Consider the following 57,671-nt stretch of genomic DNA (forward strand, 5'->3'; position numbering starts at 1 on the left):
ATGGATACTCATGAATGGCAATGAGCCACGTATCGAAGTGATGGGCCCAGCTGTCTTCAAGGGAAAAGAAAAAAGCAAGGAAGCCCAATTCAACAAGGGAAATCCTTACAAATACGTATAAGCTGATAGCCTGCGTATTTCAGAGCGTGGCAAAGCAAGGCGGGCATTTCAGAACCATTTCTGACCGGGCAGCAAAATCAGCCATCGCTTTCTATTCCTAGTAAATCTCCTATCATCCCCCGCCAGCTTTCATCATTTTCTTCCTGTGCTTCGCGATAAGCTTCTTGCAAAGCCTGGGCAAACAATGAGGGTTTTTTTTGTATGACATCATAGGCTTCGCCAGCGCCAGGCCAATTGGGATCGGCCAGGAAACTGATGATCTCCAGTTGACACTGGTAGCTGATGGGTGGTGCCGCCAATACGGCTATCAGGCCTGGCCAGGTGTACTTTCCCAGACTGATGCAGATGCCGACTATCTGTTTCGCGATCTTGTCATCCTGCTTGTGATGCTGAAGGTAAGCCAGGGCGCGTTGCTCTTCAAAACCTTCCCAGCCTATCCGTTCACACCAGGCACGCAATGCCAAGGCCTTGGGATCGGGCATGGACCATAGATTTTTCTCATCTGTAGTTTTCCCTATCAGCAAATCGACAGGCGTATCTGACTCGCGTTCCTGTATCAGGAAATGTTCACTCAAGGCAAAGCGCGCAAGCACTGCCATCCCCAAAGATAAAAATTCCTGGCGTCGCTGCTCAAAAAAAGATGAATGTTCGGTTTCATACTGCACTATCCTGGCATGTACAGGCGATAGCTTCGCCTGCATTTCAGCCAGGATATCACTAGGCCCATTAAACTCCAGATCTTGTTCCAGCACCTGCAACAGCGAAGCGGTATGTAGACTATGCAAGCCCAATGCACCAGCAGCAATGCTAAAGTGTACACTGGTGTAGGGGTCTTTCCAGACGGTATTGCGCACACCATAGAAAGCCAGCGCAGGCGTTTTTTTAATGTACCAGGGGGCCGAGGCTTCCAGCCAGATTTGCGCTTGCGCACGCGGCCCATTGCTGGGCCAGCAAAATTCCAGAAACTCGGTCACATTGCGTGATGAGGCATCACCAGGCATGGCGATACTAAAATTATTCTGCAAAATTTCAGCGCCATGTTCAAAGTGTACTATTTGCGTGTTTTGTTCCAAGGCATTAAACGGGCGTCCGTCGACGAAGCAAAATTGCTGTTCATCGAAGACTGCCGCATGCTCATCTTTCCCAATAGTCTCATTCCCTGCGATGCCTGCAAAAGCCTGTACGAAGCCGTCCAGTATCTCACCCAGATCAATGGCAGGATTCAAACTTGCCCATAATTCAGCTACGCCGTTCTTGATTTTCAAGACCTGGTTCCCTTGACTTTCAAATTAGCATTGATGATGTACTTTATAGATGCATAGTTGTAGTTCTACAACTGGCGATCTTCAGCCTTGAATGTACCGTCTATGATGCTCAAGACTGCTTTGGTTTTCTTGTCCTTGAGTTCAAAAGAAAACTTGCCTTCGATGACTTTGCCATTGACGGAGGTAATCTCAAACATGTTCTTACCGTCACGCACCTCGTATTCAGCGACGGGCTCTCCAAATGGTTGCTTGCTTTGGCCCTTGGTAAATTTAACTTCGCAGCCGTTGCTGCCAAAATCCTTGCCTTGGTATTTGACAGGTTTGCCGTTAAAATTTTTGCAAATAATGCCCAGACGGTCTGACAGTGTTTTTGGCGGAGGATAGGTGGATGCACCCTTGGTGACGGCAATCAGATTGAGCACGCCCTTGGTCGGTATCAGATAAGTGATGCCATCATCATCGCTTTCAAACAGTTTGCCATCGATTTTTGCACTGAGTTGTTGAGGTGTCTTGGCATGTGCCAGCAATGCTGGTGCCAGGCTGCATACTGCCAGCGATGCGATAGTAAGAATTGAATGTGATAGCTTCATATGTATCCTTGGTTAGTAGAACTCATTTCGTAAATAGGGTGAGATGCGTTTGCCTCATAACGTGGGCTGGCAAGGCGGACGAGGCAGTCAATAGCGGTGCTATTGATAACGAGTCCAACGCAGTCCAGCGCGCGTTATGAGGCAAACCCTTCGGGAACTGACGATTTGGGCGCATTGCAGCGTTGTGCCCCTCGCTAAGGCAGGAGCCTTAGCAGCGGGACACGCCTTGCACTGCATCCCAAATCGCCTTGTTCGCACTCATCCTATTTCACTAGTGTCCCAACGTTTCTCATAGGAGAGACATCTGTTTTGGTTGATTATCGTCATTGAGATTTCCCGATGACGGCGTAAGTAGTTGATTTATTGGCGTTGTTTCAAACATGGTGAGACTCAGGATTTGTAGGATTTCGTAAAGACTGTGAGGCAAATGCAGACGTTTTTTGACGATAGCGATGAGTACGTAAGTACAGACCGCGATCCATATTTGCGTCTTCACGGCATTCTCGCTCGTTCCCAGAAAGGTCTTGATACGCAAATGTTGCTTGATCCACTTGAAAAACAATTCGACCTGCCAGCGTTGCTTGTAAAGTGCCGCAATCATCTCTGGTTTGAGAGCGAAATTGTTGGTCAAAAAAATGAGGCGTTCCCCAGCGTCGTCCTTGACGACGACACGACGCAAACTCGCCGGGTAATGCTTGCTTGTGTAGAAGAGTGGAAGCACACCCGTTTGATCGCAGATAACGTTGCTCGTCGCTCGATCGACTGGATGCGAGTACCGGCGCTTGAACTTGGTATTGCTTTTTGCTCTGGTGACAAAAAAGGCCCCCGTCGCATGCAAGCTGTACAGCCGGGCGAAGTCCAGATAGCCGCGATCCATCAGGTAATATGCTCCTGGCTCGATGACCAGATCGTCGAGAATATTGACCTCGTGGGTCTTGCCGTCGGTGATATGAATGAAGCTGGGAATAGAGCCGCGCAGGTCCAGCAGCGTGTGCAACTTGATTGCCGCCTTGGCGGACCGGAAAGGCGCCCACGGATAAACCGATAAACACAGGTCGATGGTAGTGGCATCGAACGCATAGACCGTTGCATCGAGATCCACGCCAAATGGTTCGCTGGCGTACAACGGACGCGCCATCGCAATCAGATGTTGCGCCAGATCGGCATAGATTTGCCAGGGGCGCGTGGCGTTTGCATTGGCCAGCGTATTGCGGGAAATCGTCGCGCAGCGGAATCCCATGTGATACAACCGATGGGATTGGGCGCGCAAATTGACCTCGATATCTCGAAGCGATTCTCGATAGGTCAACTGCGCAAATGCCATGGCGAAGAATTGATCCAGGCAGGAAAAATCCTTGACCTTGTGCTCGCCCCTGTGGGCTGCCACACATCGTCGAAAGGTGGTCAGCGGCAAATACGTCATGACCTGCGAGAAAACGAGTTTGCCCTGATGCATAGGAGCCTTTGGCGGATATCCGCAAAAAGCTCCAATTCTGCACCTCGACGTTCAAATCGAGACCAGATAAAAACATCAATTTGTGCAAACAAATCATTGACTTACGAACCCCTGATGTGAAAACGTTGGGACACTAGTGATCCTATTTATGAAATGAGTTCTAGTATTCATCCCTATTTATGAAATGAGTTCCAGGAAAAACTCCTGTCCTTTACGGCTTTTCAAGACAATAGCATATCCGGCAAGGATGCTGCATGCGTTGAAAAGCCTACCGCAATGGCTAGGGAAAGGTTTTTGGCTTCATACCTTACAAAAGTTCTGGCTTGCACATTCAATATCATGCATTCATGCATGCATGCCTTTCATACCTTCCTCGGTATAACGTTCTCCTGCAGCCATACCTGCAGGCAATGCCTGAGAGATTTTATCCAGGTCCGACTTGCTGAGAGAAATCTGGATAGCTGTCAGGTTTTCATGCAGGTAGCTGATACGTTTGGTGCCGGGGATGGGGATGATGTCTTCGCCTTGAGCCAACAACCAGGCCAGCGCCAGTTGAGCGGGAGTGCAACCCATGTCCAGCGAGAATTGTTTGATGACCTCGACTATCGCCAGGTTGCGTACCAGGTTTTCATCCGAGAAGCGTGGATTGAAACTACGAAAATCTCCTTTGGACAGACTGGTTCTATCCTGAATTGCCCCTGTTAAAAACCCACGTCCCAGTGGGCTGTACGCAATGAAGCTGGCACCGACTTCACGGCAAGCTTGCAGCACACCCGCTTCAGGATCTCTGGTCCACAAGGAATATTCGCTTTGCACTGCCGCGACAGGGTGAATGGTGGAGGCCTGACGCAAGGTTTCTGGCGACACCTCACATAAGCCGATCGCCCGTATTTTTCCTTCAGCAACCAGATCGCTCAGAGTGCCTATGGATACTTCCAGCGGAGTGTCCAGATTCAGCCTGTGGATGTAGTAAAGATCGATAGCTTCAATGCCCAGTCGGCGCAACGAAGCTTCGACTGCAGTGCGTATATAGGCCGGGCTATTATCGACCCGTCGTTCATAACTGCCTTCCTTGCGAATCAGGCCAAACTTGCTAGCGATGCGCAGCTTGTCATTCTTGCCCTTGATAAAGCGACCGAGCAGCTCTTCATTTTTCCCCATGCCATAGGCGTCGGCGGTATCAAATAAGGTGACACCAGCTTCAAAGGCAGCGTCCAGGGTCGCCAGTGAACCGGCATCGTCAGCATTGCCGTAAAATTCAGACATGCCCATACAACCGAGTCCCATCGCGGAAGTCGCCATGCCACTGTTTCCTATTTTCCTTTGTTTCATGATGCTTTCCCTGTTTGCTTGAGTGAAAGCGCCAGCATAGGCAACAGATGAGCTTTGTGGAAATACCAAATGCGTGATACCTTTTCGGTATGAGTAAAATAAACACCCACCTGTTGCACATGTTTGTAGTCACAGCGCAGACACTGAATTTCCGTCTGGCAGCCGAGCAATTGCATATCACGCAGCCACCTTTATCGCGGGCGATTCAAAATCTGGAGCAGCGGCTAGGCGTCAAATTGTTCTTGCGTGATACGCAGAACGTGCAACTGACCACGGCTGGGAAACTCTTGCTGCCACGCGCACTGGCCATACTGGCGATGCTGGATGAAACTGAGACCTTTATGGCCAGCCTGGTTGAACCATCCCATTTGCGCCTGGGCCTGACGACTTCGGTTGAAGCTGGCAGTTTCAATGTATTGACACAGGCAGTAGCAACTGCCATGCCTGACATGTCCGTGGAAATCACATACGATAATTCACCAAAGCTGGTGGCGGCAATCAAGGCGGGGCGCGTTGATGCTGCCGTGATAGCCATGCCGACCCGGACACTGGATTTTCCTGTTCAGTCGCTAGGCCAGCAAGCCATGATGGTGGCATTAGCGAGCAAACATCCCCTGGCCAGTCGCCGGCAATTGTCATTGGCTGATATCGCCAGCGAGCCTGTGTATCATTTTGAACGTGCGCGCCAACCCGCATTTTTTGATTACTGCCATGAGATTTTCCGGCAGCATCATTTTGCGCCCCGCTTTTTGCTCGAGCCGAATGACCACCATGTCCTGTTGAGTGACGTTGCCTCTGGAAAAGGCATAGCCTTGCTGCCCGCATCGTTCAAGGCACTGCGCCTGCATGGAGTGTCTTACCGCAAGCTGAAAGAAGGAGATGAGCTGGCACTCAAGCTGGCACTGATCACGGGAACAAGCGTGCATCCTCAAACAGATTTGCTATTCGACCTGGCTAGTAAATACCTGCAGGCTTAATGCTTGGGAAAAAATGAAAACCAGAGAAGAAAATAATGACAACGCTTTACCACGCACTTAAAAAGTTTGTCGAGAAAAAATTACCAAGAAGTTTGAGGGAAGATGAAAGGGCTAGCGTTGCTTCATTTTCGATGTTGTCGAAAGAAAACATTGAAGATTTAAATGCATTAAAAAATCATCTGCCCTTTTTTCGATTGCGTATCTGCAATATATATTGACGGAAGATATTGCGTCGTCAGCTGGCTCCTATGTTTCTGAAGTTTTGAGCGGCAGAATAGACTTGGAGGCTTTTAATAGAAGTCATCGCTTCAAATAAAATGTATGAAAAGCCGTTCAATTTTCAACTGAACGGCTTTTGCAATTGCTTTTCTGGTTGCCTGCACGCTTAATCACGTAATCACAAGTTGTGCAGGCTTAGTGATTTCCTTGATCAGTTCTTTAGAGAGCAGTTGCTTATCTAAATTACCTTCCAGGATTTTTGTTCATTAGTAATCTGTATTTTTGAATAAGTCGTATCTACTTTCTTGGATTTGAATGGACCGGGCGGCTCCCCTATCGAGGAAAGAGGAACCGCCCGGAAACCAGCACTCACCTAATCCTCGTTACCGTATTTCAAGCTAGCCAAACTGTGCGTTACCAGCGCAGTACCGCTTGCCAACGCGCGCACGCCAGTCACTACTGCGTAGATTGCCGTCACGGCACCGCCAGTCGACTGGCGGAACCAGTTCGCGCCTGTCTGGGTGAACATGAACCAGGGCATGCGCGCCACGATCATGGAGACGTCCCGGATAAAATACAAACGCGTTTGCATCTTGAGATTCTCGTGTGCCCTATCCTGATCAAGAACCGTCATCGCTTGATGGTAAATTATAGTCCGTGCGACAAGCAGGCAGATGCATGCAATAGGCGCACACTTGGCAATCATAGCTTCTTTCTGGTCGAGCCAACTACCAGCGATCCCGCCGCCTAGCTCGCTCAATTGCTGAGGGGCAGGCGGACGCACGACTTGGTAGACACCGCCGAGCAACGTGATTGCGTCACCCAGGACCAGTACGCTGAGAACACTATACGTCATCCACTCTTTAGGTTTGACAATCTCCCAAGCTTCGGGGCTCAGTCCGCTCTCCATTCGGTCGTTGAATGCTGGCGTCCACTTGAGAGTCTGCAAAAAGGAAGCGGCTATTCCGGTCGCGCCCTTTAGCATTTTCATCATTCCACGCACACGAGCTTCGGCCTGTGACGCCGCGCCGATACCGCCTGAGCTCACACTCTTGGTGAAGAGAGCGTCGGATGCCAGGCCGGAGATGAGATTGATCGAGCGCAGCACGATGATTAAAGTTTCGCTGGACGTGTCCATTTTATATGGTTCTTTGGGTACCCTGGACAGCTGTAGAGAACCTGTAGTCTTGCGTAAGGTGCGCGGTGCCTTGCCCTGTTCGGCACGTTTCATGCTCTCAACGAGACCCTTGTTGTCTTCAGCAAAAGTGCTCATCCGGCCTGACAGCGTCGTGACGACCAGATGTGCTATATGCACTGGCACAGCAAGGCCGAGACAGACCAGATCGAGGAGTGATAGTTCCGAACCTGTGATCCACCGGTACAAATCGCTGAGGAAGGGAACCCTGATTTCTGTTTTCAGAATCTTCATGATCCAGTCCAGTCCTTCGATCAGCGCGCCACTCACTGCAGTGAGCTCCTTGATCATTAGCCGGATGCTCGTCTCTGCGCCTTTCTTCAGGACAGCGAGAAGTTTGTCCACCATCTCGGAAAGCGATGTGTCGAGCAAGCCGGAAATCAATGACGGAATACTGCTGATCAGATCGTCGAAAGGACTTTCGCTACTGACGGCGATAGTTGGTCCGGCTGAAGTCACACCGGTGACTGGGTTTTCCCGCGACTTTTGTATCACCATCTGCCCCTGCACACCGCGCGATTCATTGAGAGCTGGCGAGTCGGATTCTCCTGCGCTAGCCGCTCCTCCATTCACACTCTCGTTCCTCATCTTCGGTTTGACCGCAATCGCGTCAATGAGAGGCAGAAATGCAGCCTCAATTTTTGCGGGAGACATGGCGCGCTTGGTGGCGTCAAGGCTCAGTTCAATGACGCCCTTGATGATGTTTTTCGCTTCAAGAATAGCCTTCCAGTTGAAGAGGGCGCGCAGGAACTCGATCGCTTTCATGATCATCACACCGATTTGCTCGAAGAAGCCCGCGACAGCATTCGCCGCTTCAACCACCGAATTAACGACGGTATGGACCACGCTCAGCACGCCATCGACCATCTTGGTGATAGCGAGTTCGACCGTATCGGCGATGGAGACCACGATTTTCACGGCACCTTCATAGATATCCGTTGCCACATCCTTGATACCCTCCCACAGGTCGCCGAAAAAACTACGCAGCAACACGCGTTCAGGAGTCGCCTCGCCGCGTTCTTCGTCTACCTCTGCCTGCGTTTCAAGCATCTCAAAGCGCAGCCCCTGATTGCCGTGCGGGTCGTTGATGGCCTCAAACACAAATCCAAGATTGGATTTGAGCGCTGCACGGGTCGCTTCGGGATTGAGCGCTTGCTGCATAGGCAGGTGAGTCATGGTGCGGAAGGTTGCGACGCGGTCGCTGCCAGCAGGGCGCTGTGGTTGACGCATAGGCTGCGCATCAAAAAGTGCTCTTTCCGCACCATGCAGATTTCGCTTGGCCTGCTTGCGTGCCTTTGAACGCAGCATATGCGCATCGCCACGCGGCTCCTTGGACGCAGCCGGATCAACTGGTTTCGCCGATGCCATTACAGTCGTGATTGCATTGGCTACCTTGTCTGCGTGCTGCGCATAGTCCGGCGCGAGCAAGGCTTCACCATCGCCTTCCTTCATGCCTGGTTTCCATCGTGTGGTGCGTTTTTCCATGAAATCGGAACCGCGCACGTTGGCAAGTTTGCGATGCAACTCCTGATCGGCCGCGATCACTACCCGGTCATTCCTGTGCATGAAGCCAGCCCGCGCCATCAGGATGGGCGCGGTTAATGCTGATGCATCAGAAATGATGATGACTTCGCCCTGGCTGTCGGTCGTGAGTTCTGCACTGTTCTCCTTGTTGATCGCATACGAGCGGCCCGCAACCTGTACGGTGGTTTGCTCGTCACCCCACAAGGACACTGGTTCACCGATCACGACCGTGCCGTCAGGGTTGGTAACGCGGATTACTGTTCTCCAGGTTGAGCGATCGCGGCTCTCGTCGATTTTGTTGCCGCTGGTATAGGCATAGTCCTGGATCAGCTTGCTTTGCACGCTGAGTGTGGGTGGTGTTGCTGGCACCAGCATCTGTTCGTCCATCAGGACGTTGACGTGGAAGCGTTCGTAACTCGCCATGAAACCTGCGCGCAGGTCAATGGCTGGCGTGTGATCTACGCGTGAGGGCGTCACGAAGAAGGAAATGCTTCCGTCGTTGCCCGTGGTCGTCGAGAATACACGCTGTTTGCCATCTGGCGAAGCTACGCCCGGTTCAGGTTCCTCTGCAGATCGCGAACCGGTGATGCCGTCTGAATTGAAGAGAACCGATTCAGGCTGGTCGTCACGATTACGCACATACCAGAGGTTCATTGCTTGTCCTGCCATACCGCTGCCGTCGGCACGGTGTACCTTGCAAGTCATCTGGTAGGTCTTGGGCTCGCCAGCGACATTGCGTACTATGCTCGCCTGGGTCGATACATAGGGATACGAGGGTTTCTCGAAAGCCAGATCCGACAACCACCAGACCGGGTCCTGGCCCACGCCGACGATCGTGCCGTGGTGATGGTCGACACCCGCGTCATTGACGTTCTGACGGTCGAAGTTCCAGAAGGCCAACAGGTCAGGCTCGCTGCCGCGCAGTTTTACGTACATGCGTGCTGCAATTTCCGCAGGCTTGAGATAGGTATCCCACACACGTACATCCGCAATCATGCCGCAGAAAGGGCGCACCGCGTCCAGATTCGGGCCTGCTGCCGCACCGATGAAGGCTTTCAGGCCAGATGAGGTGTGCGATGGTGCTTCCTCGACCAGGGTGCTCGTCAAATTTGGCACGGCCACGCCATCGATATAAATGATCGCCGACTGCTCGGTCGAGCGCGAGACTGCGATGTGATGCCAGCTGCCGTCACTCAGTTTGGCATCTGCACTCAGCTTCAGCATTTTCCACTTGCCGCGTTGCAGAGAACGTGCGTGGTAGTGCAGCGTGCCGTCTTCATCGATTTCAAGATTGACGTCAAACTCGCCGTTTTGTGTTGGGCAGATGCCGAGCACGCCACCGCCAGGCCGCCGTTTGGAATCTACTTGCGCATCCGGCACGTTGACCCAGGCTTCTATGCAACTGAACGAAGGGTCCATCAAATGCAGGGTGTGTTTCGCAGCATCGACCGCTGGAATATCGACCATGGCGTAGGGTTCTGCCTTGGAAGGCATGCCCAGTTCATTGAGCCCGAGTCGCAGCACCATGGTGTCGCCGAAGACGACGCTGTGCAGCGCGCCGTCCCTGAAGGCGTTAGCGTCAACCGCATCGGCGCAGCCATAGTAAGCCGTGGCCGCGGAAAATGCAGCAGGCGTTACAATGCCCTGGTCATTGAAATACAGGCCGACGCGCGCGCCTGTCACAGGATCGAGAATGGCAATCGTTCCCGAGCTCGTTGTGCAGCAAACACGTCCGGCGGCATCGAACACCGGCGCGTACACTGAATGAGCTTCATGCGTTTTGAGTGCGTGACTTGCCGGTAGTTTCACGCTCCAGCGTAGCGCCAGGTCAGAGATGGCAAATCCGTAGACCTCGCCCTTGTCGGTTCCAACGACGACGAGGTCGCGGTCCAGCCTTGCGGCGATCCCGCTTATCGCACCATTGACAGCGGCATTGGCCTGCAGAACCACAGCAGCATTATCGGCCGCAACACGTGTGAGTTTGGCGTCGCACACGCAGAACAGCCATTCGCGGCTCGCTGCGTAAGCATCCGTGCTTACTGGCGTACTCGCCTGGTTTCCGCTTGCCAGATCGATGCTGACCATCTTGAGTGCGCCCGGTGAACCACATAAGGCGAACAGATGCTTGTCGCCTAGAGTCAACTGGCGCACCGCAGCCGATACAGAAATATTGCGAACGCCGACAGGTACAGCGAGCCGGTCGACGATACGAATTTCGCCCGCAGGCGTGCCTGCTGCAAGATGTGTCTGTGTGACGGCTGGCGCGGCGAGCTGCGCATTGGTCGGCCTCATGAAACCGGCGAAAGCATCGATGCGTGCGTATTCACCGGTCACTGCATTCACACCGATAAGACCATCATCGCTAGTCAATACGAAAAAGCGACCTGAGTCTGCCACTGGTGCTGAAGCTGCACCTGGCATATCGATCTGCCACATCCGGCGTCCATCAGCGCGACGAACACCGTATAGCGCGTTGCTCGTGCCAAATGCAATCGCACCGCCTGTCAGCGCTGCCGCTGTATCTACCGGTTGCTGACCGCGTGCAGCCCAGGTGCCAGCATAAGGCCAGTGACTCTGCACTTCATGCAGCAGATACGGGAAACCGGCATTGTCGAGTGTGAGGTCGGTAGGTGTCGAGGCCGCGTTTTTGAAAGTTGCTTTGCTGGCGTGTCTTGCGACGGCATTTACTACTGGTGTTTCCTTGCCAGGAAGATGTTTTTCTGACAGTGTCCACAGGCCTTTCAGACGCGGTTCATTGCCGGTGAGTGCCACATGACGGTTGTTTTGCACGGTAGCGACGTCGAGTGCGCGATCCCAGATACGCAATTCGCGGATCAGTCCGTTGAAGTGTTGTTCAGCCTGTCCGCCTGCTGACGGCCGTGCCGCACCGATAGTGAGCGCGCTCTTGCCACCGATAGAGAGGCCTGCCTGCGAATCGTCGCGGAAGAAGACGTCCAGCGATTTACCATCAAGCAGCGCGAGCAGTGTCTGGTCACGCCGTATCAGTGCGATGTGATGCCACTCGCCATCGTTGGCATGTGTTTCGCGCGTGCGGCCTGCATGCACACGCTTCGCTGTTGCATCAACGATCGCGACGCGCAATTCACCGTTTTCGCCAAGGTTAAGACGAAAACCATGTTCTTTCGAGCCAGCCTCTGTGACGTGGCTGGAGACGATCTCGCCACCTTCGCTGGAACGTATCCACGCTTCGATACTGAAGTCTTCCATGCCAAAGTCGAACTGCTTGCCATCTGCCTCTACGTCAATGCAGGAACTGATACCGTCAAACAGTGCGGCATGCTGGCGCGCAAAGGGCCGCGCTTCGAGCGAGCCACCAACGTCAGGAATAAACACCGTGTCGTTCGCGACGACAGGTGAATGATCACCCGCTATCTCGGGAAGTTCCATACGGCGTTCTATCTCGCCGGTAGACAATAGCAACGTCGAGAGCATCCTGCGGTTATCCGAGGTCACCATGACGCGGCCTGCAAGCAGCGATGGCAAACCGGGCTTGTTGAGCTTGGTGCGCCAGGCGACGCTGCCATCCGTGGTGCGTACTGCAATCACTTCACTGCTATTGCTTGCGATGAACAGGCCTGCTTTTTCAGCCAGCACAGGCGACAGCCATACATCATTTGCATTCGTGGGCTTGATGGCAGAAAACACCTCAGCACCTGTCTTGACATCGAAGAAATGCAGCGACGAGCTGGCAGCGATGACGACGTCCCTGGCAACGCAGGGCTTTACGTTTGCATGCAGGGGCTCTGAAGAAATACCGCCTTTCGTGTACTTGAACCTGTCATCGCCGAAATCTACGTTGACTGCGTGAAGCTTGCCGTCTGCCACGAAGAATACTGCGCCTTCGCCATAGCTTACAGTGCCGGGACTCAGGTCACTGATGACCAGAGGGCCGAACGCAGGCTCGCCGTTGACGGCTACAAAACCGGAAACTTCCGTGTTACCTGAATCGCCGATGTGCACGGCGATGATTTTGTCTTTTGCGGCGACCAGGCCGCTGACCTGCGAGAGCCGCGGTGCTTCCCAAAGCTCCCAGTCACCTTTTTTGTTGCGCTTCTTCAGTGGCTGGCCATCAGCCAGTCGCAATGCGGTAAGTTCTTCGCCATCCATGAAATACACGACACCCGCTGCGGCGACGAGATAAGGGTCATCACCGTAATGCGATTTGAACGTGTACGGAAAACCCGGCTCGGCGACCTGCGCATCGGGCAGGGGTTCCTTGCCACGAAAGATGTCGATCGCGAACAGTGTGCTTCCCGCAACACCGAGCAGCCGGTCACCTGCGACAACCAGGGGTTGCTGCGGCGAGAGTGCGCCAAAGCCATCGAAACGCCATAGTTCGCCAAGGCGCTCGGGTGTGGGGAGTGCAGCAATAGTAGTAGTCATGTAGGTTTCCTTGGGAAGCGGCCGCCGCCTGTATCAAGCCGTTTAACGTAATGAATGACGATCTCGTTGCCTGTTCGGTCTTTGAGAACGGTGGGCAAGGATCTTGCTCTGGAGTCGACCGCCCGGGGAGAGGCAGAGGCGGATGTGACGGTGAATCCCAGCCGCGAGAACGGGAGTGCGGCGTCGCCATTTGCATCGGTGCTTGTGCTTATGCGGTCGCCATTGCTAAATTGAAGTTCTACGCGCTCGTTCGCCAAAGGGTGCGATCTGTGGTTGACCTCAGTGCCGCCCCAGGCCTCGTCCGCGCTTGAGTAGATAACACGCACGAATACTGGATTTGCGAGATCGCGCATGCGCTCCAGTACCTTGCGTGCGTTTTCAGCATCTTCGCTGGTGACTGCTGCACCTACCTGGTAGGAATAGAGAGCATGTTTGCCAGCCATTGGTGGCAGTGGCAGTTCGCCTAGCGCTGCGGCTGCCGCGACGGCATCTGCGTAGGGTTTCAGGATTTTTTCCTTGTGCGTGCGCCAGGATGCCGCGCCGTCTGCCAGCAGCGCATGCAACTGCTCGCGTGTGCTGCTGTCCCGCGCAATCATATACGCATCTATCATGGAAATCGTCACCTGTGTGCGTATGCTCACTGGCGGCTTGGCTGTCGAGGAAAACGCTTCCAGTGTGCCATTGCGGATACTTTCTGGCGGTGGCGGATACCAGGCAACTGCCCTTTGGTCGGCTGCATCCACGTTGTTTGCAACCAGTACCCTGAAGCTCAGGGCGGCACCAGGCTGGCGGGGTTCGCGATCGAATTCGGCGACCATCAGAGGCCTGCCCTCAGTTTCGAGGAAACTGCTGTAATGCGACGTGCTGTCTTTGCGCGCGCCCCATCGTTCAGGCGTGACATTACTCTTGGCGAACGAGATCAGGCGCGATGATGTGTCGGTGCAAACGAGAGCGAGCTGCCCTTTTTTTGGCAGTTCCAGCCAGCGCCATTCCTCACCCTGCGCAAGCTTGATACGCGATGCTGAGCCGGGCTCGTCTATAGGCAGCGCGAACACTCCGGTCTCTTGCGCATCGTTTCCCCAGAGCAGGCCTGAGTCTATGCGTGGCCTGATGCCGGGCTGCAGGCTGGAGCGCCCGCGGGCTCTCCATTCACCTTTGACCGCGGGCGGTAATGAATTGCCTTCAATCTCGCGCACCAGGCCTTCACCAGTCACGTAGAAAAGGCGACACGCAAATTCGTCGCTATGGGCTTCGGTTTCAGACTCTATCATCGCAAGTGCGGGCCGCGCGCTGTTGTCATGGCGGGCGGTGCCCATGCGCTGTAGCTTGTCGTCAAGCGGATGGAGAGTTCCGTCACGGCCTATCACATACACCAGCGCGCCAGCCTTTGCTGCCACCTGGTGAGTGCGAACTACCGGCGCCGAGAAAATCATTTGTGCTGCAGCCTCCTCGGCTGCCGCCAACTGGGAACGGATCTGGCCGCGGTTCGCGCCAATGAGTTGTACCAGGTCGCTGATCATCGCGAGCAGCTTTGCCTGTTCGTCAGGCGCGCGGGTTGCGGAGGAGTCACGCTGGAATGCTTCGCAGTTTTCAAGCAATGTGAGCCACTCGGCCTTGCGGCGGGCGCTCATTAGTGCGAGTTTTTTGTTGTTTTGCGAATTATCGAGCCCGTGCAACAAGCTCCAGTTCACCGCGCCGTCAGCAAGCTTCCATGCAAGTTTGGGATTGAGCAAGTTGATGGCTGCCACGCAGGTGCCGTTGGTGAGCTCCCATCGACTCAGTACAGGCCCATCCTGCAAGAAAAGTTCGCCCGAGTGCACTGCGAATCCGGTGATGCGCGACTGTGCCTGAATCGACGTCATGAGGTAGGGATTCGCATTTACCTTGACGAGTGACAGACCCAAAGGTCCGCCAGCAACGACAACAGCTTTACCCTTGTCGAGGTAGGGTTGCAAGGCGGAATCGCCATAGGGGGCGATGTCGCCCGGAAGAGGAATCGGTTGCCATTTCGGTTTCATGCAGGAACCCTAGGAGGAGTTAAAAGTGATGATGCGGACTCAACTCTGGTTCCCCAGGTGAGTACGAGGGATGCGATTACGGATAAACGGATAAGACATTCAGCCGTAGAATGCCATTATTGCATGCATTTAAGATAAGTGCTTGTAGTCAATTGGTTCTATTGCGTTTGCCAGTAAATACTGATGAGCCCTATGCGCTTGCGTGGTTATTTGAACCAAAAGGGGCAAATCAGCGAGCAAACGAACAGCAGGGTTGTTTCGTTTGTGCGACTGCCTGGTGACACATCAATTGCCTCACGCATACACACGGTAATGAATAAGTATCTGTGACTTCTCGTATAGTTTGTTGAGTAAAATTTTTTACTCAATACCTCACTGCCCGACTGAAATACTCTGATTAACATAAAAAATGGGAAGTTCGAAAATACGAACTTCCCATTCTATTTAACTATCTTTAAAGCACAATCTGAGTCGACATCTCCAAGAGCAACCGGCTCAGAATTTTCTAGTTTCACCCACTACTGCTATCTCCCAGTCATATAGCGACTTATGCAATAAAAATAGCAGCTTTTGGTAAAAGCTACAAAGCTGCTTAAAAGTCCTTACCACAAATATTAACCACAAGCACCAACATAGCCACAAGAAACACAACGGCTGCAGCCATCTATTTTTTGTAAGGCATGTGCGCCGCAATCCGGGCATTTTTTGCCTGTCGGGATATAGCTGATCGGTGCTGCGTTTTCGCCTTCATAGGCCAGGTCGTCCATGCCATAGTGGTGGCTTCTTTGCTTGAACTTTTCTGCCAGTACAGTGATAGGGATCTGGTTGCCTGCGGCGTCGAGGAAGCCGCGTTTCATCAGTATGCGTTGTAGCGAGTAACCGATGGCAGCGACTTCGGATTCATGGAACAAAGGTGCTTGTGAGCCATCGTCCTTTGTGATCATGCCGCAGCGTACTGTGCCCTTGTCCCACACCACTTCACGCATGTCTGCCAGTGCCTTGGCGATGGAACCACCTGAGCGCGCTGCCATGGACAGCAAGCGCATGCTGGCTGATATCCATTGCTGGCCATCATTCTTCTGGCCCGCAGGCATGAAGAATTCAAACGGGCGCTCTATCGTCGCGCGCTCGCCACCGACCATGCCATCTATGTGAATGAAGCTGACGGTCAGGTAGACAGTCTTCTTGCCTTCGTAAGTCATGTACTGCACTTTGGAGGTGACCGATTCGAGATCGCCAAACGGGCGGCCATCGAATTGCTTGCGCAGCAGGTCGTCGTCCGGTGTCTGCTTGACTTCTGGTGCGGCTTCAGTGGAGACAGATAAAACGCTGCCGAGTATGCTATTCGGGCGGTAAGTTGCCAGGCCTTTGAGGCCAGCGCGCCAGGCATCCATGTACAGGTTCTGGAAATCTTCGTAAGGATAATCTGCCGGTACGTTAACGGTTTTGGAAATCGCAGAATCTACGTAAGGCTGTACTACCTGCAACATCTTCATGTGGTCGCTGGCAGACATATTGAGAGCGGTGACAAACTGCTTAGGCAACTTGCTGTCGTCGGAGACATCATTGCCCAGATGGCGGTACAAGCGCCATGCATGGTCAGCCACTTCATAGATTTTTGCATCGCCAACAGCCATGCGTTTCTTGCGGTTATACACCCAAGAGAAAGCTGGTTCTATGCCGTTCGATGCATTGTCAGCAAAGGCCAGGGTGATGGTGCCGGTAGGGGCGATCGACAGCAAATGGGAATTGCGCAAGCCATGCTTGGAAATCGCATTTCGCACATTTTTGGGCAGGCGTTTGGCGAAAGCACCTGATAAGTATTTTGTGCTGTCAAACAATGGGAACTGGCCTTTTTCCTTGGCCAGTTCTGCCGATGCAAGGTAGGCGGCATCGCGCATGACTTCAGATACTTTTTGCGCGAAAGCACGCCCTGCATCAGAGTCATAACGCTGGCCCAGCATGACCAGGCTGCTGCCCAGGCCAAGGAAGCCCAGGCCCACGCGGCGCTTGGACATGGCTTCAGCTTTTTGCTGTGGCAAAGGCCAGGCAGTAGCATCGAGCACATTGTCGAGCATGCGCGTCGCTACTGTCACTACGGCTTCGAATGCTGTGAAATCAAACTCGGCAGCATCGGTGAATGCACCCTTGATGAAGCGCGTCAGGTTGATCGAACCCAGGCAGCAGCAGCCATAGTCAGGCAGCGGTTGTTCTGCGCATGGATTGGTGGCTTCGATTTTTTCGCAGTAGTAGAGATTATTCTCTGCATTCATGCGCGATAAAAACAGGATGCCCGGTTCTGCATGGTCGTAGGTCGACTTCATGACCTCATCCCACAGATCGCGTGCACGCACTGTTTCATATACCCACAGGCCATCTTCACGCTGATAAGCGCCGGCCTCTTTTTTGTCTTCACCAGGTTCAGCTTTGTGGACCAGGCAGTAATCAGTGTCTTTGGCGACAGCTTCCATAAACTCATCGGTAACGCCGATGGAGATATTGAAGTTGGTCAGGCCACCTTGGTCTTTGGAACGGATGAATTCAAGGATATCAGGATGGTCGCCACGTAAGACACCCATCTGCGCACCGCGACGCGCACCGGCAGATTCCACCGTCGAGCAGGATGCATTGAAAACCTGCATGAAAGACACAGGGCCGGAAGCGCGTGAGCGGGTGCCGCGTACCAGTGCATCCTTAGGGCGTATGGTGGAGAAGTCATAGCCTACACCACCACCGCGACGCATGGTTTCTGCTGCATCTGCCAGGGCTGTATAAATACCAGGCTTGCCATCGGTGGCGCTGGAAACAGAATCACCTACCGGTTGTACGAAGCAGTTGATGAGGGTGGCGTGCAAGTCCATGCCAGCGGCAGAATTGATACGGCCTGCTGGGACGAAACCATTCTTTTGTGCCCACAAGAATTTTTCTTCGTAGTACGCCTGGAAGTCTGGCTGCTCTACGCTGGCCAGTGCCTTGGCAACACGTGACTGCACGTCATGGATGGTGACTTCATCGCCTTTGGCATATTTTTCCAGCAAGACATCGAGGGAGATTTCCTGAGGAGACATTTCCGTCAATCCTAAAATTTTTTCATTTGCGTTCATATGAAGAGGTTTTCGTTGTTACTTGTTGCAGAGAGAAACTTAAAGCCCGCCAGTCTGGACCAGCAATTTCAACAAGGGAAAGTGGCTACCAGGCTTAGGCTCTGGGGCTATACAATTTGGTGAAACAGGGTGGCATCATCTTTATTGGGACTTACGCAAAACAGCCCCAGCTGCGTTACAGCTCCTAGCCGTACTAAAGTACTGTCTTCGTCGCTACGCCTTGCTGGGACAATTTTGTGTAAGTCCTATTTATCAAAAAAATGCAAAACACATGCGATACAAACATTGCTTTATTGAAAATCGGACACTGTAGTGCCTGCCATCCTGACGTCGGATGCCTCCATTATAAACCTCGCTGCCGGATTTTTTCTTGACCCGCTTCAAGTTAAAACCAAATTACCAGGCCGGGAATAGCAAAACAATCACGCTAAAATTGCCTTAAAAACATACGAGTTTTTTGGTTAAAGGAAGCTGCTCAGTTTTTGCCGGAATATGCAGCGAAATGCCTGAAGTTGATCTGATCGGGCATTGTACGTAGATGTCATGAGCAGATTTTTAAGTACAAAAAATTTCGTCAACAGAGTTGCCAGGCAGATATGTGCTTTTACAAAGAAATAGGTACTTTACTATTTTTCTGGCAAATGCGGCATCGCTATCCCTTGCCATTTTTACTGCATTTTCGCGATTTCCCTACAAACTCAAAAAATCTGGGGGCCAGATCGATATATCTATGTTTTCTTGATGTCTGAATAACATATACTTGCTTAAAACTTCCATGATAAAAACACGCATATTTCTGAGGACAGATAATGAGGCAGGACAGTTTGGCTAAGCGATACCTATCTCCCCGGTTTCTGTTCGCTTTTTTCTGCCTGCTGAGTCTGCTTTCCTTGCTCTCCAGTTCAGCAGTCTTTGCTGCCGGTGTGCAAAGCCTGCGCTTTGAGCAAGTAGGTCGTGAGCAGGGCTTCCAGCATGAATCCGTGCAATCCATGCTGCAAGACCGCCAGGGTTATATGTGGTTCGGCACTCAGGGTGGTTTGCATCGCTATGATGGTGCCAAGGTCGCTTTTTTTCGGCATGATCCCAATCGCCCTGACAGCCTGGCAGATAACTGGGTCTGGGCCTTGCATCAGGATGACAAGGGCAGGATTTGGGTAGGCACGCGCAATGGTGGCCTGCATCGCTATGACATGGCGACCGAAACCATGGTCAGGTATAAGCCTAATCTGTCAGATATCCGCAGTTCTGGTGGCAATCAGATACAAGCCATCATCAGCGACAGTGCTGGCGGACTATGGCTTGCGACTGGCGATGGCCTGGCACATTTTGATCCCGACAGCGGGCGTTTTCAGATCTTGCGCCATGACGACAAAGACGCCAGTAGTATTGCCAGTGACCAGGTGAATGCACTCAGCCTCGATAAAGATGGCAATTTATGGGTAGGTACAAACGCTGGTCTGAGCGTCATGTACCGTGGCAAGACTGCCTTTGAAAATTTTCGTCTCGACAGCGATGTCAGGCCTGACCCGCGCCACAATAATGTGCAAAGCCTGCTCAACGACAGGCACGGCAATTTGTGGATAGCCACGGCTGCAGGTCTGGAAGTGTGGAGCGGCGAGCGCACACAAAAAAACCGTATGGGCTTGGCGGATGGACTGGACCCAGGTCCAGTCACATCCTTGCTGGAAGACCGCGATGGTGTACTCTGGATAGGGACGGATGATGGTCTCAAGCGCAGGAACCCGGAAGACAAAAAATTCTCATCTTACCGTCATCATGCCAGCGACAGGCATAGCCTGGCTGATAACCGCGTTACCCGCTTGTTGCAAGACCGCTCTGGCACTTTATGGGTAGGCACTTGGCTGGGTGGGGCAAGTCGCACCAACCTGGCCAGCGGTGGCTTTGAGCGCTTGCTGCATTTGCCGGGCGAAGCCAAGACCCTGAGCAGCAACACAGTATCTGCCATTACCAGCACGGAAGAAGTGATCTGGATAGGTACCGGCAATGGCCTCAACAGGCTGGACAAAACAACCGGTCAGATACGGGCCTTTCATCACCAGTTGAACCAGGCAGGCAGTCTCAGTAACAGCAAGATCAGGGCCGTGAAGCTGGCACCGGATGGCAAGCTTTGGGTGGGCACACAAAATGGCCTGAACCTGTTTGATCCAGCGACAGAACGTGCCACGCATTTCCAGCATGATTCCAAAAAACCTGACAGCCTCAGCTCAAGCATTGTGCATACACTGGCTTATGACAAGGGGGGGAATCTGTGGGTGGCCAGTGATGATGGGCTCAATCTCATGCAGGATGGCAAATTCCGTCGCTATATGACCAACCCCAGGGACAGCGACAGCCTCAGTCATGGCCGCGTGGTGTCCTTATTGTTTGATCGCCGTGATCGTTTGTGGGTAGGCACCTTTGGTGGTCTCGATAAACTGGACCGCAACACTGGTCGCTTTGAACATTACCGCCACGAGCCGGATAATCCCAACAGCCTCAGCCATAGCCGCGTCTATGCAGTGTTTGAAGACAAAGCCGGCGTAATCTGGGTAGGAACAGCCAGCGGTTTGAACCAGATGGTACAAGGGGCAGATGGCAAGATCAGCTTCATCCGTTTTGGTGGGGCATTGGGCAACGATGCGACGGCGGGTTTCGCTGAAGATGATGCCGGCAATCTGTGGATCAGCACCGATGGCGGCTTGTACAAGCTGGGGCCTGATCGCAAGACATTGAAAAAATACACTGCAGATGATGGCCTTATCAACGGTACCTTCACTGTGGGTGCCAGCTACCGGGATATTGATGGAGCGCTGTACTTTGGTGGCTTCCAGGGGATGACCTGGTTTTATCCCGCTGCCATACGCGACAACTCCAGTAAGTTGGTGACGACGATTACTGACTTCCTAATTTTCAATCAGTCGGTGCGCGGAGGTAAATTGCCGCTAGGGGTGCAGGTCGATGGCAATATTTCTGATGCCAGGTCGATTACCCTGTCTTATAAACATAGTGTGGTTTCGATAGAGTTTGCAGCACTGAATTATTCAGATCCCCTGCATTATCGCTATGCATACAAGCTGGATGGCTTTGACGAAGATTGGGTGCAAATAGATGGAGCCCATCGCGCTGCCAATTACACCAATCTGGTGCCGGGTGAATATATCTTCAGGACACGAGCTGCCACCAAGGATGGTGAGTGGAATGATGAAGGTGCCAGCCTGCTTATCACCATCACGCCACCGTTCTGGATGGAATGGTGGTTCCGGAGCATCGTCAGCCTGCTCTTGCTGGCGGTTGTGTACGTGATTTATCGTTGGCGGGTCAGGCGTTTTTCCAACCAGCAAAGCTTGCTGGAAGAGTTGGTCAAACAAAGAACCGCAGATGCTGACCGCGAACGCAAACGCCTGACCGACCTGACCGATGTCTTACCCTTATCGGTATACCAGTTCCGTGAAAGGGCGGATGGTCAGAGAGAATATGCCTATGTCAGTGAGAACGTCAAAAACGTCATGGGCGTCCCGGCTGCCGATATCCTGGCCGACAAGACTGCACGCTGGCGTACCACGCTGCCTGAAGACAGGGAAGCGGCAGAAGCCAGCCTGAAGCGGGCGGTGGATGGCCGCAGCTCCAGCAATTTCCACCAGCGTGTCCTGGTGGATGGCAAGGTTCGCTGGCTGCGTTCGCAAACCGTGGCTCCCAAGCGTGTCAATGGGGACTGGATATGGAATGGTTTCTGGATCGATGAAACTGAAACCTATCTGCAAAAAGATGAGTTGCGTGAAGCCAAGGAACAGGCTGAGCAGGCCACGGTCGCCAAGTCTTATTTCCTGGCGAATATGAGTCATGAGATACGCACGCCCATGAATGCCATCATCGGTCTGTCTCATCTGGCCAAGAAAACCCGCCTGACGTTGAAGCAGCGTGACTACATCGATAAAATCCATAGCGCCGGTACATCTCTGCTTGGCGTAGTGAATGACATACTGGATTTTTCCAAGATAGAAGCGGGCAAGCTGGATATAGAATCTGCCGAATTCGTGCTGGCTGATGTCATCGACGATGTTGCCACCATCGTCAGCCACAAGGTGGCAGAAAAAGACATAGAACTGGTATTTGATATCGACACCCATGTGCCTTCCAGCATGCGCGGTGACCCCTTGCGCCTGGGCCAGATCATTACCAATCTGGTTAACAATGCCATCAAGTTTACCGACCAGGGTTCGGTCATTATCCTGGTCAAGCAGGTGCAGGCAGAGATCGACAAGGTGCAATTGCAATTCAGTGTGCAGGATACCGGTGTTGGCATGACAGAGCAGCAGCAGGAAAACCTGTTCCAGGCTTTCACCCAGGCAGATAGTTCAACCACGCGCAAGTATGGCGGCACTGGCCTGGGGCTGACCATATCACGGCATCTGGTGGAACTCATGGGTGGTGTTATCTGGGTGGAAAGCAAGGTCGGGGTGGGCAGCACTTTCCACTTCAATTGCTGGTTTGCCTTTGCCAATGCTGCCACGCAAACCCTGTTGCCGCCACATGTGCACGATCTTAAACTGCTGGTGGTGGACGACCATGATGTGGCGCGCCAGCATTTGCAAAAACTGGGACAGCAACTGGGTCTGACAGTGAATGCCGCCAACAGTGGCAAGCTGGCCTTGCATATGCTCAGCGAGGCCAGCGTACTTGGTCAGCCCTATGACATGCTCTTGCTGGATGCCCACATGCCCGACATGGACGGTGCCGCTACCATGAATGGCATCGCGGCCAGCATGGGCAAGGAAGCCCCGCAAGTAGTCATGCTGACCACCATGAATTTTGATGACACCACTTTGCAGGCGAGGGCTTATGCGCCAGTCGCCTATCTGTCCAAACCCATAGGCATGGCCGGTTTGCTGGAGGTTTTGTTGCGCATCAGTGCCACATCGCGTGAAGCACCGGTCAGCGCTGCAACAGAGACGCAGAACGACAGCCGCTTTGAAGGCTTGCGCATCTTGCTGGTGGAAGACAATCACATCAACCAGCAAATCGCGGCGGAACTGATGACTGAGGCTGGCATCGTCGTAGACGTGGCTGACAATGGCCGCATCGCCATCGACAAACTCAATCTTGGCAATCCTTATGACATCGTCCTCATGGATTTGCAAATGCCGGAGATGGATGGCTATGCAGCGACTACCGTCATCCGTTCTTACCCCGAATGGCTGGACTTGCCGATTATCGCCATGACTGCCCATGCCATGAATGAAGAACGGCAACGCTGCCTTGATACCGGCATGAATGACCATATCGCCAAACCGATAGACCCGGATGATTTCTTTGCTACCCTGAGCCGCTGGTGTGGGCGTCGCATGCCGGGCTATCAGGTCGATATACCTGTCAGCGCCAGCAGCAAACCGACTACCTCAGAGGCAGCATTAGCAAGCACAGCCAAACCAGTAAAAGTGGAAGTGCCGGATCATGATCTGGCTATACCCGGAGTTGATGTCGCACCAGCCTTACGCCGCTGTGGACAAAACCTCGACCTGTACTTGCGGCTGTTGCAAATCTTCGTCGACAGCGCCGCAGCCACGCCAGACAAAATCAGGCTGGCGCTGGAGAAGGGGGATCGTGTCACTGCCGAGCGCGAGGCCCATACCATGCGCGGCGCTGCTGGCAATATTGGTGCGACCGAGTTGGCAGAAGTATCAACCGAGTTGGAGCTGGCGATAGAAAAGTCGCAGGAAAATGAGGCACTGATACAAAAATTCACAGCCGTCAGTGCCGGGTTGATCCATGCATTGAAGCAGGCATTGCAAGAACGAGCTGCAAAAGAAGCAGCCAGGCAAGAACAAGAAAGTGAGTTGGCAACCAAAGATGCTGATGTGACAGAATGCGCCCGTCTATTTGCCACGCTGCGCCAGTATCTGGAAGAGTCAGACAGTGAAGCGCTGGACTATTTCAATACCCATCAGCGCAGCCTGCGCCAGGCGTTGGGGACGCAGGCTGAAGAATTTGTACAGTCACTGCAAGTGTTTGATTTTGAAATCGCCTTGCAGATACTTGACAGTATTGCTCCTGCAGATAGTCCGGCCTTATAGATATTTCTCCAGCATCTGCATGGTACGCGCAGTCGCCCCCTGATGCTGGAGGAAGAAGTTATAAGCCGCTTCACCCATGCGCTGGCATTGTTTTTTGTCTGCCAGCAAAGAATGCGCTTGCTGGAAAAGACTGAGCGCGCCATCAACACGGAAGGCCGCGCCGCTGGCAATAGCCTGCTCCGTGATTTCAGAAAAATTGAAGGTATGCGTGCCCGTCAGCACAGGCTTGCCCATGGCGCAGGCCTCGATGAGGTTGTGCCCTCCCAGTGGCACCAGGCTACCGCCGACAAAGGCAATGTCGCAAGCGGCATAGTACATATACATTTCACCCATGCTGTCACCCAGCACGACCCGTATATCTTCGCCTATAGGAGCGATTTCCTCATGGTTCAGGCTGGAGCGGCGCAGGTATTTGATACTATGTGATTCCAGCAGGCTGGCTACATGATCAAAGCGTTGCGGGTGGCGCGGGGTGATGATCAGCAGCGGGTTGGTTTGCAGTAAAGGCACTTGCTCTACAAAGGCTTGCAAGATCAATTCCTCTTCGCCATCACGAGTACTGGCGCACAATATCACCTGGCGCTCGCCAAAACTGCGGCGCAGGGCGGCACCGCGCTCCCCCATCAAAGGCGGAGGCGTCACATCAAACTTCATATTGCCAGTCACACCGGGCTGTTCTATGCCCAGCTCATGCAGGCGTAGCGCATCAGGATTTGATTGCGCTGCCACGCAACTGATGGCACGCGCCGCAGGTAAAATCAATGAAGCCAGTCGCTGTGCCTTGCGCAAAGACTTTTCTGAAAGGCGGGCATTCACCAGCGTCACCGGTATGGACTTCGCCTCACACTGGGCGATCAGGTTGGGCCAGACTTCTGTTTCTATCAAGATGCATAATTGCGGCGAAAAATGACGCAAGAAGCGCAGGATCATCCAGTTGATGTCATATGGTAAAAACGCCTGTTGCAGGCGCGGGCCTACATCGGCAAATAGCTTGTCGCCAGTTTCGCGACCTGTGGCGGTCATGTGAGTCAGCAAGATACGGCGCTCAGGGCAACGTGCCAGCAGGGCGCGTATCAGCGGTTCTGCCGCACGGGTTTCACCGGCTGAGACGGCATGCACCCAGATCGTAGGCATGCTGGCAGAGGCAGGGTAAAAGCCCAGGCGCTCGCCTATATGCTGGCGATAGCCAGGCTCAAGACGGCCACGCCACCAGAGGCGGAACAGGGCAAACGGCAGGGAAAAGCCCCATACTAGGGAGTAAAGAAGACGCATGCTTTATGTCCGACGGAAGTTCACCAATACAATACCAGCACACACCAGTACTGCGCCCAGCGCAAAACGCGGGCTAATGGGATCGTGCATAAGAATGACACCAGCGGCCACGCCGAACAAGGGTGTCAGGAAAGAAAATACAGAAAGACGTGATGCCAGATAACGCCGCATCAGCCAGAACCAGGTCAGGTAACTAGCAAAAGCAATCACCACCGTCTGGAAGGCTAGGCTGATGATGCTGGTCATATCCCATTGCGCAGGCAGACTCTCGCCACGCAGCAATACAAAAGCCAGCAAGATCACCGCACCCACCGCCAACTGGTAAAACAGGGTAGTGGTCGGCTCAGCTTCAGACAAGCTGGATTTGCGTATGGTAATTGTGGTCGCTGCCCACAGCACTGCTGCCGCAACGCCAAAGCTGTCACCGATGAGCATGTCAGCCACATCACGCTGGCTGCTGCTGAAGGCCCCAGAGAAAGCAATTGCAACCCCGGCAAAGGCAGACAAGATACCTATCCATTGAGTTGATTGCAAACGTTCCGCCGGGATCAGCCAGTGCAGGCCTAGCACTGTAAAAATAGGGGCTGTATATAAAAACACCGACATATGCGAAGCCGTGGTGTACTTCAAGCCCAGCGATATGCATAAAAATTCTATGGCAAACAAGACACCCGCAGCGATACCAGGCCAGACATGCTTGTCACGCAAAGAAAATGGAATCTTTTTGATAATTATCAATAGCAGCACCATCGCCGCCGCCAGGCCAGAACGCAGTCCCAATTGCATGCTGGCACTTATTACCGGGGCCGCCAGCTTGACAGCCACCTGCTGCAGACCCCAGCACATGCAGAGCAAAAGCATAAGCGAAATGGCAAAACCATCCAGATTTTTACGATGAGCAGACATCAAGCTTGGGGAGTGTTGGCGAAGAGGGGGGAATATACCTGAAAACGGTACACAAGGGTGCATGTCTTGCCTGGACTAAATGCAGCGATGAGCATGTATTTTTGCAATTTAACAAGAAACCAACGCCAATAAACCAGATGATTAATTTTCTGATAAGTAGCATTTATGCCCCCGCAGACTGCACTTTTGATAAGGCAAAAACGCGAAACAGTCGCTCATGCACTGGCAAGAGGCAACTGGGCTTGCCCTCCTGTGGCGATTGCCTCTACACATGCAGCTTGAAAAAAGAGAAAGCTGAACAAGCTACTTTGCGTTTCTACAAAGCCACTCCCATAAAATGATATCCTATGCCTCTTAAACAACATGTAAGGACATGTTGAACCACCCACCATCCTGGAAATGAACAGATGAGCACAGAACTCTTTTGGCAGGCACTGGCAAATGCTCAGCCACAATTGCAGAAAATGGAAATCCGCGATGTGATGGAAACCATCAATACACTGCTTGAACCCCGCTTTCCCAAGCTGGCTGCTGAGTTGCAAGGCAGGGATGAAGACGGCGTATATGATCTGATTATCACCGCTCACGGCGCAACAGAGCATTTTCAGGATGTCATGACGCTCACGCGATCAGCACCCAAACTGGCCATGTTCCCCAATGTGATTGCCTTCAGGGCTCGTGCCGAAATGGGTGAGTTTGGCATTAATATGGATAATTTCAGCCTCAACCCGGCAGATATACTGGTCAGCCATTATGCAGATGCAGGCAGGGTGGGTTTGCAATTGTGGTTTGCCAAGCCCATACCGCAAGACATGATCGATCATGCCAGGCATATGTCCTTCATCCTGCTTGACCATGCCTTGGGTGAATATGATTTTGCCATCAAGATAGGCCCGGTTGAATTCATGGAAGACGAACCAGCCCAAAAAACCGTCAGCCTGGCTACTTTCCCGGCTGTGCTGGATGCTTTCTGGCGCGATGAGCTCAAACATACTGCCCTGTTCCCCACCGGTGAAAATGAATGGACAGGCTTTGAGCTGGTCAGCAATACCGACCCCGACGACAAACTGCTGGTACAACGCAATGAATCTGCCATGTCTTTGGTGGGCAGGGCCGACATGCTGTGGCGCGTGCAGGTCGATGTGGTACTGGATCACAAAGATGATCTGGAAACCGCACGCGAGTTTGAAGACCAGCTGGAAACCCTGTTGACCCAAACCCAGGAAGGCATCACCAGCCAGATCACCTTGCATGGCAATGTACGCAGCATGAACTGGCATGTCAGTGATGCACAAACTGCCATGGCCAAGGCACATAAACTGGCACAAAACTTTGCCCCGCTGGAGTTTGAAATCAGCAGCGAATTTGACCCGCAGTGGCAAGACTATCTGCGCTGGGTTTCTTAGAGACCGTTGCAAAATTAATCTGGCGTTGTTGAACCCGGTACTAAAGTACTGTCCGCGTCGGCGGCGCCTAGCCGGGGGCGCCTAGCCATCTTAACTTTGCAACAGCCTCTAAGGTATTGTTGAAAATAAATTGCTTGTATATAGTTTTAACAGCCTATTTTTTCTGAACTGGAATCATCTTGACTACCGTAGCCATCACCCCAAAAATTCAAGCCAGCAACCAAAGCCCCTTTGTCCTGTTTGGCGGCATGAATGTGCTGGAATCCAAGGACATGGCCTTGCGCGTTGCCGAAGAATACGTGCGTGTCACCAGCAAGCTGGGCCTCCCCTACGTCTTCAAGGCCAGCTTTGACAAGGCCAACCGCTCTTCCATCCATTCTTACCGTGGCCCCGGCCTGGAAGAGGGCTTGAAGATATTCGAAGCCATCAAGGCAGAATTTGGCGTGCCCCTGATCACCGACGTGCATGAACCGTGGCAAGCCGCGCAAGTGGCAGAAGTGGTCGATGTCCTGCAACTGCCAGCCTTTTTGGCACGCCAGACCGACCTCGTCGTGGCCCTCGCCAAAACCGGTCGCGTGATCAACATCAAGAAGCCGCAATTTCTCAGTCCTTCCCAAGTACAAAACATCGTCGAAAAATTCAGGGAAGCAGGCAACGACCAACTGATACTCTGCGACCGCGGCACCTGCTTTGGCTACGACAACCTGGTAGTCGACATGCTCGGTTTTGCCGTCATGAAAAAAGTCACCAACAACCTGCCCGTTATCTTCGACGTCACCCACGCCCTGCAACAACGCGAAGCTGGCGCAGCAGCCTCCGGTGGCCGCCGTGAGCAAATCGTCGAACTGGCCCGCGCAGGCATGGCGACTGGTCTGGCGGGCTTGTTCCTGGAAGCGCACCCTGATCCGGCGCAAGCCAAATGCGATGGGCCAAGTGCTTTGCCGCTGGATAAGCTGGAGCCTTTCCTGGCGCAGTTGAAATCGCTGGATGATTTGGTGAAGTCGTTTGGGACGTTGGAAATATAAGGTGATTCCCCTTATGTATAGTCTGTAAGCTGCGATGATGCAACTCTAGTCAGCATTAGTTGTGCTTACGATTATTTCTTCATTGAAATAATTTTCTCTGATTTCAATAAATATTTCGCTATTGGCGAAATATTTATTGAGGAATCGTATTTCTTCCACTATTATTCTCCTTGAGGTTAACAGAGTACAACCGTCGTACTGTGTGGGTTGCTTAGGCAACCTGTGGAGCCGAGAGGCTCTATCTTGTGTCATGCCCATGTCGCCTTAGTGCTGATCTGGTCATGTGACTGCATGTTCGGGACGACCCCGAACATGCGTTACGGATAAGAGGGGGAAAACCTGCCGTTTAGCTTTGCTTGGTTATGGACGACGGCCATCAACAATGGTGTTGATGGTGTAACCAAGGAGAATCACTATGAGTGACCTCAAAACCTCCAAGCGGCGGGGGCTAGTTCATAGAGTTAAGCAATTACTCAAACGTCCGGCGATCTTCAAAGCAGCAGCATTCGTTTTGAATTTGCTTAGCCTGATTTTTCGAGTAATTGATCACTTCAAATGAGCTAGCACCTCTCTTATTTTTAAGGAATTGAATTATGTTGAACAGAGCATTAAAACTGTTGAGAACTTATCATCAATTCAAGCAGATAGATTTAGCAAAACGACTTGGAATTTCAAATTCTTATTTAAGCGAAATTGAATCAGGTGTAAAAATTCCAGGTGTAGACTTGTTGGAAAAATATGCGGAAATTTTTAAAATGCCAGTATCTTCAATTTTGCTATTCTCTGAAAAAATGAGTGATCAGAATAAAACTGGTGAAAAACTTAGAGTTATTGCAGCAGATAAAATTCTACGCATATTGGAATGGATTGACGAAAGCGAGTCAGTGACTCATGGTTAAAGGCAAGTATCCTTTGCATCAGTCCCCATTTTATAAAATTAAAGGGCTTGGGCGTCTCGAGGAAATTCTTCAAATTGAATTGTCGATGCTTGATCGGCTTTTGGCGCCGGAAAATTATAGGGTCTGGACTAATGAGAAAAATCGTGAAATACAACAGCCAATAAAATGGTTGGCTCAAGTTCATAAGCGTATCGGGAATTTGTTTTCTAAAATAGAACTGCCAGATTATGTGTATTCACAAAAAGGGCGTTCGTATGTTGATAATGCAAGACAACACATAGGCGAATTTCCGCTAATAAAAACAGACATATCAAAGTTTTATCCAAGCACAACACGGCAAATGGTTTGGAGCATGTTTGTTCATCAATTCAAATGCGCTAATGATGTTGCAGATATTCTTGCTGATATTTGCTGTTTTAAACAAGCGCACTTACCAACTGGTAGTTCTCTAAGTGGTCGATTGGCTTTTTTTTCGGCTCAACCTATGTTTGAGAAAATAAATAAAAATGCAATTGACTCTGAAAATAAGATGACGCTTTACGTAGATGACATAACGTTGTCTGGACCAAATGCAACTAAGAAAAAAATCTCTGAAATTCGCCAGATAGTTCGAGAACATGGTCTCAAGACCAAATCATCAAAAACAAAAACTTATCCAGCTGAAGCCGTGAAAAGTGTAACTGGTACGGTAATAGTTGGAAACGAAGTAAAGTTGCCGAATTCAAGGCATAAAAAAATTGCTGAAACTCGACAAGCTATTCAACATGCCTCTGGGCCTGAAAAAATTAAACTGATGCGTTCATTAAAGGGGCGCATACAAGAGGCAATGCAGATGGATGTCGTTAGAATTTAATTACTTAAAAATTTCTTCCGTTGTCCCAATTTGCCCCCGCTAATTTGAGTAGCGGTTGCGATGACGTTGTTTTTGACTTTGCTTTTCCGATGTGTCGATGCCTTTGCTGCGAGGCGGAAAATGGAAAAAGAAATGACCGTTGTTTGAGCGTAGCGAGTTTCGGGCATTTCCCATTTTTTGACTTGCAGCAAAGGGAACCCCCTTTAGGGGGCAGCGACGCCTCGGTCGCCTTTTTTCGCTTACCTTTTTTGGCGAAGCAAAAAAGGTGAGTAGCTGCCGGGCTACCCCCGGCTGGCAATCGTGAATGACGTGTGCAGGTATTTGTAAAAACTAGTTTTTAAAGTGCACGATTCTGAAATTAATACACCATTTGATGTGCTAAGAACGCCACTGGAGCGCCAGCCCGGTGGATTCCAGCCAAAAGCACGCTGGAATGACGTTACTAAGGACACGGCTTTATTAATTATTGCTTTGTTCCCGTTGCTCTCATTAGTACGCTAATCGCGCCTCGAACCTCGTCAACAGTTGCAGGCTCCCCATTATCCCCAAGATTAATAATCCTGTCCGACCAGTTACCCTCAGTCTTCCAGCGCGGAGAAGCGCAATAGATTTCTATGGTCGGTGTTTCGTAAGCCGCAGCGATATGCGTCAAGCCGGTATCCACACCAATGGCAAGGCGTGCCTTTTGCGCCAGCAGGGTTGCGGCCTGCATGGATAGCGCAGGCAAGACGCTGGCGTTAGGCATGACGGCTGCCATCGCTTCTGCCTCAGCTTTTTCAGCAGCACTGCCCCATGGGAGCAGTATCGGTAATTCGTAGTTTCTTAATTCGGCGGCAATCGCTTGCCAGTGTTCCCGCGGCCATTTCTTGGCTGCACCTGCGGTGCCATGAAAGAACACCGCATACGGTGTAGCTGGCAGCCATGCGCGTTGATCGGCGGGTATATCCGGTGCCTGCAAGCCAAAGCTGGCAGGTGTGTTGACGGTGTAGCCTCCAGCGGCGGCAGCGACCAGGCGGCCGCGCAAAACGGCGTGGGTGCGCTTGTCTACCGGTACGCTGATGTCGTGGAAAATTCTGGAAATACCTTCATAACCTGAACCCTCAGTGCCATTTGCTAGGCCGACTTTCTTGCCCCCTTTGACGGTTTTTGCCAGGCCCATGATAATGCCGGTTTTCAACAAGCCCTGGGTATCAAGTACCAGGTCATATTGCTCTTGCCTTAACTGGCGAAAGAAATTCTTGATTTCTTGCCGCGTTGCCGCCTGCCCCAGGCTTTTGCGCCAGCGGCGCAGGGCAAAGGGGAAGACCTGGTCCACACCTGGGTTCAGACGCACCAGTTGCACATAGGCTTCTTCCACCACCCAGTCTATGCGCGCCTGCGGAAACTGGCGACGCAAGTCATCCACGATGGGCATATTATGCAAAACATCGCCCAGCGACGAAACACGAACAAGAAGAATTTTCACTTGGATAGTAGATACGGGTGAAGACCTGACTGCTCACCACAGAGACACGGAGTCACAGAGGGGCACAGAGAAAAACTAAAGGCGAGAAGAGTTTTGCTAAGTGCTCTCACTTCAAAAGATTTTCTCTTGTTTTTCTCTGTGTCTCTGTGGTGATCTTTTCGGTCTTGGAAATTAATATGGCAAGACAGCATCTGGCTTAACAGCCAGAACAGCCTGCTTCATCGCACCTTGTATGCGTGCCAGTGCTTCGGGATTTTCGGCTTCGAAGCGCATGACGATGACAGGGGTAGTATTAGATGAGCGGGCCAGGCCGAAACCATCTGGATATTCCACGCGCAGGCCGTCGATGGTGATGATTTCGTCTGAACCAGGGAAGCTGGCATTCGCCTGCATCGCAGCGATGATCTTGAAGTTTTCACCTTCGGCCAGTTGCAATTGCAGTTCTGGTGTCGAGGTGGATTGCGGCAAGTTGTTCAGTGTGGCTGTCATGTCAGCCACGCGGCTGACGAGTTCCAGCAAGCGGGCACCGGCGTACAGGCCATCATCAAAACCATACCAGCGGTCTTTGAAGAAGATGTGACCACTCATTTCACCACCAAGCGGTGAGCCGGTTTCGCGCAGTTTGGCCTTGACCAGAGAATGGCCGGTTTTCCACATCAGCGGTACACCACCGCGTGCCTTTACCCACGGTGCGATATGGCGTGTGCATTTGACGTCGTACAAAATCTGCGCGCCTGGGTTGCGTGTCAATACGTCTTCGGCAAACAGCATGAGTTGGCGGTCTGGGTAGATGATCTGGCCATCCTTGGTGACAACGCCAAGGCGGTCGCCATCGCCGTCGAAAGCCAGGCCTATCTCTGCATCAGTAGTTTGCAGACAGCGTATCAGGTCTTGCAGGTTTTCAGGGTGCGCTGGGTCAGGGTGGTGGTTAGGGAAAGTGCCATCGACTTCGCAAAACAGTTCGATGACTTCGCAACCCATGCCGCGATACAACTCACCTGCAAATGCACCAGCCACACCATTACCGCAATCGACGGCTATTTTCAATGGCCGGGCAAGTTTGACGTCGCCGATGATGCGTTCAAGATAAGTCGCCTTGATGTCATGTGTACGGTAGTTGCCGCTGCCTTGCTTGAAATCTTTGTTCAATATAGTTTGGTACAGCGCCTGTATCGCGTCGCCATAAATTGCCTCACCCGCCAGTACCATTTTGAAACCATTGTAGTCAGGTGGGTTGTGGCTGCCAGTGACCATGATGCCAGAAGTTGCACCCAGCACGTTGGTGCCAAAGTACACCATGGGTGTGACCACCACGCCCAGGTCGATGACATCGACGCCAGTCGATTGCAAACCCTTGGCCAGCGCGGTGATCAGGTCAGGGCCGGACAAACGGCCATCGCGGCCTATGACCACGGTTTTTTCACCTTTGGCGATGGCAGCGCTGCCAAAGGCCTGGCCTATCAGGTGGGCAACTTCTGCATCCAGGGTTTTGTCGATAATGCCACGGATGTCGTAGGCTTTGAATATGCTGGGGGAGAGTAGGGACATGATTATTTTTCTTTATTAAAAAGTATCAGTGGAGCAGACCAGTGCTGGCCTTTTTGGCCTGCTCATCAGAGCCAAGCTGCTGGGCTTGCCAGATCAGGTCTTCAATTCCGCATTGTGGCTCGTATTCTGCCACTATTTGCAGCAACAGGGCGCGGATTTGCGCATAATCAAAGGCGATGCAGGCTGTATTCAATTCCTGCAACAGGGTATTCAGTTGATCCCAAGGCAATTCATTCTCTTGCGCCCGCATGATCAGCGGATGAGAAGTGCCTTCGACATTGTCGCCTATCAGCAGTTCTTCGTAGAGTTTTTCGCCAGGGCGCAAGCCTACATGCTGGATTTCTATGGTGCCATCTGGTGTCGTTTCACTCTTCACTTCCAGGCCACTCAGGTGCACCATGCGGCGTGCAAGGTCGATGATGCGCACAGGCTCGCCCATGTCGAGTACAAACACATCACCACCTTCGCCCATGGCACCAGCCTGCAAGACCAGTTGCGCGGCTTCGGGTATGGTCATGAAATAACGGGTGATCTCGGGGTGGGTCAGGGTGATCGGGCCACCGGCCATGATCTGCTTGCGGAACAGTGGTACAACAGAACCGGATGAACCCAGCACATTGCCAAAGCGCACCATGCAAAAACGGGTATGCTGCTGGCGGCGTGAGCAGGCTTGCAGTATCAGTTCTGCTAGGCGCTTGGTGGCACCCATGACATTGGTAGGGCGCACTGCCTTGTCGGTCGAGATAAGTACAAAATTTTTGACCTTTGCTGCCATCGCTGCCTGCGCTACCGACAGGGTGCCAAAGACATTATTGCGTATGCCTTCAGCCGGATTATGTTCTACCAGTGGCACATGCTTGTAGGCTGCGGCGTGGTACAGGGTTTCGACTTCGCAGGTGGTGAAGATGCGGTCCAGCTTGGCGCTGTCGAGTATCGAACCCAAAAACGGCAGGATTTCCACATCCAGCTTCAGTTGCTGGCGCAGGCCAGTCAATTCTTGTTCTATTGCATACAGGGCGTATTCCGACATTTCCAGCAAGACCAGCTTGGTGGGGCGCTGGCGCAAGATCTGGCGGCATAGTTCAGAACCTATAGAGCCGCCAGCCCCGGTGACCATGACGCGCTTGCCGGTGATGCAGATGCTCAGCAGGCGGGCATCGGGTTCTACCTGGTCGCGGCCCAGCAAATCTTCTATCTCGACTTCGCGTATGTCCTGCAAGCGCAATTCGCCATTTACCAGGCTTTGTATTGATGGCGTGACCTTGATCTTCAACTTAAGAGGTTCGAGCTGGTCGAGCACCTGCTTTTGCCGCGTCTTGCTGATGCTGGGCATGGCCAGCAAGATCTCGCGTATGTCATGACGTTCGGCCAAATCTTTTAATTGCTCGGGTGCGAAAACCTTGACGCCGCCTATGGTAGAGCCTTGTACTGATTTGCTGTCATCGATAAAGGCCACGCAGACATATTCACCACCGGCACGCAAGGCCGTGGCCAGTTGCGCGCCCGCCTTGCCAGCGCCATAGATGGCGATACGGGTGGCGTTTTCTGTCATGTCAGCTTGCAGCAGCCAGGCCCTGGCCAAAAAGCGGCTGGCACCGACATACAGGATGGACCCTGCCCAGAAGAAACCAAACACTGCGCGCGACAGCGGTGTGATGTGCAGCATGACTGCAACAAAAGCCAGGAACAAGACCGACAGGCTGACACCTATCATCACCACGCTAATGATTTTCTGGTCGATGAAACGGATGACAGCGCGGTATAAACCTATGCGTATGAAGACCGGTATGGCAATCAAAGGTACAGAAACGATGAGCCAGAGGTAATGATTGAAGAGGCTGCCATTAAAAGTTTCATAGCGCAGCCAGATCGCCAGGATAAAGGTCAGCGGCAGACAAATTGCATCTGCAACAGCAGCAACTACCTGCTTTTGCAGACGCGGCAGATTCAGCAGGGATTGCATCATATTTGCCAGTCCTTATTAATGTGTAACACCATCACGACGCACCACTTTGTAGAAGGTCAGGAACAAAATACGGATATCCAGCATGAAGGATTGATGCTGCAGGTAATATGCATCCAGGTCCACTTTGACAGGAATCGGTAGTTCATCCCTGCCATTGATTTGCGCCCAGCCTGTCAAGCCTGGCGGGATAGTATGTACTTGCTTTTCAGTGCGCAGGGCAATCAGATCATCCTGATTGTACAGGGCAGGGCGTGGGCCCACAAAACTCATGTCGCCACAGAGTATGCTCCACAATTGCGGCAATTCATCGAGGCTGGACTTGCGCAGGAACGAACCTATCGGTGTCAGGTATTGATCAGGATTGCTCAGCAGGTGGGTGGCAACTGCTGGTGTATCGATCAGCATGCTGCGAAACTTGGGCATCTTGAAGATGACATTATTGCGCCCGACCCGGTCAGACCAGTAGACGACAGGGCCGCGTGAGGTCAGCTTGACGCAGATGGCAACGATGATCAAAGGCAGTAACAAAAACAGGCTGGCTGTCAGGGCAAGGAAAAGATCGAAAAGACGCTTTAACATAATCACATATTCATTCAGAGGGTAGTGCTGCAGCAGTAGCCTGCAAACCTTGTTCTACGGTATAGGGCGGTGACCAGGCCAGCAATTCCCTGGTCTTGCTGATATCGACTTGCAATGACTGGCATAAACGGTCTGCGACACTACGCTTGCCTATGAGACCGGCAGCGAGTGTCAATAGGCTGGCCGGAAAAGGAAACAGCCGGGATTTCACCTGCAAGCCTTGCGCGCAAAGGCGGAATAATTCTGTCGTCGATAAATCCCTGCCATCGGATGCCATGAATATCTGGTTGCGTGCCGCTGGATGCAAACGGCAATGCAGGATGAGATCGACCAGGTTACCCAGGTACACCAGACTGCGCTGGTTATGGATACTACCCAATGGCAAGGGCAGGCCACGGCGTATACCTCGCAACATGCTCAGGAAATTGGCTTTGACGCCTGGCCCATAGACCAGGGGCGGGCGTATGATGGTGACAGCCATGCCAGTTTCTGCAGCGAGTTGCAGCAACGCCTGCTCGGCTTCCTGCTTGGAAATGCCATAGGCATCTTGCGGCAGCGGGGCATCATCGGCGCCAAAGGGATGACCAGGGGAGGTGGCTTCGCCATTCACCTTGACCGAACTCAGGTAAATAAATTGCTTCACGCCAGCAGTGGCAGCCTGGCGCGCCAGTTGCAGGCTGGCAGCGACATTCACGGCGCGGAATTGCACCAAAGGGTCGCTGGCTGTCTCTTGCATGACGTGGACCCGCGCTGCACTATGGATGACGAGGTCCACCCCTTGAAGATGCACCGACCAGTCAGTGTCAGCTGCCATATCGCCGATGAGGGGATTGCGCATCTCTGCGGCCTGCCAGTCCAGGGAACGGCGAGTGGGGCAAATCAGGCTTGCGTCAGCAACCAGGCAGGCGCGGGCAAGAGCCTGGCCGACAAAGCCGCTGGCACCGGTCAACAAGATTGCTTGCTTCATACTTTATTTAGGGGCCGACAGGTTGGACCGCCTGTCATAGACAAAATAGCGACGCGACAGAAATTTCAAAAAGCTGCGGAAAAACCAGCTGGCATGGCGGGATACCAGGTTGCGGTTTTTGTGGGCAGCAGTATGGGTGGCATGCAGTTGCGGATAAAAACGTATACCCTTGCCCAGCAATTGCTGGGAACGGTAGCAAATATCCACATCTTCAAAATACATGAAATAGCGGGTATCAAAACCTTGTAGTGCCTGATAATGTTGTGCATCAAAAGCCAAGAAAGCACCAGAGGCCCAATCCACATGGCAGGCTTCTGTCATGCTTTTCTTGTCATATGGCTCGGACAGGGACCGCACCGCAACCATGCGCAGCAAGGAAATGGCATTCGGGAAGCGGCGTACATTCGCATCTACATGCAAGTGTTGTTCGTCACGGTAAAGATTGATGGTGGCGACCGGGAAGGCATCGCGCTGCATATTCTCTACCAGGGTAGTGATGGTGGTGGCGCTGATGGTAATGTCCGGGTTCATGACGATGAAGCTGTCACCCTCGGCAAAACCTACGCTATTGCTGATCAGGTCAAACAGGTAATTATTGTTTTCGCCAAAGCCCAGGCCTGGCTTATCGTCTACGTAAGAAACGCCGTGTTGCAGGCAATAGGCCTTCAAAGCCGCGGATGGCTGGTTATCCTTGATCCATACATGCATGCCTGCGGCGGCATCGCGCAAGCCACCCATACCGCTTGCAATAAGCAGATTTTCATGGCCGTGACTGACGATTGCGACATGTATCATAGTTTGCTAAGTGATGCTGCATAAGGTCTGGCAACTGAGCTGGCAACTAAGCTAGCAATGAGCTAGCAATTAAGCCTGGTGACTAAGCTGGCGACTTTGTATCCAATACTTTAAAAATAATACGCCCAATTTCCAGTCAGGGAGGTTATGGATGGGCGGCGTGAACAATTTCCTTGTGTACCAGATTTTCTCATAGAAATCACAGTTTATAGGTGCAGGATTATGCCAGGGGGGTTGTTTTTCTTGCGCATTCACCATTTCGGCCTGGCTGATGCGCCTTGCGACTTGCTCTATATCGTGCACTTCCCTGATCTTTTGCAGTATCACAGTCTGCTCTATACCTTTGCGTTGCTGGTGGCGCAGGTAATCGTCCATATCGTCCAGCAAGGCTTGTTGACTGCTGGATTTGAACAGGTCCGCCGGTGAATAACCATGCGCGCCGGTCAAGATGCCAAAGCTGGGCAAACCCTTGACCGCCATCTCCGGGAAGGCTGTGCCACCGGTCAGTGGGAAGCTATCCACGTAAACGCTGGCGTCGCGCATGCAAATCAAATAGTCTTGATAGGCCATGCGTTGATGGAAAATCGCTTGCGCGCCCATTTGCCGCGCAGGTTTCCACCACCACCAGTTGGTTTTCAGGTTGGGGCCTATGAGCATCAGCTTACGCCCCGTCCTGGCTTGCAGGCGTACTGCAAAGTCAGGGAAGGAATAGTCCCCACCTGGCTTGAATTTATAGGCAGAGCCAGCACTGGCGATATGACCCGTGGCATTTTCTGGCCGTGCGGTAGTGGCATCAGGCAACTTTAGCGGGATACCGGCAAACACGCATTTGTCATGGCTGCCACGCAGCTTGCTGAGTTCCCAGCCATAATAGCTGAGTTCCAGCACCACATCGGCCATGCCATGCCCATAAGAAAACACATGGTCGGCATGGTTGTACATGTAAATACGGGTGCCGCACAATTGCCTGGCCAGCCCTGCTGCAATGACAGCATCAATGTCGTAGGGGTGGATATGCAGCACCACAATTTTGTATTGTGAAAAATAATTGAGCAGTGTCTGTAGCTTTTCTTGCCTGTCGCTGGATTTGGGCATGCAGATACAGGGGTGGCCGGGTGTACTGAGTTTCGCCCAGGTAGCCGGCGGTGCTTTTTCCGTTACCAATACCGCAGAATCCTGCAGAGCCTGGCTGGCAATCAGGTGTTCTACCACGCGGGTATGGCCGCTGGCGGTGTAAGCCTGGCTCAGCACGTGCAGATAAGTTGCCTTGATTTCCTGTTGTGCAGGGGTTTTGAACAAGTGCTGGTAGCGTTGCAGCAGCGCCAGTTCCAGTGCGGGCAAGGCATATTGGCCCAGATCGTTTTTCCACAACAACTCACCCAGGGCGCGGGCGCGCCGCACGCAGGCATCCAGCTCACCTGCGGCCAGTACGCGGTCTACGCAATCTTGTATGAAACTGGCCAGGGCGAGTTTAGCGGTAGGCATATTTTTTCAAAATCCAGGCGATACATGCCCAATACAAGACATAGTTAATACAAAAAGCAATCACTGTACCCTGCAAACCAAATGCCGGGGTCAACAGATAGGTCAGCACTACCAGCGACAGGCTGAAGACTATTTCAGTAATCACATAGGGCCTGGTCAACGCCCGGCCCAGCATCACAAAGCCCAGCACCCAGCTACCTATCTTGATAAAGTCACCCACCAGTTGCCAGGCCAGTAGTTGCAACATGGGTCGGAATTCTTCAGTGAAGACCAGCCACAGCATGAGGTCACGCAAAACATAGACCATGACCGCACCCAGCGCAGTCAAAGGCAAGACAAAACGATATACGCGGGCGATTTCTTTTTTCAGTTCCGCCGCTGCCTTGATTTCTGCCAGGCGTGGCAGGTAATATACGGTCAGCGTGGTAGTGATCAGCATCAGGTAGATATCGCTGATGCGTGTCACCGCCTGCCAGTAGCCAGCCTCTTGCCAACCAAAATCCTGTACCAGATGATCACGTATCAGCATCTGGCTCAGAGGCACGACGGTGGCGGTGACGACGGCCATCAGTGCATACGCCCCCAGTTTGCGCAGCATGGCGCGGTCGGTTGTAGCAAACAACATGCTGAAGCTGAACCACTTGCTGCGCAGGCAAAGCGCCAGAGTGATGATGGCGACGAAAGATTGATTCACTGCCAGCGCTACCAGCGCACCATACAAGCCCCAGACGCTGGCCAGCAACCAGGTGATCATCAAGGTGACGATGCTGGTGGCAATATTGGCAGCGACATAGGCGGCGACTGCTTTTTTGCCATTCAGGATTGCCAGCAACAGCGTATTCAACACAAACAACACCAGGCTGGCCGCCAGCCACAAGAAGACGCTGCCATACTGCGCATCTTTTAATAGCAGCAGCGCCAGTTGCTGATGAAATAGGGCAATGACAGCAGAAGTCGCCAGTGAGCAATACAATGAGATACGCGCCGCGCTGGCCCATACTCTTTGCAGGGCGGTGGCATCGTCGCCGTGTTCAGCCGTGTACTTGGTCACGCCTGTGGAAATCGCGCCACTGGCAAATGACAAGATCATGGTTACGGCATTCTGGAACTGGCCTATGACAGCATATCCGCCTGGCCCCACATACACGGCCAGCAATTTGTTCAGGCCCAGCATGGTCAGCATCCTGATCATGACTGCAATCGCATTTAACAGGCTGGTGCGTACAAGTGTCATTGTCAGCGAGTTGGTGCAGTTGAAGCAGCTTGCAGGACGAAATCGCGCACGGCTGCAATGACGCGGCTGACATCTTCTGGTGCAAGATAAGGATCTAGCGGCAGGCTCAGTTCTTCTGCATGGATTTGTTCAGACAGCGGGAAGCTGCCCATACCCAGTTGCAATTCAGCATATGCTGGTTGCAGATGTGGCGGGATAGGGTAGTGCACCAGGCTGCCTATGCCAGCATCCTGCAAGTGTTTTTGCAGGGCATCACGTTTGGCATGACGCACGGCATAGATATGCCATACCGGTTCAGACCACTCAGGAACAAATGGTATCACCAGGCCAGGCAAGTCTTTCAAACCTTCCTGATATTGTTGCGCCAGTGCGCGGCGCTGTATATTCCAGCCATCGAGCCTGTGCAGTTTTACCCGCAGCAAAGCTGCCTGTAATTCATCAAGGCGAGAGTTATAGCCTTTGACTTCGTTATGATATTTGATTTGCGAACCATAATTGCGCAAGACTTTTAATTGCTTGGCCAATTCTGCATCATTGGTGGTGACACCACCAGCATCCCCCAGCGCACCCAGGTTCTTGCCGGGATAAAAACTATGCGCAGCAGCATCACCCAGGCCACCAGAGACGCGCCCTTTATATGTTGCACCATGCGATTGCGCCGCATCTTCGATGACCTTCAAACCATGCTCATGGGCGATGGCGAGAATTGGGTCCATATCCGCGATTTGCCCATACAGATGCACGACCATGATGGCCTTGGTCCTGGGAGTAATGGCGGCGGCGATTTTTGCAGGATCCATATTGTAAGTAGCCAGGTCAGGCTCTACCGCAACAGGCGTTGCTCCCGCATACGACACCGCCAGCCAACTGGCGATGTAAGTGTTGGAAGGCACGATCACTTCATCGCCCTCACCTATGCCATAAGCACGCAAGATCAGGTGCAGCGCATCCATGCCATTACCGACACCGACGCAATGCTGGCTGCCACAATACGCAGCATATTCAGCTTCAAAGGCTTCCAGCTGCTTGCCCTGGATAAACCAGCCGCTATCCAGCACTTCATTAAAAGCCTGGTTCAGCTCCGCACGCAAATCCTGATGCTGAGGCTTGAGTTCCAGATAAGGTAAAGATTTCATGTTATCCATTCGTTCAAAAGAATGGAGACACAGAGAGTTCGCATGGACTTTCTCACATGTTTTCCTCTGTGACTCTGTGTCTCTGTGGTGAGAGGTTTTTTTGTGATTTACTAATTCAGGTGGTTTCTATGAACTTCAAAAACTCATCATACTTGCGCAAATAATCTGCCTCGTCATAGTGCTGGTCAGCAAACACCAGCAAGACACAATCTTCCGTGAAATTTTTCATTTCATGCCAGATGCGCGTGCCTATGTAGACGCCTTTGGCCGGTGAATCAAGTTCGAGTTCGACGCGTTCTTTACCATCATCAAACACCATGGTGCAAGAACCGCGTACGGCAACAGCCACTTGCTGCAAGGTCTTGTGCGCATGAAAGCCGCGCTCTACGCCTTCCAGTGTGCCAAAAATATAGTAAACCCTGGCGATGGAAAAGGGGATGTCCTGATTAGCCTCGACGGCGACGAGGCTGCCGCGCTCATCACCGAGCACGCGCATGGGTATCATTTGCAATTTCACTTGGCCTGACCTTGAGCTTGAGTTGTTGAATTTAGTGGTGCAGACGCAGCAGCCTGCACACTTTGCATGCAGGCATCCAGGGTGCTGCGCCAGTCTGGTATGGACAATCCAAATGCAGCCTGCAATTTTTCTGTACTCAATAAAGAGTTATGCGGGCGACGCGCGGGTACAGGATATTCACTGGCTGGTATGCCACTGATCTGCGGCGCAGCCTTGCCCAGTTTGTTTTGCTGGTCCGCTAATTCTATGATGGCCGTGGCAAAGGCAAACCAGTTAGTTTTGCCTGAGGCGCTGAAGTGATACACACCACCAAATTGCTGCCACCAGGCCGCCGCATCTTGTGGTTGCTGCAATTGTGCCAGTATCTCGCAGGTAGCCGCAGCCAGCCAGTCGGCCGAATTGGGCGTACCCCACTGGTCATTGACCACGCGCAACTGATCGCGTTCACGCGCCAGCTTCAGCATGGTCAGGAAAAAATTCTTGCCAAAGTTTGAGTACACCCAACTGGTGCGCAAGATCAGATGCTGACAGCCACTGGCAACAATGGCCTGTTCGCCAGCCAGCTTGGTTTTACCATATACATTCAAGGGACCCGTCGCATCAGCTTCTGTGTAGGCTTGCCAGTTTCCTTCAGCATCTGACTTGTCACCTGAGAAGACATAATCCGTTGAATAATGGATCAGGCCAGCGCCAAGCTTGCGTGCTTCTTCTGCCATGATGGCGGGTGCAATCGCATTGATGGCATGGGCTTTTTCTGCCTCGCTCTCGGCCAGATCTACTGCTGTATAAGCAGCCGGATTGATGATCAGGTCAGGCTTGAAGTCCGTGATGCACTGGCGCAATTGCGTGGCATTGCTCAAATCCAGTTCTGCTCTTTGCGGCGCATGCACTATTGCTGTTGCAGGCAAGTGTGACAGGAGGGCATGGCCCAGTTGTCCACTCGTGCCTGTCAATAATATCCTCATGCAAAAACCTCAGCTTCGGCTAGGGGTTTGCCCTGTGCGTCTTTTGCGGACAGTAAAGGTGCATCCGTCAAAGGCCATTCTATGCTCAGCGCGGGGTCATTCCACAGCAGGCAACGCTCATGTTCTGGCGCCCAGTAGTCGGTGGTCTTGTACAGAAATTCTGCACTCTCGCTCATGACCAGGAAACCGTGGGCAAACCCCGGCGGTATCCACAACTGACGCTTGTTTTCTGCCGACAAGATTTCAGCCGTAACCTTGCCAAAACTGGGCGAAGACTTGCGCAAATCCACCACCACGTCAAACACTTCACCTGCAGTGACACGTACCAGTTTGCCCTGGCTCTGACGTATCTGGTAATGCAGGCCGCGCAAGACATTCCTGGCCGACTTGGAATGATTGTCCTGCACAAAAGCCGTGGCGACACCAGTCAGCTCGGCAAAGGTCTTGGCATTGAAGCTTTCATAAAAAAATCCGCGGTCATCACCGAAGACCCTGGGCTCCAGCAGCAGGACATCGGGCAATCCGGTTTCTATTACTTTCATGTTTCAATACGCTTTCTTGTTCAAAAGTTGCAGCAGATACTGGCCATACTCGTTTTTCTTGAGTGGCTGCGCCAGTTTTTCCAGCTCGGCATCGTTGATGTAATGGCGGCGGTAGGCAATTTCTTCAGGGCAGGCAACTTTCAGGCCCTGGCGTTTTTCGATAGTGGCAATGAACTGGCCTGCTTCCAGCAGGGATTCATGGGTGCCTGTATCCAGCCAGGCCATGCCCCTGCCCATCAATTGCACGTCCAGTTTGCCCTGCTTCAGGTATACATTATTGATATCGGTGATTTCCAGCTCGCCACGTGCAGATGGTTTGATATTGGCGGCGATATCACAAACCTGATTGTCGTAGAAATACAGCCCAGTGACGGCATAATTGGATTTTGGCTGTTGCGGCTTTTCTTCTATGCTGATGGCATGGCGTTTGTCATCAAATTCAACGACACCATAGCGTTCAGGATCTTGCACGTGATAGGCAAATACCGTTGCGCCTTCTTGCTGCGCATCCGCCTGGCGCAATTGTGATTCAAAATCATTGCCATAATAAATATTGTCACCGAGTATCAGGGCCGTATTGGCGTTGCCGACAAACTCCTTGCCTATGATGAAAGCCTGGGCCAGGCCATCTGGCGATGGCTGCACCGCATACGTGATTTGTATGCCCCACTGATTGCCATTGCCCAGCAGTTCGGCAAAACGCGGCGTATCCTGTGGCGTAGAAATGATAAGTATGTCGCGTATGCCCGCCAGCATCAGTGATGTCAGCGGGTAATAAATCATGGGCTTGTCATAGACAGGCAGCAATTGTTTGGAAATTGCCTGCGTCACTGGATACAGGCGGGTGCCCGAGCCGCCCGCCAGGATGATGCCCTTGCGGGCCGAGGTATTATTCACACTATTGCTCATGCTTGCTCTTCATCTTCATATTGCAGTGCTACCCATTTCAGGTATTCGCCTGACTGTACCTGTTTGGTCCAGTCGTCGTTGGCCAGATACCATTCCAAAGTCTTTCTGAGACCGGTGCTGAAAGTCTCTTGCGGTTTCCAGCCTAGTTCTCTCTCTATCTTGCGGGCATCGATGGCATAGCGGCGGTCGTGGCCTGGTCTGTCAGTGATATGTTTGATCTGATCCTTGTAACTGCCGTGCGCCTTGGGTTGTAATTCATCCAGTAATTCACACAGGGTATGCACGACACTCAGATTGGTTTGCTCATTCCAGCCACCAACATTATAGGTTTCCCCCAGCCTGCCGGCTTCCAGTACCCGGCGTATTGCCGAGCAATGGTCCTTGACATAGAGCCAGTCGCGTACTTGCAGGCCATCACCATACACAGGCAAGTCCTTGCCGGCGCGGGCATTGGTGATCATCAGCGGGATGAGTTTTTCAGGGAAATGGTAAGGACCATAATTATTCGAACAATTGGTCGTCAGCACAGGCAAGCCATAGGTATGGTGGTAAGCCCGCACCAGGTGGTCAGAGGCTGCCTTGGTTGCAGAGTAAGGGCTGTTCGGCGCATAGGCCGTGGTTTCGCTAAATGCCGCATCATCTGCGGACAGCGTGCCATACACTTCATCGGTGGAAATATGCAGGAAACGGAAGTTGTCTTTATCTTCGCCTTCCAGACTTTGCCAGTAGGTGCGTGCCGCTTCCAGCAGGCCGAAGGTACCGTTCACATTGGTCGTAACAAAAGCGGCCGGGCCAACAATTGACCTGTCGACATGGCTTTCTGCCGCAAAATGGATAATGGCCCTGGGTTGATATTCAAAAAACAAGCCGCACAGATGTGCACTGTCATTGATGTCACCCTTGACAAATACATGGCGTGCATCATTATTCAGGCTGGCCAGATTGTTCAAATTGCCAGCATAGGTCAGTTTGTCGTAATTGAGGACAGACTCATCCGACTGGGCCAGCCAGTCCAGAACAAAATTGGCACCAATGAAACCCGCGCCCCCTGTGACAAAAATCATGCCTCACTCCTGTAAAAAACTCTGATTTGCGCTGAATTGTTCGCAACAGGCGATTTTACTTGAGATGCGGCCAGTTTCGTTGATGAGGCTGCCTAATCTATGTGTTTATTTAATGCCTTTTAGCAATTGTTTTATCTGCGGGCAGACTTGGCCGTTCGACGCGTGATGTGAACTTGCAATTTTGCAATCAATGATGCCAGGTTTGGGGCAAAGATCATGAAGCCATGACATTGCTCTGGGATAAGCATATCCAGGCGACGGTGGCGATGGTATAAGCAATTAATAGCAGAGATATAACAGAGAGTTTCATGATGGTAACCTCGAATGATGGTGTCCCTGACACTATTTTAGGACGCCCTACGCCGGATTCCAGTAATGGATTGTCTTGGTTTTGTGACGAGATGTGTCTATTTGTACATGGGAAATAGAGGACTTGTGTGGCCTGAGATTGCCGTGAATCATGGAAGTTGAGGATTTTTTTAGATAAAGCCTTGAAATCGTAAGGATATATCCCCAATTGCAGGGGCAATGTATGTTTTTGATTGGGAGAGTAAGTATGCAAGAGCAAGAAAACCAGCACGCGGAAAAGGTAGAAATAAAAGAAGCCGCCGCTCCGGAAGTTCAACAGGAAAGTGTAATTCAAGGTGAAACTGTGCAGACATCCGCGCCGGAACCCGCACAGCCTGCCGCACCTGCAACAGAAACTGCCGAGCAAGTGATTGCCAAGCTTGAAGCCAAGGTGCAAGAATTGCAAGATTCCTTTATGCGCGCCAAGGCTGAGGGTGAAAACATCCGCCGCCGCGCTCAGGAAGATATCAGCAAGGCGCACAAATTTGCAATCGAAGGCTTTGCTGAAGCCATGGTGCCAGTCAAGGACAGTCTGGAAATGGCCCTGAAGATTGATACTCCATCAATCGAGGCGCTGAAAGAAGGCGTGGAAATGACGCTGAAGCAACTCAGTGCTGCATTTGAAAAGAATCGTTTGACCGAAATCAATCCTGTACAGGGTGATAAGTTGGATCCTATGAAGCATCAGGCTATCTCCATGGTACCTGCTGAGCAAGATGCCAATACTGTCGTGACGGTATTGCAAAAAGGTTATACCATTGCCGACCGTTTATTGCGTCCGGCTTTAGTGACAGTAGCGCAAGGAAAGTAAGAAAAGCGTAAAAAACACGCAGAAATGGCTTGAAAAGCGTGTTTTTTACCATATATCCGAAACAGACGAGTCAGATTCTGCTAATTCAATTGAAATTAATAAAGCAGACCGATTCACCAACATTGACAAAAAAATCTACATTCTGAGGGAATTATCATGGGAAAAATGATTGGTATTGATTTGGGTACAACCAATTCTTGCGTTGCTATCATGGAAGGCGGCCAGCCAAAAGTGATCGAAAATGCAGAAGGTGCGCGTACTACGCCTTCCATCATTGCATATCAGGAAGACGGCGAAATTCTGGTAGGCGCATCCGCCAAACGCCAGGCTGTTACAAATCCTAAGAACACACTGTTCGCGGTCAAGCGCTTGATCGGTCGTAAGTTCGAAGAAAAAGAAGTGCAAAAAGACATCGGTCTGATGCCTTACACCATTTCCAAAGCTGACAATGGCGATGCATGGGTGTCCGTGCGCGACAAGCGTCTGGCACCACCGCAAATTTCTGCTGAAGTTTTGCGTAAAATGAAAAAAACCGCTGAGGACTACCTCGGTGAAGAAGTGACAGAAGCAGTGATCACTGTTCCTGCTTACTTTAATGATGCACAACGTCAGGCAACCAAAGATGCTGGCCGTATCGCCGGTCTGGATGTCAAACGCATCATCAACGAGCCAACAGCTGCTGCGCTGGCCTTTGGCCTGGACAAAAAAGAAAAAGGCGATCGCAAGATTGCAGTATATGACCTGGGTGGCGGTACTTTCGACGTATCCATCATTGAAATCGCTGACGTAGATGGCGAGATGCAGTTTGAAGTGTTGTCCACGAATGGCGATACTTTCCTCGGCGGTGAAGATTTCGATCAACGCATCATTGATTACATCATCGACGAATTCAAGAAGATCAATGGCCTGGACTTGTCCAAAGATCCTATCGCTTTGCAACGTATCAAGGCATCTGCCGAACGTGCAAAAATCGAATTGTCGAGCTCGCAACAGACAGAGATCAACGAGCCTTACATCGCCATGGCAAACGGCGCACCTGTGCATTTGAATTTGAAAATCACACGTGCCAAGCTGGAAGCCCTGGTAGAAGAGCTGATCCAGAAAACAATCGATCCTTGCCGCATGGCGATCAAGGATGCAGGCGTGAAAACTACAGATATTGACGACATCATCCTCGTCGGTGGTATGACACGTATGCCAAAGGTGCAGGAGATTGTTAAAGAATTCTTCGGCAAGGAACCGCGTAAAGATGTGAACCCTGATGAAGCCGTTGCCGTTGGTGCAGCGATTCAAGGTTCCGTTTTGTCTGGTGATCGTAAAGATCTGTTGTTGCTGGACGTGACACCTTTGTCCCTGGGTATCGAAACCCTGGGTGGCGTCATGACCAAGATGATCCAGAAGAACACGACTATCCCGACCAAGTTCAGCCAGGTATTCTCTACTGCAGACGACAACCAGCCTGCGGTAACCATCAAGGTGTATCAGGGTGAACGTGAAATCGCTGCTGGCAATAAAGGCCTGGGCGAATTCAACCTCGAAGGTATTCCACCATCAGCCCGTGGCACGCCACAGATTGAAGTGACTTTTGATATCGACGCCAATGGTATTTTGCATGTAGGTGCAAAAGATAAAGCCACAGGCAAAGAAAACAAAATCACCATCAAGGCAAACTCTGGTTTGACTGAAGATGAAATCCAGAAAATGGTGAAAGACGCTGAACTGAACGCGGAAGAAGACAAAAAGGTCAAGGAATTGGCTGAGTCCCGCAATCAGGGCGACGCTTTGGTGCACTCCACCAAGAAAGCGCTGGCTGAACATGGCGAGAAACTGGAAGCTGGCGAAAAAGAGAAAATCGAAGCCGCCATCAAGGAACTGGAAGATGTATTGAAATCCGGTGACAAGGCTGAGATCGACACCAAGCTGGGCGCATTGTCCACAGCATCACAAAAGCTGGGTGAAAAAGTCTATGCCGACATGCAGGCGCAACAGGCCGCTGCAGGTGCAGCTGCTGGTGGTGCAGGCGCTGCCGGTGCAGATGCCAAACCTAAAGATGATGATGTAGTTGACGCTGACTTCAAAGAAGTCAAAGACAGCAAGTAATACACACTGTGACGGGCGTGCCCGTCATGACGCGCCGGGTGGCTCGCTTTGCGGTGCCTGCCCGGCGTTTGCGCTTAAGTTTGATGCTTAAGTTTTGGCTTAAGTTCAAGAACAATACTGAGGTTAACAAGAGATGGCGAAGCGTGATTTTTACGAGATTCTTGGGCTAGGCAAAAACGCCACCGAAGACGAGATCAAAAAAGCTTATCGCAAAATGGCGATGAAGTACCATCCGGACCGTAATCCGGATAGCAAGGTCGCGGAAGAAAAATTCAAGGAAGCCAAAGAGGCTTACGAGATGCTTTCCGACAGCCAGAAGCGCGATGCCTATGACCGTTATGGTCACGCCGGTGTCGATCCCAATATGGGCGGCGGCGGTGGCGGCGGTGCTGGTGGTTTTGCCGATGCCTTTGGTGATATTTTTGGTGATATTTTTGGTGGCGGTGGTGGTCGCCGTAACGCCGGCCCGCAGGTGTATCGCGGTGCTGATTTGCGTTATAACCTGGAAATCTCGCTGGAACAGGCTGCCAATGGTTTTGATACCACGATCCGCGTACCTAGCTGGGATTCTTGCGATACCTGCCATGGTTCCGGCGCCAAGCCAGGCACTTCGCCAGTCACCTGTACCACTTGCGCTGGCCATGGTCAGGTACGCATGCAACAAGGCTTGTTCAGCATACAGCAGACTTGCCCCAAATGTCATGGCACAGGCAAGATGATTCCTGATCCTTGCACTGCTTGCTCTGGTGTAGGCCGCATCAAGCGTAACAAAACACTGGAAGTTAAAATACCAGCAGGTATAGACGATGGCATGCGCATCCGTTCATCCGGTAATGGTGAACCAGGTGTCAATGGTGGCCCTCCGGGTGATTTGTATGTAGAAATCCATATCAAGCAACATCCGGTATTTCAGCGCGAAGGCGATGACCTGCATTGCGAAATCCCGATTTCCTTTGTCAAGGCAGCTCTAGGTGGCGATATCGAAGTCCCGACCCTGAGCGGCAAGGCATCGTTCACCGTGCCTGAAGGCACGCAGTCTGGCAAGACTTTCCGCCTGCGCAGCAAGGGTGTGAAGGGTGTGCGTTCTGGTTATGCTGGTGACTTGTTCTGCCATGTTGTCATCGAAACACCGGTGAAGCTGACAGAAAAGCAAAAAGAACTCTTGCGTGACTTCGAAAAGTTGACGGTAGAAGGTGGCCCCAAGCACAACCCGCAAAGCAAAACCTGGATGGACAAGGTCAAGAAATTTTTTGAATAAGTCTGTTTAATCCAACACGAAAGCCTGCCAGTATCTCTTGGCAGGCTTTTTTGTTGCCGCTGGGGATAGAATGTATTTTCTTATGTCTCAAGTCCTGAATTTTGCAATAGTTTAAGGTAGCATTCTGATACTATTGTGAGATAAAGCAGCTGCTGAATCTCGCTGAGTGCAGGATGGTATCAAGCCACAAACAAGCCCCGGATTGAAACCCGCTGTCGGGACATTTTTCAGGACATATTTCAGCATACTAAGGCCTTGATGGATAATTCATACATAGGCATGTCATCCAGATATCCCAGATTATTTGCGCTGGGAGCGGCACTGATTGTGTTTTTTGGTTTTTGGGCAGTCGACAATAATGAGCGTGAGCTGGCTATCCAGAAACAAAAGGTCGAACTCATAGAAAAACTGGTGGTCTTGCGCGCCAAACTGGGTGCGGGTCTGACCTCGAATATTTCAGCAGCCAGGGTGCTGGCCGTCACCTTTGCCACCAAGCCGGATTTACCAGAACAGGAGTTCAAGGTACTGGCGGCAGAAGTGGCGAATGCCAATCCCAGTATCCGTAATCTGGTGCTTGTCAAAGGGACCATCGTCAATTATGTCTACCCTTACCAGGGCAATGAAAAAGTCCTGGGTGCCGATTATCGCAAGCTGCCACAGCAATGGCCTGTCTACCAGCGCATGATGGAAGAGCGCAATATACAAATTGCCGGACCACTAAACCTGGTGCAAGGTGGGACTGGACTGGTAGTGCGCATACCTGTGTATCAACATGAAAACCGCGATGAATTTCTTGGTTCGATTGCCATGGTGGTCAATTACGACGGATTGCTGGAACAGGCAGGTATCGCCCAGATGCAAAAGGAGATCCAGCTGGCAATACGCGGGCGCGATGCCAAGGGCAGCAAGGGAGAGGTCTTTTTAGGTGAGAGTAGCCTGTTTGGCAGCGACGCCGTTACCCAGAGCATCATTTTGCCGGGCGGTAGCTGGGAACTGGCAGCTTTGCCGCTAGGTGGGTGGCAGGGTGCCACCAGATTGTCGAGATTCATCGAAGTCTTTGGCCTGGTAGTTTGCCTGATGGTCTGGATGCTCAGTTACCAGTCCATTATCAGACACAGACAGCGTGACTTGAATGCCCGAAGTTTGCGCGAAAGTGAAGCACTGCTACGTTTGCGCAACGAAGCCTTGAGCGCAACTTCGCAAGGGGTGATGATAGCTGGCAATGATGGTCATATCAATTACGTCAATCAGGCTGCCTGCCATTTGAGTGGCTATAAACAGGACGCCTTGTATCAAAAAAAACTGGCTGATTTGTTTGCGCCCGAGGTGGCTGCCATGCTGGCTGAAGACAGTGGAGAAAAAAAGCCGCTCACTTTGGAATACAGCAGGCAAAGCGATCCTGGACAGCAACTCTGGTTGGAACTATTACTGACGCCAGTGCATGATCAGCACGGACATTTAGAGCAATATGTGGCCTTGTTAAGGGATATCACTGACAAAAAACTGGCCGACAAAGAGCTGGAAATTGCGGCCATGGCGTTTGAGACGGAAGAGGGCATACTCATCACTGATGACAAACTGCAAATCTTGCGTGTCAACAAAGCCTTTACCCGCATCACTGGCTACGAGGCCACTGAAGCCGTAGGTCAGAGCACCCGGCTATTGCAATCAGGCCGCCATGACGAAGTTTTTTATACTCAGATGTGGGAAGAAATACGCCTCAATCATCGCTGGCAGGGTGAGTTATGGAATCGCCGCAAGAATGGTGAAATTTATTCGGAACGTCTGGTGATCTCTGCCGTCCTGGGTAACGATGGCAGCGTGACCAATTATGTCGGCTCCTTCAACGATATTACCGAGTACAAGGTCTCCGAAGAAAAAATTCATCAACTAGCTTTTTTCGATCCGCTGACGGGTTTGCCGAATCGCCGTCTCTTGCTCGACAGGCTGGCACGCGCCCTGGCCTTGAGTCGCAGACACCAGCGTTATGGCGCCATCCTGATGATAGACCTGGACAATTTCAAAACCCTGAATGATACCCAGGGCCACAATATGGGTGACATGCTGCTGACTCAGATAGGCAAGCGCATCCACGCCTGTGTACGGGCTGACGATACAGTATCACGCACAGGTGGTGATGAATTCGTGGTTTTGCTGGAAGGCCTGCATGAAGAAGTGCAGCATGCGGCCAGCCTGGCAGAACACGTCGCTGAAAAAATTCGCCTGACGCTGAGCCAGACCATCAATCTTGGTCATATCGACTATGAAAGCTCGGGCAGCATAGGCATTACCATGTTTGGTGTGGAAGCGGTAGGGATAGACGAATTATTGCGCCGCGCTGACATGGCCATGTACCAGGCAAAGGGTATGGGTAAGAATAATGTCCGCTTTTTCGACCCAAGCATGCAGGCTGCACTGGAATTCCGCACGGCCATGGAAACCGATTTGCGTCATGCCCTGATGCATCATCAATTTATTTTGCATTATCAGTTGCAGGTCAGTGCTTTGGGTGACCCGATAGGTGCAGAAGTCTTGCTGCGCTGGAAGCATCCTGGCCGTGGCCTGGTGTCGCCGCTGGATTTCATTCCACTGGCAGAAGAAACCGGCCTGATCCTGCCCATAGGTTTATGGGTACTTGAAACTGCTTGCAGACAAATCACCACCTGGGCCAGTGACCCCGTAAAATCCGGCATGCAACTGGCTGTGAATGTCAGTGCCCGCCAGTTCCGCCATACTGGCTTTGTAGGAGATGTGACGCGCATCTTGCATGAAACCGGTGCCAACCCGGTCTTGCTGAAACTGGAATTGACAGAAAGTGTGGTCTTGGAAGATGTCACCAGCGTCATCGAAAAAATGCATGCCATTAAAAAGCTGGGCGTTGGCTTTTCCATGGACGATTTTGGAACGGGTTATTCATCCCTGTCTTATCTGCAACGCCTGCCCCTGACCCAACTCAAGATAGATCGCAGCTTTGTACACAATCTGCCGGACGATGTGAACAATGCAAATATTGTCCGCACCATCATCAGTCTGGGTGGCAGCCTGGATTTGAATGTAATTGCCGAGGGCGTAGAAACCGAACAACAGCGTGAGTTTTTGCTGCAAGCAGGTTGCCTGGCGTATCAGGGTTATCTATTCTGCAAGCCCATCCCCATAGAGGATTTTGACGAGTTTATTTCGAGCCGGCAATACCTGAAAAAAGCCGACAGCCCTAGAGTTGAAATTCAGGTAAGCTAGAGTAACCGTTATTGCAACCCAAAGCGTGACGGCTAAAACGGACGCACAATAAAAGGGGAGACAAATGCAATTGAATAAAACAGGAATGCGCTTAGCAGGACTGGCGCTGGCTATGTGTATGAGTGTACAGGCTAGTGCCGCAGAGGTTGCTGGTGTTAAATTTGATGAAAGTGTACAAGTAGGCGGCACAGAACTGAGCCTCAACGGTGCTGGCATACGCTACAAGGCTATTTTCAAAGTTTATGCAGCGGGTCTGTATCTGAAAGAGAAAAAGACCACAGTACCAGAAGTACTGGCATCAGCCGGGCCACGCCGTGTGACTATCGTCATGTTGCGTGACCTCAGCAATGAAGAATTCGGGCGTGGCTTCATGACCGGTATTCAGCAAAACACCGACAAGGCAGAAAAGTCCAAAATGACGATGCAATTTATCCGCTTCGGTGAATTGTTTGCCTCCGTGCCGGAACTCAAAAAGGGCGATGTCATGACCAATGACTGGATACCCGGTGTCGGCACAGTCGTGGCACTGAACGGCAAAAAGATGGGCGATCCTTATCCGGACATCGCTTTCTACAACGCCTTGCTGCGCATCTGGCTGGGTGAATCCCCGGTAGACCGCAGCCTCAAAAAAGCTATGCTGGCAGAAGAGGATACGCGTATGCGCTAATCCTTCAGAATCAGATGAGAGGCGCAGGGATGCAAATCCTTGCGCTTTTTTATTGCCTGCTTCAGTTCAGGTGTTTCTTTGTTATTGAGCGCTAGTTACGGATAGACAGGGATAATTATTTCCATGATGCATATCAAGTATTCAAATGAAGCTATTTCTCATGCGCTATATATAAGTGTATATTACGCTTCTTGTTTGACACTTATTGTCTGGACACCTCATGCAAATCAAGACCTTGGGCAAACTCATTGTTAGTATTGCTTTCTGCACCAACTCTGCCACGAGCCTTGCCGCAGAAGTCACAGTCTCCGCCGCTGCCAGCCTGACCAATGCCTTCAAGGAAATCGCCCAAAATTATCAGGCGCAGTATCCTGAAGCCAAGGTATCTCTGAACTTTGGCGCGTCTGGCGCACTGCTGCAGCAAATTGCCAAAGGTGCACCGGTCGATGTGTTTGCCTCGGCAGATCAGGAGAGCATGGATGAAGCGCAAAAGCAGGGCCTGGTCGTCGCTGGCGACCGCCGTGATTTCGTTAAAAACACTTTGGTGCTGATTGCGCCCATAGATAGCATTTTATCTATCAAGCGCCTGGAGGATTTGAGCCAGGCTGGCGTCAAGCGCGTTGCCATTGGCAACCCTGGCAGCGTGCCGGTAGGGCGTTATACCCAGTATGCGCTGACCGCAGCCAAGCTCTGGCCCGCGCTGGAAGCCAAGGCTATCTACACTCAGAATGTGCGCCAGTCGCTCGACTATGTGGCCCGTGGTGAAGTCGATAGCGGCTTTGTGTATGCGACCGATGCTGCCATCATGAAAGACAAGGTCAAAGTCGTCATGGCCGTACCGCTGGACATGTCTGTCACTTATCCTGTCGCCAAAATCAAGGCCAGCAGTAATGGTGACGAGGCCAGGCGTTTTATCGCTTTTTTGTTCTTGCCGCAAAGCCAGGCCATCCTTGTTAAATACGGTTTCCAAAAACCTTAAGGCCAGCTATGAATCCAGCATGGACAGCCCTGCTATTGTCATTGAAAGTCGCGGGCTGGGCCACGCTGCTGAATCTGATATTTGGCATAGGCGTGGGCTACCTGCTGGCACGCAAGCGCTTCCCTGGTCGTGACTTGCTCGATACCCTGTTGACCCTGCCCATGGTCATGCCGCCCACCGTACTCGGTTATTACCTGCTGGTCTTGCTGGGGCGGCGTAGCGCGCTGGGGGCATGGTTGCAGGATCATTTTGGCTTCAGCTTCATTTTTACCTGGCAAGGTGCAGTCATCGCAGCAGCCATCGTTGCCTTTCCGCTGGTATTCAAACCGGCGCGGGCGGCTTTTGAAGCGGTAGACGGGCAACTGGAACAGGCTGCACGGGTTCTGGGAATATCAGAAATGGCGATCTTTTTCCGCGTGACTTTGCCGCTGGCATGGCGCGGTATCTTGGCTGGCGTCTTGCTGGCCTTCGCCCGTGCCCTGGGTGAATTTGGTGCCACCCTGATGGTGGCTGGCAGCATACCAGGCAAGACCCAGACTTTGTCGATTGCCGTTTATGAAGCAGTACAGGCAGGGCAGGACGATGTTGCCAATACCCTGGTACTGCTGACTTCGGCAGTCTGTATTGCGGTGTTACTGCTGGCAGGCAAGCTGGCGCCTGGCCGCATCGCCAACCGCATGTGAAAGGACACGATGCAATTTGACCTGCACATACACAAGACCCTGCAATCTGGCCAGCGTCGTTTTGAACTCGATGTTGTGGTTCGCAGCGATTGCCAGCGTCTCGTCATACTCGGCCCATCCGGCGCTGGCAAGAGTTTGGTACTGAAAGCCATCGCCGGTTTGATGACTCCCGATACTGGCTACATCCATGTCGCTGGCAATACCCTGTTCGACCATACTGCCAGCATCAACTTGCCACCACAGCGTCGCCAGCTGGCTTATTTATTCCAGGACTATGCCCTGTTCCCACATCTTAACGTTGCACAGAACATCGCCTTTGGCCTGGCTCATGGCTGGCGTAATCCTTCCGCGAAAGTGCAGGATGAGAAGGTCGATTACTGGCTCGAAGCCCTGCACATAAAAGCTTTGGCCAGGCAAATGCCGCATGAATTGTCAGGCGGACAAAAACAGAGAACAGCACTGGCCCGCGCCCTGATCGCCGAACCACGTGCACTCTTGCTCGATGAGCCCTTTGCCGCCCTCGACCAGCCCCTGCGCATCAGCATGCGAAAAGAACTCGACAGCCTGCAAAAGCAATTGAATATCCCCATGATGCTCATCACACATGATGCAGAAGATGCTCAGGTGTTTGGTGAACATGTGCTGAATTTGCAGGATGGCAGACTCATTAACATCGTTAAGGATGCAGCATGAAAGGGCAAGGAGACGGCAAAGCAATGAACACAAAAAATAAATCCATCGCACTGCAAGGCTCAGTCTGGATGACTGTTGATGGAGAAAACCTTGGCGGCCAAAGCCGCATTGCCTTATTGGCCCAGCTTGCCGAAAGCGGCTCGATTACTCAGGCGGCCAAGGCTGTCAAGATGAGTTATAAAGCTGCCTGGGATGCCATAGACACCATGAATAATCTCGCAGGCGAACCTCTGGTAGAACGCCTGACTGGTGGCAAGGGAGGTGGTGGCACACGGCTGACGAAGCGCGGTGAGCAACTGGTCAGTAATTTCAAGATCATAGAAAAAGAACACCGCGACTTCATCGCACAGCTAGACAGGCAGGCAGTAGGCATTGCTGACGATTTTTTATTGATCAGGAATATGAATATGAAAACCAGCGCACGCAACCAGTTCCTCGGCAAAGTCAGCCAGGTCAAGCACGGCGCCATCAATGATGAGATGGAACTGGAAATCGCCGGTGGCCAGAAGATCGTCGCCATCATCACCCATGAGAGTGCGCAGGAACTGGGTTTGCAAATAGGAGCAGAAGCATTTGCATTAGTAAAATCTTCTTCCATCATCCTGATGACAGATGATAGCAATGCCAAGTTGTCAGCCCGCAACCAGCTCACAGGCAGTATTAGCCGTATCCTGCCCGGTGCAGTCAATACTGAAGTGGTAGTCGAACTGCCCGGTGGTGCGACCCTGGCCGCCATCATCACCAATGAAAGCGCGACCAGCATGGGCATGGCTGTGGGTGGTGCAGTGACAGGCTTGTTCAAGGCTTCCAGTGTGATATTGGGTGTGGCTGGCTGATTTTGGTACAAAATGTGCCGGACTTGGCACCGCATTTCAACGAATAGCGCGGGATTTTAGGGTACGTATAATTTTTCCTGAATATGCATTGATCACAATGGATTTCATCTCTGTGGTGTAACTGTTGTCCGATAATATTTTGGTATAGACCCAGGCGAGGGTATCAAGTTTTTCATAGTATTCTAGCCTGACGGTCATGTTTCTCTCGAACAAGCCTTTCTTGACGATGACGCCATCTTCATTGTGTTCAA

42 protein-coding genes (2 of these 42 running past the window's edge) are annotated in these 57,671 nt (G+C 52.0%); 18 read left to right on the forward strand and 24 right to left on the reverse strand.

The annotated features are described in order from the left end of the window. Window positions 1-121: the final stretch of a TerD family protein gene (locus H8L47_RS09035; protein WP_186953258.1), read on the forward strand. Its footprint begins 1,142 nt before the window's first position; only the last 121 of its 1,263 coding nucleotides appear in the window; its start codon lies off the left edge, out of view; its stop codon occupies window positions 119-121. Between the two features lie 76 nt (window positions 122-197). On the opposite strand, the gene H8L47_RS09040 is transcribed toward H8L47_RS09035, so the two are convergent. The 4 genes from H8L47_RS09040 to H8L47_RS09055 all read right to left on the reverse strand — a co-directional run bounded on the left by H8L47_RS09040 (window position 198) and on the right by H8L47_RS09055 (window position 4,763). Then, window positions 198-1,385 (reverse strand): hypothetical protein, encoded by a 1,188-nt coding sequence (locus tag H8L47_RS09040; RefSeq protein ID WP_186953259.1) that lies wholly within the window; start codon window positions 1,383-1,385, stop codon window positions 198-200. Between the two features lie 65 nt (window positions 1,386-1,450). After that, window positions 1,451-1,975, reverse strand: coding sequence for a hypothetical protein (locus tag H8L47_RS09045; protein WP_186953260.1), 525 nt, complete (start codon window positions 1,973-1,975; stop codon window positions 1,451-1,453). A gap of 289 nt (window positions 1,976-2,264) precedes the next feature. Further along, window positions 2,265-3,431: an IS4 family transposase gene (locus tag H8L47_RS09050; protein WP_186953261.1), complete on the reverse strand. Its 1,167-nt coding sequence runs from the start codon at window positions 3,429-3,431 to the stop codon at window positions 2,265-2,267. A gap of 345 nt (window positions 3,432-3,776) precedes the next feature. Next, a complete protein-coding gene (locus H8L47_RS09055; RefSeq protein ID WP_186953262.1) occupies window positions 3,777-4,763 on the reverse strand; it encodes an aldo/keto reductase in 987 nt (328 codons plus the stop codon). Window positions 4,764-4,852: 89 nt separating this feature from the next. On the opposite strand from H8L47_RS09055, the gene H8L47_RS09060 reads away from it, so the two are divergent. Both H8L47_RS09060 and H8L47_RS09065 read left to right on the forward strand, forming a co-directional pair. Continuing rightward, window positions 4,853-5,740 carry a LysR family transcriptional regulator gene (locus H8L47_RS09060; protein WP_186953263.1) on the forward strand — a complete coding sequence of 296 codons (888 nt, stop codon included), beginning with the start codon at window positions 4,853-4,855 and terminating at the stop codon, window positions 5,738-5,740. Between the two features lie 35 nt (window positions 5,741-5,775). After that, window positions 5,776-5,958 carry a hypothetical protein gene (locus H8L47_RS09065; RefSeq protein WP_186953264.1) on the forward strand — a complete coding sequence of 61 codons (183 nt, stop codon included), beginning with the start codon at window positions 5,776-5,778 and terminating at the stop codon, window positions 5,956-5,958. Between the two features lie 374 nt (window positions 5,959-6,332). Here H8L47_RS09065 and H8L47_RS09070 read toward each other — a convergent pair whose 3' ends face one another. The 3 genes from H8L47_RS09070 to H8L47_RS09080 all read right to left on the reverse strand — a co-directional run bounded on the left by H8L47_RS09070 (window position 6,333) and on the right by H8L47_RS09080 (window position 18,204). Beyond that, a complete protein-coding gene (locus H8L47_RS09070) occupies window positions 6,333-13,082 on the reverse strand; it encodes a LamG-like jellyroll fold domain-containing protein (protein WP_186953265.1) in 6,750 nt (2,249 codons plus the stop codon). Beyond that, window positions 13,079-14,902, reverse strand: coding sequence for a hypothetical protein (locus H8L47_RS09075; RefSeq protein ID WP_222616466.1), 1,824 nt, complete (start codon window positions 14,900-14,902; stop codon window positions 13,079-13,081). The genes H8L47_RS09070 and H8L47_RS09075 overlap by 4 nt, the downstream gene beginning before the upstream one ends. Window positions 14,903-15,714: 812 nt before the next feature. Further along, window positions 15,715-18,204, reverse strand: coding sequence for an adenosylcobalamin-dependent ribonucleoside-diphosphate reductase (locus H8L47_RS09080; RefSeq protein ID WP_186953267.1), 2,490 nt, complete (start codon window positions 18,202-18,204; stop codon window positions 15,715-15,717). A gap of 890 nt (window positions 18,205-19,094) precedes the next feature. Here H8L47_RS09080 and H8L47_RS09085 point away from each other — a divergent pair. After that, the gene (locus H8L47_RS09085; protein WP_186953268.1) at window positions 19,095-24,275 is read left to right on the forward strand and encodes a two-component regulator propeller domain-containing protein; all 5,181 of its coding nucleotides are present in this window, start codon (window positions 19,095-19,097) and stop codon (window positions 24,273-24,275) included. Here H8L47_RS09085 and waaA read toward each other — a convergent pair. Together waaA and H8L47_RS09095 are read right to left on the reverse strand one after the other, a co-directional pair. Beyond that, window positions 24,270-25,547 carry a lipid IV(A) 3-deoxy-D-manno-octulosonic acid transferase gene (gene waaA / locus H8L47_RS09090; protein ID WP_186953269.1) on the reverse strand — a complete coding sequence of 426 codons (1,278 nt, stop codon included), beginning with the start codon at window positions 25,545-25,547 and terminating at the stop codon, window positions 24,270-24,272. The two genes, H8L47_RS09085 and waaA, sit on opposite strands and share 6 nt — an antisense overlap. A 3-nt stretch (window positions 25,548-25,550) precedes the next feature. Then, window positions 25,551-26,453: a DMT family transporter gene (locus tag H8L47_RS09095; RefSeq protein ID WP_186953270.1), complete on the reverse strand. Its 903-nt coding sequence runs from the start codon at window positions 26,451-26,453 to the stop codon at window positions 25,551-25,553. Window positions 26,454-26,860: 407 nt separating this feature from the next. Between H8L47_RS09095 and H8L47_RS09100 the strand changes: the two genes are divergently transcribed. From H8L47_RS09100 to H8L47_RS09120, 5 genes are all read left to right on the forward strand, one after another. Then, window positions 26,861-27,859 (forward strand): hypothetical protein, encoded by a 999-nt coding sequence (locus H8L47_RS09100; RefSeq protein WP_186953271.1) that lies wholly within the window; start codon window positions 26,861-26,863, stop codon window positions 27,857-27,859. A 179-nt stretch (window positions 27,860-28,038) separates the two neighbouring features. Continuing rightward, on the forward strand, window positions 28,039-28,884 hold the full coding sequence (gene kdsA, locus H8L47_RS09105) for a 3-deoxy-8-phosphooctulonate synthase (RefSeq protein ID WP_186953272.1): 846 nt from the start codon (window positions 28,039-28,041) through the stop codon (window positions 28,882-28,884). A 415-nt stretch (window positions 28,885-29,299) separates the two neighbouring features. Beyond that, on the forward strand, window positions 29,300-29,443 hold the full coding sequence (locus tag H8L47_RS09110; protein ID WP_186953273.1) for a hypothetical protein: 144 nt from the start codon (window positions 29,300-29,302) through the stop codon (window positions 29,441-29,443). Window positions 29,444-29,477: 34 nt separating this feature from the next. Beyond that, a complete protein-coding gene (locus H8L47_RS09115; protein ID WP_186953274.1) occupies window positions 29,478-29,783 on the forward strand; it encodes a helix-turn-helix domain-containing protein in 306 nt (101 codons plus the stop codon). After that, window positions 29,776-30,636 (forward strand): reverse transcriptase family protein, encoded by an 861-nt coding sequence (locus H8L47_RS09120; RefSeq protein WP_222616467.1) that lies wholly within the window; start codon window positions 29,776-29,778, stop codon window positions 30,634-30,636. Before H8L47_RS09115 ends, H8L47_RS09120 begins: the two co-directional genes overlap by 8 nt. Before the next feature lie 463 nt (window positions 30,637-31,099). Here H8L47_RS09120 and waaC read toward each other — a convergent pair whose 3' ends face one another. The 14 genes from waaC to rfbB all read right to left on the reverse strand — a co-directional run bounded on the left by waaC (window position 31,100) and on the right by rfbB (window position 45,808). Next, window positions 31,100-32,101 (reverse strand): lipopolysaccharide heptosyltransferase I, encoded by a 1,002-nt coding sequence (waaC, locus tag H8L47_RS09130; RefSeq protein WP_186953276.1) that lies wholly within the window; start codon window positions 32,099-32,101, stop codon window positions 31,100-31,102. A 171-nt stretch (window positions 32,102-32,272) separates the two neighbouring features. After that, entirely contained in the window at window positions 32,273-33,649 is a 1,377-nt protein-coding gene (locus H8L47_RS09135; protein ID WP_186953277.1) for a phosphomannomutase/phosphoglucomutase, read from the reverse strand. 25 nt (window positions 33,650-33,674) lie between these two features. Continuing rightward, window positions 33,675-35,612, reverse strand: a complete 1,938-nt coding sequence (locus tag H8L47_RS09140; protein WP_186953448.1) for a polysaccharide biosynthesis protein — start codon at window positions 35,610-35,612, stop codon at window positions 33,675-33,677. A gap of 18 nt (window positions 35,613-35,630) precedes the next feature. Then, entirely contained in the window at window positions 35,631-36,194 is a 564-nt protein-coding gene (locus tag H8L47_RS09145) for a sugar transferase (RefSeq protein ID WP_186953278.1), read from the reverse strand. A 10-nt stretch (window positions 36,195-36,204) separates the two neighbouring features. Then, window positions 36,205-37,161 carry a UDP-glucose 4-epimerase family protein gene (locus H8L47_RS09150; RefSeq protein ID WP_186953279.1) on the reverse strand — a complete coding sequence of 319 codons (957 nt, stop codon included), beginning with the start codon at window positions 37,159-37,161 and terminating at the stop codon, window positions 36,205-36,207. Window positions 37,162-37,164: 3 nt separating this feature from the next. Further along, the gene (locus H8L47_RS09155) at window positions 37,165-37,956 is read right to left on the reverse strand and encodes a glycosyltransferase family 2 protein (RefSeq protein ID WP_186953280.1); all 792 of its coding nucleotides are present in this window, start codon (window positions 37,954-37,956) and stop codon (window positions 37,165-37,167) included. A gap of 69 nt (window positions 37,957-38,025) precedes the next feature. After that, on the reverse strand, window positions 38,026-39,441 hold the full coding sequence (locus tag H8L47_RS09160; protein WP_186953281.1) for a hypothetical protein: 1,416 nt from the start codon (window positions 39,439-39,441) through the stop codon (window positions 38,026-38,028). Further along, window positions 39,428-40,675: an O-antigen translocase gene (locus tag H8L47_RS09165; RefSeq protein WP_186953282.1), complete on the reverse strand. Its 1,248-nt coding sequence runs from the start codon at window positions 40,673-40,675 to the stop codon at window positions 39,428-39,430. The genes H8L47_RS09160 and H8L47_RS09165 overlap by 14 nt, the downstream gene beginning before the upstream one ends. Window positions 40,676-40,677: 2 nt before the next feature. Next, complete coding sequence (locus H8L47_RS09170) at window positions 40,678-41,811, reverse strand: DegT/DnrJ/EryC1/StrS family aminotransferase (protein ID WP_186953283.1); 1,134 nt, start codon at window positions 41,809-41,811, stop codon at window positions 40,678-40,680. Window positions 41,812-41,926: 115 nt separating this feature from the next. Beyond that, entirely contained in the window at window positions 41,927-42,328 is a 402-nt protein-coding gene (locus H8L47_RS09175) for a sugar 3,4-ketoisomerase (protein ID WP_186953284.1), read from the reverse strand. After that, on the reverse strand, window positions 42,325-43,293 hold the full coding sequence (rfbD, locus tag H8L47_RS09180) for a dTDP-4-dehydrorhamnose reductase (protein WP_186953285.1): 969 nt from the start codon (window positions 43,291-43,293) through the stop codon (window positions 42,325-42,327). Before rfbD ends, H8L47_RS09175 begins: the two co-directional genes overlap by 4 nt. Next, on the reverse strand, window positions 43,290-43,835 hold the full coding sequence (rfbC, locus tag H8L47_RS09185) for a dTDP-4-dehydrorhamnose 3,5-epimerase (RefSeq protein WP_186953286.1): 546 nt from the start codon (window positions 43,833-43,835) through the stop codon (window positions 43,290-43,292). Before rfbC ends, rfbD begins: the two co-directional genes overlap by 4 nt. A gap of 3 nt (window positions 43,836-43,838) precedes the next feature. Continuing rightward, window positions 43,839-44,744, reverse strand: a complete 906-nt coding sequence (gene rfbA, locus H8L47_RS09190; RefSeq protein WP_186953287.1) for a glucose-1-phosphate thymidylyltransferase RfbA — start codon at window positions 44,742-44,744, stop codon at window positions 43,839-43,841. Continuing rightward, entirely contained in the window at window positions 44,741-45,808 is a 1,068-nt protein-coding gene (gene rfbB, locus H8L47_RS09195; RefSeq protein ID WP_186953288.1) for a dTDP-glucose 4,6-dehydratase, read from the reverse strand. Before rfbB ends, rfbA begins: the two co-directional genes overlap by 4 nt. Before the next feature lie 556 nt (window positions 45,809-46,364). On the opposite strand from rfbB, the gene grpE reads away from it, so the two are divergent. From grpE to H8L47_RS09240, 9 genes are all read left to right on the forward strand, one after another. Next, window positions 46,365-46,967: a nucleotide exchange factor GrpE gene (grpE, locus tag H8L47_RS09200; RefSeq protein ID WP_186953289.1), complete on the forward strand. Its 603-nt coding sequence runs from the start codon at window positions 46,365-46,367 to the stop codon at window positions 46,965-46,967. Between the two features lie 156 nt (window positions 46,968-47,123). Further along, complete coding sequence (dnaK, locus tag H8L47_RS09205; RefSeq protein WP_186953290.1) at window positions 47,124-49,067, forward strand: molecular chaperone DnaK; 1,944 nt, start codon at window positions 47,124-47,126, stop codon at window positions 49,065-49,067. A 133-nt stretch (window positions 49,068-49,200) separates the two neighbouring features. Beyond that, window positions 49,201-50,325, forward strand: coding sequence for a molecular chaperone DnaJ (gene dnaJ / locus H8L47_RS09210; RefSeq protein ID WP_186953291.1), 1,125 nt, complete (start codon window positions 49,201-49,203; stop codon window positions 50,323-50,325). Between the two features lie 258 nt (window positions 50,326-50,583). Further along, complete coding sequence (locus H8L47_RS09215; RefSeq protein ID WP_186953292.1) at window positions 50,584-53,562, forward strand: EAL domain-containing protein; 2,979 nt, start codon at window positions 50,584-50,586, stop codon at window positions 53,560-53,562. A 64-nt stretch (window positions 53,563-53,626) separates the two neighbouring features. Next, window positions 53,627-54,229, forward strand: a complete 603-nt coding sequence (locus tag H8L47_RS09220; RefSeq protein WP_186953293.1) for a chalcone isomerase family protein — start codon at window positions 53,627-53,629, stop codon at window positions 54,227-54,229. Window positions 54,230-54,449: 220 nt separating this feature from the next. Continuing rightward, complete coding sequence (gene modA / locus H8L47_RS09225; protein ID WP_186953294.1) at window positions 54,450-55,208, forward strand: molybdate ABC transporter substrate-binding protein; 759 nt, start codon at window positions 54,450-54,452, stop codon at window positions 55,206-55,208. 8 nt (window positions 55,209-55,216) lie between these two features. Next, the gene (gene modB / locus H8L47_RS09230; RefSeq protein WP_186953295.1) at window positions 55,217-55,891 is read left to right on the forward strand and encodes a molybdate ABC transporter permease subunit; all 675 of its coding nucleotides are present in this window, start codon (window positions 55,217-55,219) and stop codon (window positions 55,889-55,891) included. A gap of 9 nt (window positions 55,892-55,900) precedes the next feature. Beyond that, window positions 55,901-56,584 (forward strand): ABC transporter ATP-binding protein, encoded by a 684-nt coding sequence (locus H8L47_RS09235; protein WP_186953296.1) that lies wholly within the window; start codon window positions 55,901-55,903, stop codon window positions 56,582-56,584. 23 nt (window positions 56,585-56,607) lie between these two features. After that, window positions 56,608-57,420 carry a TOBE domain-containing protein gene (locus tag H8L47_RS09240; protein WP_186953297.1) on the forward strand — a complete coding sequence of 271 codons (813 nt, stop codon included), beginning with the start codon at window positions 56,608-56,610 and terminating at the stop codon, window positions 57,418-57,420. Between the two features lie 36 nt (window positions 57,421-57,456). Here H8L47_RS09240 and H8L47_RS09245 read toward each other — a convergent pair whose 3' ends face one another. Beyond that, window positions 57,457-57,671 carry the end of a hypothetical protein gene (locus H8L47_RS09245; protein WP_186953298.1) on the reverse strand. It continues 502 nt past the right edge of the window, so the window shows 215 of its 717 coding nt (coding positions 503-717); its start codon lies beyond the right edge, outside the window; it ends in the stop codon at window positions 57,457-57,459.

Source organism: Undibacterium umbellatum (assembly GCF_014284125.1).
GTDB classification, from domain to species: domain Bacteria; phylum Pseudomonadota; class Gammaproteobacteria; order Burkholderiales; family Burkholderiaceae_D; genus Undibacterium; species Undibacterium umbellatum.

Excerpts from the sequence above, each read along its gene's own strand:
- modA (WP_186953294.1), top strand. The coding sequence starts at position 54,450 with ATGCAAATCAAGACCTTGGGCAAACTCATTGTTAGTATTGCTTTCTGC.
- H8L47_RS09060 (WP_186953263.1), top strand. The coding sequence starts at position 4,853 with ATGAGTAAAATAAACACCCACCTGTTGCACATGTTTGTAGTCACAGCG.
- rfbC (WP_186953286.1), bottom strand. The coding sequence starts at position 43,835 with ATGAAAGTAATAGAAACCGGATTGCCCGATGTCCTGCTGCTGGAGCCC.
- H8L47_RS09095 (WP_186953270.1), bottom strand. The coding sequence starts at position 26,453 with ATGTCTGCTCATCGTAAAAATCTGGATGGTTTTGCCATTTCGCTTATG.
- H8L47_RS09045 (WP_186953260.1), bottom strand. The coding sequence starts at position 1,975 with ATGAAGCTATCACATTCAATTCTTACTATCGCATCGCTGGCAGTATGC.
- H8L47_RS09170 (WP_186953283.1), bottom strand. The coding sequence starts at position 41,811 with ATGAAATCTTTACCTTATCTGGAACTCAAGCCTCAGCATCAGGATTTG.
- H8L47_RS09110 (WP_186953273.1), top strand. The coding sequence starts at position 29,300 with ATGAGTGACCTCAAAACCTCCAAGCGGCGGGGGCTAGTTCATAGAGTT.
- H8L47_RS09155 (WP_186953280.1), bottom strand. The coding sequence starts at position 37,956 with ATGATACATGTCGCAATCGTCAGTCACGGCCATGAAAATCTGCTTATT.
- H8L47_RS09115 (WP_186953274.1), top strand. The coding sequence starts at position 29,478 with ATGTTGAACAGAGCATTAAAACTGTTGAGAACTTATCATCAATTCAAG.
- H8L47_RS09145 (WP_186953278.1), bottom strand. The coding sequence starts at position 36,194 with ATGTTAAAGCGTCTTTTCGATCTTTTCCTTGCCCTGACAGCCAGCCTG.
- H8L47_RS09215 (WP_186953292.1), top strand. The coding sequence starts at position 50,584 with ATGGATAATTCATACATAGGCATGTCATCCAGATATCCCAGATTATTT.
- H8L47_RS09070 (WP_186953265.1), bottom strand. The coding sequence starts at position 13,082 with ATGACTACTACTATTGCTGCACTCCCCACACCCGAGCGCCTTGGCGAA.
- H8L47_RS09220 (WP_186953293.1), top strand. The coding sequence starts at position 53,627 with ATGCAATTGAATAAAACAGGAATGCGCTTAGCAGGACTGGCGCTGGCT.
- H8L47_RS09140 (WP_186953448.1), bottom strand. The coding sequence starts at position 35,612 with ATGCAATCCCTGCTGAATCTGCCGCGTCTGCAAAAGCAGGTAGTTGCT.
- H8L47_RS09120 (WP_222616467.1), top strand. The coding sequence starts at position 29,776 with ATGGTTAAAGGCAAGTATCCTTTGCATCAGTCCCCATTTTATAAAATT.
- dnaK (WP_186953290.1), top strand. The coding sequence starts at position 47,124 with ATGGGAAAAATGATTGGTATTGATTTGGGTACAACCAATTCTTGCGTT.
- H8L47_RS09100 (WP_186953271.1), top strand. The coding sequence starts at position 26,861 with ATGAGCACAGAACTCTTTTGGCAGGCACTGGCAAATGCTCAGCCACAA.
- H8L47_RS09235 (WP_186953296.1), top strand. The coding sequence starts at position 55,901 with ATGCAATTTGACCTGCACATACACAAGACCCTGCAATCTGGCCAGCGT.
- rfbB (WP_186953288.1), bottom strand. The coding sequence starts at position 45,808 with ATGATTTTTGTCACAGGGGGCGCGGGTTTCATTGGTGCCAATTTTGTT.
- H8L47_RS09150 (WP_186953279.1), bottom strand. The coding sequence starts at position 37,161 with ATGAAGCAAGCAATCTTGTTGACCGGTGCCAGCGGCTTTGTCGGCCAG.
- H8L47_RS09055 (WP_186953262.1), bottom strand. The coding sequence starts at position 4,763 with ATGAAACAAAGGAAAATAGGAAACAGTGGCATGGCGACTTCCGCGATG.
- H8L47_RS09080 (WP_186953267.1), bottom strand. The coding sequence starts at position 18,204 with ATGAACGCAAATGAAAAAATTTTAGGATTGACGGAAATGTCTCCTCAG.
- H8L47_RS09050 (WP_186953261.1), bottom strand. The coding sequence starts at position 3,431 with ATGCATCAGGGCAAACTCGTTTTCTCGCAGGTCATGACGTATTTGCCG.
- H8L47_RS09160 (WP_186953281.1), bottom strand. The coding sequence starts at position 39,441 with ATGCCTACCGCTAAACTCGCCCTGGCCAGTTTCATACAAGATTGCGTA.
- H8L47_RS09065 (WP_186953264.1), top strand. The coding sequence starts at position 5,776 with ATGACAACGCTTTACCACGCACTTAAAAAGTTTGTCGAGAAAAAATTA.
- H8L47_RS09240 (WP_186953297.1), top strand. The coding sequence starts at position 56,608 with ATGAACACAAAAAATAAATCCATCGCACTGCAAGGCTCAGTCTGGATG.
- rfbD (WP_186953285.1), bottom strand. The coding sequence starts at position 43,293 with ATGAGGATATTATTGACAGGCACGAGTGGACAACTGGGCCATGCCCTC.
- waaA (WP_186953269.1), bottom strand. The coding sequence starts at position 25,547 with ATGCGTCTTCTTTACTCCCTAGTATGGGGCTTTTCCCTGCCGTTTGCC.
- H8L47_RS09135 (WP_186953277.1), bottom strand. The coding sequence starts at position 33,649 with ATGTCCCTACTCTCCCCCAGCATATTCAAAGCCTACGACATCCGTGGC.
- H8L47_RS09165 (WP_186953282.1), bottom strand. The coding sequence starts at position 40,675 with ATGACACTTGTACGCACCAGCCTGTTAAATGCGATTGCAGTCATGATC.
- modB (WP_186953295.1), top strand. The coding sequence starts at position 55,217 with ATGAATCCAGCATGGACAGCCCTGCTATTGTCATTGAAAGTCGCGGGC.
- dnaJ (WP_186953291.1), top strand. The coding sequence starts at position 49,201 with ATGGCGAAGCGTGATTTTTACGAGATTCTTGGGCTAGGCAAAAACGCC.
- grpE (WP_186953289.1), top strand. The coding sequence starts at position 46,365 with ATGCAAGAGCAAGAAAACCAGCACGCGGAAAAGGTAGAAATAAAAGAA.
- rfbA (WP_186953287.1), bottom strand. The coding sequence starts at position 44,744 with ATGAGCAATAGTGTGAATAATACCTCGGCCCGCAAGGGCATCATCCTG.